The sequence below is a fragment of the Ameyamaea chiangmaiensis genome (assembly GCF_013376175.1).
Lineage (GTDB): Bacteria > Pseudomonadota > Alphaproteobacteria > Acetobacterales > Acetobacteraceae > Ameyamaea > Ameyamaea chiangmaiensis.
In genome coordinates, this window is the sequence record NZ_JABXXR010000007.1 from 1 (window position 1) to 52927 (window position 52927).

At 61.5% G+C, this 52927-nt stretch carries 69 protein-coding genes and 1 tRNA gene (1 of these 70 cut by a window edge); 24 read left to right on the plus strand and 46 right to left on the minus strand.

Translation table 11 applies throughout. From position 1 onward, the window contains the following. The 4 genes from HUK82_RS01930 to HUK82_RS17645 all read left to right on the plus strand — a co-directional run. Positions 1-724 (plus strand): mitochondrial fission ELM1 family protein (locus HUK82_RS01930; protein WP_176612346.1); only part of this gene is annotated, 724 nt, incomplete at its 5' end. 3 nt (positions 725-727) lie between these two features. After that, positions 728-2617 (plus strand): hypothetical protein, encoded by a 1890-nt coding sequence (locus HUK82_RS01935; protein ID WP_176612347.1) that lies wholly within the window; start codon positions 728-730, stop codon positions 2615-2617. 80 nt (positions 2618-2697) lie between these two features. Continuing rightward, positions 2698-2772, plus strand: a tRNA-Val gene (locus HUK82_RS01940). A 743-nt stretch (positions 2773-3515) separates the two neighbouring features. Further along, positions 3516-3725 carry a KTSC domain-containing protein gene (locus tag HUK82_RS17645; RefSeq protein WP_176612348.1) on the plus strand — a complete coding sequence of 70 codons (210 nt, stop codon included), beginning with the start codon at positions 3516-3518 and terminating at the stop codon, positions 3723-3725. On the opposite strand, the gene HUK82_RS01950 is transcribed toward HUK82_RS17645, so the two are convergent. From HUK82_RS01950 to HUK82_RS01990, 9 genes are read right to left on the minus strand one after another with little or no spacing between them, the layout of a single operon-like run. Then, entirely contained in the window at positions 3712-4002 is a 291-nt protein-coding gene (locus HUK82_RS01950) for a hypothetical protein (RefSeq protein ID WP_176612349.1), read from the minus strand. The two genes, HUK82_RS17645 and HUK82_RS01950, sit on opposite strands and share 14 nt — an antisense overlap. Next, positions 3999-4763, minus strand: a complete 765-nt coding sequence (locus HUK82_RS01955) for a hypothetical protein (RefSeq protein WP_176612350.1) — start codon at positions 4761-4763, stop codon at positions 3999-4001. Before HUK82_RS01955 ends, HUK82_RS01950 begins: the two co-directional genes overlap by 4 nt. Beyond that, a complete protein-coding gene (locus tag HUK82_RS01960) occupies positions 4760-5287 on the minus strand; it encodes a hypothetical protein (RefSeq protein ID WP_176612351.1) in 528 nt (175 codons plus the stop codon). Before HUK82_RS01960 ends, HUK82_RS01955 begins: the two co-directional genes overlap by 4 nt. Then, positions 5284-5850, minus strand: coding sequence for a hypothetical protein (locus tag HUK82_RS01965; protein ID WP_246495159.1), 567 nt, complete (start codon positions 5848-5850; stop codon positions 5284-5286). The genes HUK82_RS01960 and HUK82_RS01965 overlap by 4 nt, the downstream gene beginning before the upstream one ends. Further along, on the minus strand, positions 5843-6043 hold the full coding sequence (locus HUK82_RS01970) for a hypothetical protein (protein ID WP_176612352.1): 201 nt from the start codon (positions 6041-6043) through the stop codon (positions 5843-5845). The genes HUK82_RS01965 and HUK82_RS01970 overlap by 8 nt, the downstream gene beginning before the upstream one ends. Next, positions 6040-6456 carry a cell wall hydrolase gene (locus HUK82_RS01975; protein ID WP_176612353.1) on the minus strand — a complete coding sequence of 139 codons (417 nt, stop codon included), beginning with the start codon at positions 6454-6456 and terminating at the stop codon, positions 6040-6042. Before HUK82_RS01975 ends, HUK82_RS01970 begins: the two co-directional genes overlap by 4 nt. After that, positions 6453-6749 (minus strand): PIN domain-containing protein, encoded by a 297-nt coding sequence (locus HUK82_RS01980; protein WP_176612354.1) that lies wholly within the window; start codon positions 6747-6749, stop codon positions 6453-6455. Before HUK82_RS01980 ends, HUK82_RS01975 begins: the two co-directional genes overlap by 4 nt. Before the next feature lie 5 nt (positions 6750-6754). Beyond that, positions 6755-8278: a hypothetical protein gene (locus HUK82_RS01985; protein ID WP_176612355.1), complete on the minus strand. Its 1524-nt coding sequence runs from the start codon at positions 8276-8278 to the stop codon at positions 6755-6757. Continuing rightward, positions 8278-8592 carry a hypothetical protein gene (locus HUK82_RS01990; RefSeq protein ID WP_176612356.1) on the minus strand — a complete coding sequence of 105 codons (315 nt, stop codon included), beginning with the start codon at positions 8590-8592 and terminating at the stop codon, positions 8278-8280. The genes HUK82_RS01985 and HUK82_RS01990 overlap by 1 nt, the downstream gene beginning before the upstream one ends. A 146-nt stretch (positions 8593-8738) precedes the next feature. On the opposite strand from HUK82_RS01990, the gene HUK82_RS01995 reads away from it, so the two are divergent. Then, the gene (locus tag HUK82_RS01995) at positions 8739-9029 is read left to right on the plus strand and encodes a hypothetical protein (protein WP_176612357.1); all 291 of its coding nucleotides are present in this window, start codon (positions 8739-8741) and stop codon (positions 9027-9029) included. Here the strand turns inward: HUK82_RS01995 and HUK82_RS02000 are convergent. The 24 genes from HUK82_RS02000 to HUK82_RS02115 form a co-directional block, all read right to left on the minus strand. Beyond that, positions 9026-11446, minus strand: coding sequence for a lytic transglycosylase domain-containing protein (locus HUK82_RS02000; protein ID WP_176612358.1), 2421 nt, complete (start codon positions 11444-11446; stop codon positions 9026-9028). The genes HUK82_RS01995 and HUK82_RS02000 overlap by 4 nt on opposite strands. Then, the gene (locus tag HUK82_RS02005) at positions 11424-12950 is read right to left on the minus strand and encodes a hypothetical protein (RefSeq protein ID WP_176612359.1); all 1527 of its coding nucleotides are present in this window, start codon (positions 12948-12950) and stop codon (positions 11424-11426) included. The genes HUK82_RS02000 and HUK82_RS02005 overlap by 23 nt, the downstream gene beginning before the upstream one ends. Then, positions 12950-13687 (minus strand): hypothetical protein, encoded by a 738-nt coding sequence (locus HUK82_RS02010; RefSeq protein ID WP_176612360.1) that lies wholly within the window; start codon positions 13685-13687, stop codon positions 12950-12952. Before HUK82_RS02010 ends, HUK82_RS02005 begins: the two co-directional genes overlap by 1 nt. A gap of 415 nt (positions 13688-14102) precedes the next feature. After that, positions 14103-14417 carry a hypothetical protein gene (locus HUK82_RS02015; RefSeq protein WP_176612361.1) on the minus strand — a complete coding sequence of 105 codons (315 nt, stop codon included), beginning with the start codon at positions 14415-14417 and terminating at the stop codon, positions 14103-14105. Further along, positions 14405-14878 (minus strand): hypothetical protein, encoded by a 474-nt coding sequence (locus tag HUK82_RS02020; RefSeq protein WP_176612362.1) that lies wholly within the window; start codon positions 14876-14878, stop codon positions 14405-14407. Before HUK82_RS02020 ends, HUK82_RS02015 begins: the two co-directional genes overlap by 13 nt. After that, positions 14875-15963 carry a hypothetical protein gene (locus HUK82_RS02025; protein WP_176612363.1) on the minus strand — a complete coding sequence of 363 codons (1089 nt, stop codon included), beginning with the start codon at positions 15961-15963 and terminating at the stop codon, positions 14875-14877. Before HUK82_RS02025 ends, HUK82_RS02020 begins: the two co-directional genes overlap by 4 nt. A gap of 368 nt (positions 15964-16331) precedes the next feature. After that, complete coding sequence (locus HUK82_RS02030; RefSeq protein WP_176612364.1) at positions 16332-17975, minus strand: hypothetical protein; 1644 nt, start codon at positions 17973-17975, stop codon at positions 16332-16334. Beyond that, entirely contained in the window at positions 17972-18820 is an 849-nt protein-coding gene (locus HUK82_RS02035; RefSeq protein WP_176612365.1) for a hypothetical protein, read from the minus strand. The genes HUK82_RS02030 and HUK82_RS02035 overlap by 4 nt, the downstream gene beginning before the upstream one ends. A 168-nt stretch (positions 18821-18988) precedes the next feature. Further along, positions 18989-20281: a P22 phage major capsid protein family protein gene (locus HUK82_RS02040; protein WP_176612366.1), complete on the minus strand. Its 1293-nt coding sequence runs from the start codon at positions 20279-20281 to the stop codon at positions 18989-18991. A 141-nt stretch (positions 20282-20422) separates the two neighbouring features. Next, on the minus strand, positions 20423-21265 hold the full coding sequence (locus tag HUK82_RS02045) for a hypothetical protein (protein ID WP_176612367.1): 843 nt from the start codon (positions 21263-21265) through the stop codon (positions 20423-20425). Beyond that, a complete protein-coding gene (locus tag HUK82_RS02050; protein ID WP_176612368.1) occupies positions 21262-21420 on the minus strand; it encodes a hypothetical protein in 159 nt (52 codons plus the stop codon). The genes HUK82_RS02045 and HUK82_RS02050 overlap by 4 nt, the downstream gene beginning before the upstream one ends. Then, positions 21417-23600, minus strand: coding sequence for a portal protein (locus HUK82_RS02055; RefSeq protein ID WP_176612369.1), 2184 nt, complete (start codon positions 23598-23600; stop codon positions 21417-21419). The genes HUK82_RS02050 and HUK82_RS02055 overlap by 4 nt, the downstream gene beginning before the upstream one ends. A 68-nt stretch (positions 23601-23668) precedes the next feature. Further along, on the minus strand, positions 23669-24946 hold the full coding sequence (locus HUK82_RS02060) for a PBSX family phage terminase large subunit (RefSeq protein WP_176612370.1): 1278 nt from the start codon (positions 24944-24946) through the stop codon (positions 23669-23671). Beyond that, positions 24939-25262 (minus strand): DUF5681 domain-containing protein, encoded by a 324-nt coding sequence (locus HUK82_RS02065; protein WP_176612371.1) that lies wholly within the window; start codon positions 25260-25262, stop codon positions 24939-24941. Before HUK82_RS02065 ends, HUK82_RS02060 begins: the two co-directional genes overlap by 8 nt. Before the next feature lie 600 nt (positions 25263-25862). Then, the gene (locus HUK82_RS02070) at positions 25863-26102 is read right to left on the minus strand and encodes a hypothetical protein (RefSeq protein ID WP_176612372.1); all 240 of its coding nucleotides are present in this window, start codon (positions 26100-26102) and stop codon (positions 25863-25865) included. Next, the gene (locus tag HUK82_RS02075) at positions 26099-26365 is read right to left on the minus strand and encodes a hypothetical protein (RefSeq protein ID WP_212647878.1); all 267 of its coding nucleotides are present in this window, start codon (positions 26363-26365) and stop codon (positions 26099-26101) included. Before HUK82_RS02075 ends, HUK82_RS02070 begins: the two co-directional genes overlap by 4 nt. Beyond that, positions 26365-26628 carry a hypothetical protein gene (locus HUK82_RS02080; RefSeq protein WP_176612374.1) on the minus strand — a complete coding sequence of 88 codons (264 nt, stop codon included), beginning with the start codon at positions 26626-26628 and terminating at the stop codon, positions 26365-26367. The genes HUK82_RS02075 and HUK82_RS02080 overlap by 1 nt, the downstream gene beginning before the upstream one ends. 19 nt (positions 26629-26647) lie before the next feature. Further along, positions 26648-27454, minus strand: coding sequence for a hypothetical protein (locus HUK82_RS02085; protein WP_176612375.1), 807 nt, complete (start codon positions 27452-27454; stop codon positions 26648-26650). Positions 27455-27456: 2 nt separating this feature from the next. Continuing rightward, a complete protein-coding gene (locus HUK82_RS02090) occupies positions 27457-28407 on the minus strand; it encodes a hypothetical protein (protein WP_176612376.1) in 951 nt (316 codons plus the stop codon). Next, on the minus strand, positions 28404-28823 hold the full coding sequence (locus HUK82_RS02095) for a hypothetical protein (protein ID WP_176612377.1): 420 nt from the start codon (positions 28821-28823) through the stop codon (positions 28404-28406). Before HUK82_RS02095 ends, HUK82_RS02090 begins: the two co-directional genes overlap by 4 nt. Beyond that, the gene (locus HUK82_RS02100) at positions 28811-28996 is read right to left on the minus strand and encodes a hypothetical protein (protein WP_176612378.1); all 186 of its coding nucleotides are present in this window, start codon (positions 28994-28996) and stop codon (positions 28811-28813) included. Before HUK82_RS02100 ends, HUK82_RS02095 begins: the two co-directional genes overlap by 13 nt. Then, positions 28996-29268 (minus strand): DUF2312 domain-containing protein, encoded by a 273-nt coding sequence (locus tag HUK82_RS02105; protein WP_176612379.1) that lies wholly within the window; start codon positions 29266-29268, stop codon positions 28996-28998. Before HUK82_RS02105 ends, HUK82_RS02100 begins: the two co-directional genes overlap by 1 nt. Further along, on the minus strand, positions 29261-29491 hold the full coding sequence (locus tag HUK82_RS02110; protein ID WP_176612380.1) for a hypothetical protein: 231 nt from the start codon (positions 29489-29491) through the stop codon (positions 29261-29263). Before HUK82_RS02110 ends, HUK82_RS02105 begins: the two co-directional genes overlap by 8 nt. 82 nt (positions 29492-29573) lie before the next feature. Then, positions 29574-29894, minus strand: a complete 321-nt coding sequence (locus HUK82_RS02115; protein WP_176612381.1) for a helix-turn-helix domain-containing protein — start codon at positions 29892-29894, stop codon at positions 29574-29576. Between the two features lie 105 nt (positions 29895-29999). Here HUK82_RS02115 and HUK82_RS02120 point away from each other — a divergent pair, with 105 nt between their 5' ends. Next, positions 30000-30191, plus strand: coding sequence for a hypothetical protein (locus tag HUK82_RS02120; protein WP_176612382.1), 192 nt, complete (start codon positions 30000-30002; stop codon positions 30189-30191). Positions 30192-30205: 14 nt separating this feature from the next. Here the strand turns inward: HUK82_RS02120 and ssb are convergent, their stop codons facing one another. The 4 genes from ssb to HUK82_RS17650 all read right to left on the minus strand — a co-directional run bounded on the left by ssb (position 30206) and on the right by HUK82_RS17650 (position 31825). Next, a complete protein-coding gene (gene ssb, locus HUK82_RS02125; protein ID WP_176612383.1) occupies positions 30206-30685 on the minus strand; it encodes a single-stranded DNA-binding protein in 480 nt (159 codons plus the stop codon). Between the two features lie 7 nt (positions 30686-30692). Beyond that, entirely contained in the window at positions 30693-31022 is a 330-nt protein-coding gene (locus tag HUK82_RS02130; RefSeq protein ID WP_176612384.1) for a hypothetical protein, read from the minus strand. Then, positions 31019-31414, minus strand: coding sequence for a hypothetical protein (locus HUK82_RS02135; RefSeq protein ID WP_176612385.1), 396 nt, complete (start codon positions 31412-31414; stop codon positions 31019-31021). The genes HUK82_RS02130 and HUK82_RS02135 overlap by 4 nt, the downstream gene beginning before the upstream one ends. A 177-nt stretch (positions 31415-31591) precedes the next feature. Beyond that, positions 31592-31825 carry a YdaS family helix-turn-helix protein gene (locus HUK82_RS17650; RefSeq protein ID WP_373318294.1) on the minus strand — a complete coding sequence of 78 codons (234 nt, stop codon included), beginning with the start codon at positions 31823-31825 and terminating at the stop codon, positions 31592-31594. A 66-nt stretch (positions 31826-31891) separates the two neighbouring features. On the opposite strand from HUK82_RS17650, the gene HUK82_RS02145 reads away from it, so the two are divergent. The 3 genes from HUK82_RS02145 (at position 31892) to HUK82_RS17155 (ending at position 32956) form a co-directional block, all read left to right on the plus strand. Next, positions 31892-32254 (plus strand): helix-turn-helix domain-containing protein, encoded by a 363-nt coding sequence (locus HUK82_RS02145; protein WP_218061496.1) that lies wholly within the window; start codon positions 31892-31894, stop codon positions 32252-32254. 119 nt (positions 32255-32373) lie between these two features. After that, positions 32374-32646, plus strand: coding sequence for a hypothetical protein (locus tag HUK82_RS02150; protein ID WP_176612388.1), 273 nt, complete (start codon positions 32374-32376; stop codon positions 32644-32646). After that, complete coding sequence (locus HUK82_RS17155) at positions 32624-32956, plus strand: hypothetical protein (RefSeq protein ID WP_212647879.1); 333 nt, start codon at positions 32624-32626, stop codon at positions 32954-32956. Before HUK82_RS02150 ends, HUK82_RS17155 begins: the two co-directional genes overlap by 23 nt. Positions 32957-33007: 51 nt before the next feature. Here the strand turns inward: HUK82_RS17155 and HUK82_RS02160 are convergent, their stop codons facing one another. Then, positions 33008-33361 carry a hypothetical protein gene (locus HUK82_RS02160; protein WP_176612389.1) on the minus strand — a complete coding sequence of 118 codons (354 nt, stop codon included), beginning with the start codon at positions 33359-33361 and terminating at the stop codon, positions 33008-33010. A gap of 167 nt (positions 33362-33528) precedes the next feature. Between HUK82_RS02160 and HUK82_RS02165 the strand changes: the two genes are divergently transcribed. The 14 genes from HUK82_RS02165 to HUK82_RS02225 all read left to right on the plus strand — a co-directional run bounded on the left by HUK82_RS02165 (position 33529) and on the right by HUK82_RS02225 (position 41380). After that, complete coding sequence (locus HUK82_RS02165; RefSeq protein WP_176612390.1) at positions 33529-34035, plus strand: hypothetical protein; 507 nt, start codon at positions 33529-33531, stop codon at positions 34033-34035. A gap of 81 nt (positions 34036-34116) precedes the next feature. Then, entirely contained in the window at positions 34117-34389 is a 273-nt protein-coding gene (locus HUK82_RS02170; RefSeq protein ID WP_176612391.1) for a hypothetical protein, read from the plus strand. Further along, entirely contained in the window at positions 34386-34580 is a 195-nt protein-coding gene (locus HUK82_RS02175) for a hypothetical protein (RefSeq protein ID WP_176612392.1), read from the plus strand. Before HUK82_RS02170 ends, HUK82_RS02175 begins: the two co-directional genes overlap by 4 nt. Beyond that, positions 34577-35014: a hypothetical protein gene (locus HUK82_RS02180; protein WP_176612393.1), complete on the plus strand. Its 438-nt coding sequence runs from the start codon at positions 34577-34579 to the stop codon at positions 35012-35014. The genes HUK82_RS02175 and HUK82_RS02180 overlap by 4 nt, the downstream gene beginning before the upstream one ends. Next, positions 35011-35232, plus strand: a complete 222-nt coding sequence (locus HUK82_RS02185; RefSeq protein ID WP_176612394.1) for a hypothetical protein — start codon at positions 35011-35013, stop codon at positions 35230-35232. Before HUK82_RS02180 ends, HUK82_RS02185 begins: the two co-directional genes overlap by 4 nt. After that, entirely contained in the window at positions 35229-35909 is a 681-nt protein-coding gene (locus HUK82_RS02190; RefSeq protein ID WP_176612395.1) for a lambda exonuclease family protein, read from the plus strand. The genes HUK82_RS02185 and HUK82_RS02190 overlap by 4 nt, the downstream gene beginning before the upstream one ends. Beyond that, a complete protein-coding gene (locus tag HUK82_RS02195; protein WP_176612396.1) occupies positions 35909-36583 on the plus strand; it encodes a hypothetical protein in 675 nt (224 codons plus the stop codon). Before HUK82_RS02190 ends, HUK82_RS02195 begins: the two co-directional genes overlap by 1 nt. Positions 36584-36891: 308 nt before the next feature. Continuing rightward, the gene (locus HUK82_RS17160) at positions 36892-37056 is read left to right on the plus strand and encodes a hypothetical protein (RefSeq protein ID WP_212647880.1); all 165 of its coding nucleotides are present in this window, start codon (positions 36892-36894) and stop codon (positions 37054-37056) included. Beyond that, on the plus strand, positions 37053-37298 hold the full coding sequence (locus HUK82_RS02200) for a hypothetical protein (RefSeq protein WP_176612397.1): 246 nt from the start codon (positions 37053-37055) through the stop codon (positions 37296-37298). Before HUK82_RS17160 ends, HUK82_RS02200 begins: the two co-directional genes overlap by 4 nt. Before the next feature lie 640 nt (positions 37299-37938). After that, the gene (locus HUK82_RS02205; RefSeq protein ID WP_176612398.1) at positions 37939-38181 is read left to right on the plus strand and encodes a hypothetical protein; all 243 of its coding nucleotides are present in this window, start codon (positions 37939-37941) and stop codon (positions 38179-38181) included. Continuing rightward, positions 38178-38663 carry a hypothetical protein gene (locus tag HUK82_RS02210; RefSeq protein WP_176612399.1) on the plus strand — a complete coding sequence of 162 codons (486 nt, stop codon included), beginning with the start codon at positions 38178-38180 and terminating at the stop codon, positions 38661-38663. Before HUK82_RS02205 ends, HUK82_RS02210 begins: the two co-directional genes overlap by 4 nt. Next, positions 38660-39199, plus strand: coding sequence for a DUF551 domain-containing protein (locus HUK82_RS02215; RefSeq protein WP_176612400.1), 540 nt, complete (start codon positions 38660-38662; stop codon positions 39197-39199). The genes HUK82_RS02210 and HUK82_RS02215 overlap by 4 nt, the downstream gene beginning before the upstream one ends. A gap of 258 nt (positions 39200-39457) precedes the next feature. Next, positions 39458-39832, plus strand: a complete 375-nt coding sequence (locus HUK82_RS02220) for a hypothetical protein (RefSeq protein WP_176612401.1) — start codon at positions 39458-39460, stop codon at positions 39830-39832. A gap of 384 nt (positions 39833-40216) precedes the next feature. Continuing rightward, the gene (locus HUK82_RS02225; protein ID WP_176612402.1) at positions 40217-41380 is read left to right on the plus strand and encodes a tyrosine-type recombinase/integrase; all 1164 of its coding nucleotides are present in this window, start codon (positions 40217-40219) and stop codon (positions 41378-41380) included. Between the two features lie 353 nt (positions 41381-41733). On the opposite strand, the gene HUK82_RS02230 is transcribed toward HUK82_RS02225, so the two are convergent. The 3 genes from HUK82_RS02230 to HUK82_RS02240 all read right to left on the minus strand — a co-directional run bounded on the left by HUK82_RS02230 (position 41734) and on the right by HUK82_RS02240 (position 46533). Further along, positions 41734-42447 carry a hypothetical protein gene (locus tag HUK82_RS02230; RefSeq protein ID WP_176612403.1) on the minus strand — a complete coding sequence of 238 codons (714 nt, stop codon included), beginning with the start codon at positions 42445-42447 and terminating at the stop codon, positions 41734-41736. A gap of 415 nt (positions 42448-42862) precedes the next feature. Continuing rightward, positions 42863-45325 (minus strand): TonB-dependent receptor plug domain-containing protein, encoded by a 2463-nt coding sequence (locus tag HUK82_RS02235; protein ID WP_176612404.1) that lies wholly within the window; start codon positions 45323-45325, stop codon positions 42863-42865. A 512-nt stretch (positions 45326-45837) separates the two neighbouring features. Beyond that, positions 45838-46533 (minus strand): prohibitin family protein, encoded by a 696-nt coding sequence (locus HUK82_RS02240; RefSeq protein WP_176612405.1) that lies wholly within the window; start codon positions 46531-46533, stop codon positions 45838-45840. 89 nt (positions 46534-46622) lie between these two features. Between HUK82_RS02240 and HUK82_RS02245 the strand changes: the two genes are divergently transcribed. Continuing rightward, on the plus strand, positions 46623-46967 hold the full coding sequence (locus HUK82_RS02245) for a hypothetical protein (protein ID WP_176612406.1): 345 nt from the start codon (positions 46623-46625) through the stop codon (positions 46965-46967). A gap of 30 nt (positions 46968-46997) precedes the next feature. Here the strand turns inward: HUK82_RS02245 and rsmA are convergent, their stop codons facing one another. The 5 genes from rsmA to lptF all read right to left on the minus strand — a co-directional run. Further along, positions 46998-47849 carry a 16S rRNA (adenine(1518)-N(6)/adenine(1519)-N(6))-dimethyltransferase RsmA gene (gene rsmA, locus HUK82_RS02250; protein ID WP_176612407.1) on the minus strand — a complete coding sequence of 284 codons (852 nt, stop codon included), beginning with the start codon at positions 47847-47849 and terminating at the stop codon, positions 46998-47000. Next, complete coding sequence (locus HUK82_RS02255) at positions 47849-49192, minus strand: peptidylprolyl isomerase (protein WP_176612408.1); 1344 nt, start codon at positions 49190-49192, stop codon at positions 47849-47851. The genes rsmA and HUK82_RS02255 overlap by 1 nt, the downstream gene beginning before the upstream one ends. 135 nt (positions 49193-49327) lie before the next feature. Next, positions 49328-51670, minus strand: a complete 2343-nt coding sequence (locus HUK82_RS02260) for an LPS-assembly protein LptD (RefSeq protein WP_176612409.1) — start codon at positions 51668-51670, stop codon at positions 49328-49330. Continuing rightward, positions 51670-52785: an LPS export ABC transporter permease LptG gene (gene lptG / locus HUK82_RS02265; RefSeq protein ID WP_176612410.1), complete on the minus strand. Its 1116-nt coding sequence runs from the start codon at positions 52783-52785 to the stop codon at positions 51670-51672. Before lptG ends, HUK82_RS02260 begins: the two co-directional genes overlap by 1 nt. After that, on the minus strand, positions 52782-52927 hold the 3' portion of the coding sequence (gene lptF, locus HUK82_RS02270) for an LPS export ABC transporter permease LptF (RefSeq protein ID WP_176612411.1). It continues 1063 nt past the right edge of the window; 146 of the gene's 1209 nt are visible here — the last part of the coding sequence; its start codon lies beyond the right edge, outside the window — the gene reads right to left on this strand; its stop codon occupies positions 52782-52784. The genes lptG and lptF overlap by 4 nt, the downstream gene beginning before the upstream one ends.

Genomic DNA, 52927 nt, shown 5'->3' on the forward strand with positions numbered 1-52927 from the left:
GGTGGGCGGCAAGAGCGCGGCGGTGGCCGCCGCCCTGCGTGCGCCGGACCGGCCCGTGATCCAGGTGCAGAACCCGCGCATGGCGCTGTCGAAATTCGATCTGGTGATCGCCAACCGCCATGACGAGATTTCCGGCCCGAACGTCGTCCTGACCCGGACGGCGCTGCATCAGGTGACGCCGGACGTCCTGGCCGAGGCCCGCGCGGTCTGGGCGCCGCGTCTGGCGCATCTTCCGCGCCCGCTGGTCGCCTGTCTGGTGGGCGGGACGAATGGCCGTTACACGCTCGACCCCACGGCGGCCGAGGTTCTGGCCCAGGGACTGCGCGAGGTGATGGAGTTTGATCGCGCCGGTCTGGTGGTCACGCCCTCTCGCCGTACTGATCCCGTGGTCCGGCAGCTTCTGGAAGAAAGGCTGTCACCGCGCGGGGCGTGGGTCTGGGATATGACCGGCGAGAACCCGTATCTGGGGCTGTTGGCCTGCGCGGATCGGATTCTGGTGACGATCGACTCGGTCTCGATGATATCGGAAGCGGTGGCGACGTGTGCGCCGGTTCATGTCATCCGTTTGCCGGGCACGTCACGCCGGATCGAGTTGTTCGTCCGCGAACTGACTCTCGCCGGGCGTGTCCGTCTCTTTGACGGTCGTGCGGAGGACTGGCCGGTCGAGCCGCTGGACGATACGCCACTGGCCGCGGCCGCGATGCGCCGCCTTCTGGGGGAGTGAGGAATGCTCGATATTCGCACCTATGATGCCGCGCATGGCGGCAATGCCCTCTACAAGGCGCTGGCGCATCCGCTGGCGGCCGAGGGTCTTGCGGCCCTGGCCGGGCGTCTGTCGGCCAGCGGCCCGTTCGCGGTCTACGATCCCGAGGGTTTCGCCCGGATGCTGTTCGCCCTGCACCCCGAACTGGTGCCCGACGCGGGCGTCTTCGTGCATGACATCGATCGCGTGGGTGAGGTCATTGCCGGAGCCGCGCCCGCCCGTGCGCTGACGGAACTGCCGCAGGCCGATGCGGCCACCGTCCTGATCGCGTCCTTCGACGACGGGCGGATGCTGCCGCGGGTGCGACCGCTGCTGCCGAACGGCGCGGCGCTGGAGACGCTGACGGCGGCGCGCATTCCCGATGCGATGCTCAGCGTGCCGCGCGCCTATCTCGATCGGCTGAATTTCGCCACGAATTACGCCTTTTTCCGCGATGCGGACGGGCTCTCCACACGTCTGGTCACCGCCAATTACTGGGCGAACTACGACGCTCCGGCGGTGCAGCTGTGGCTTCGGCTGTTCGATGAGGCAGGGGCCGTGCTGTGCACGTGGGAGCAGTCCGTGCCGACGGGACCAGCCGGAATCGTGATCGACAGCGCGCAGGTCAGGGCCCGCTTCGGGTTGGGCGCGTTCACCGGGCAGTTGTTCGTCCATGCCATCGGCGTACGTGGCCATGATGTCGTGAAATACGCGCTCGAAACCTATGGGAATGACGGCAATCCCAGCCTGTCGGTGACGCACGATGCCAATGCGTGGCCGTCCGACCGCTATGCCAACCTGCCAGCGCCCGCGCCGGGCGAGCATGTGGTGCTGTGGCTGCAGAACAGCCACGCGCGGCCGATCGTGCCCGGTGACCTCGCGCTCAATCGCATGGGAACGGATGAACAGGTGCCTGTGCCGGTCGGGATCGGGCCCTATGCCACGCTTGCGCTCGATGTCGGCGCGCTGGTTCCCGACCTTGCGTGGCCCGCGCAGATCGAGGTGCGCACCGGGCGCCATGTCGTGCGTCCCCGTTATGAGATCACGGCCGACCGCCGCACGCGCATCGCCCACCTGAACGTCGAACGGAACGACCTGCGGCCGGAACCCGCGATCCGCGCGTTGCCGGAGGCGGCGTTCGGGCGGGGCTTTCTGCTGCCCTTTCCCATCCTCGATCCGAAGCGTTATCGCTCGATCGTGCTGCCCGCCCCGATGTCTGAGGCACTCGAGACCCTGCCAGTGCGGATCGACTGTTTCGATGCGGACGGCCGCCCGACCGCAAGCCGCTTTCTCGGCTGCCTGCCGCGCAATCACGCCGAGGCGCCGGACATGGCCGACTGGGTGGACGAGGCTGGACATGGCGAACTGGTCTACGATTTTCGCGATGGCGGTGACGCCGACGGCTGGCTGCACACGCTGGTGCGTTACCACGACCGGCACTCCGGTCATGCCGCCGAAAGCAGCTTTGGCGCACATATCTTCAACACGCTGATGACCTGGCGGTCCGAGCCGCAGTCCTACAGCGGGCCCGCGCCCGGGTTGACCACGCGTCTGTTTCTCAAGCTCGGCCGGCCCGACGCGGACAGTTTTGCGTGGCTGATCTATCCGGTGTCGCGCAACTGGCACGCGTTTTCGGACACGGGCCTGACGCTGCATGATGGATCGGGCGCCGAAATCGCGCAGGCGACCCTGAAGATTCCCGCATCGGGATCGCGCATGGTGCGCCCGGGCACCCTGTTCGGACACGCGGCGCTCGCACGCGCGGGCGAGGATGGTTATGTGCTGATCCGCGATCTGACCTGCCGCCTGTTCGGCTATCACGGCGTGATGGACGATGGCGGCCGCTTTTCGCTCGATCACATGTTCGGGTTCTGAAAAAGCGACAGAAACGACGAAGCGGGGGGTGAAGGTGCTTGTCAGCCCCGTCCACCCTTGCTAGAAGGCGCGCATCGGATGGGTGCGTAGCTCAGCGGTAGAGCATCGCCTTCACACGGCGGGGGTCACAGGTTCAATCCCTGTCGCACCCACCATCCGACTCCCGGTTTTCTGCGATATTTTGGTTCCGTAGGCGCAGCCGTTGCGTTCTTTTCGGGCCATTCCGGTACGCTGAGGGCCGCCCCGAATCACCAAAATCCGTGCCAAATCCGTGCCACTAAATGGGCGCGACTCGCGACGACATTCCCCTTGTACTCCACCCCCGACCCATGCGATTCTGCGCGGGTTGCGGCAGCCCGGATGGACGGGCGGTGTTCAGTAGCGTTGGGCGGCTGTGACCCCATGGCCGAGTAGGATGTCGATATCGGGCCCGGACGACGCACATACCCAACAGCCGGTATCAAGCCCGGCCCGCAGCACCCCTCCCTCGCGCGCTGCTATATTAGGGTGTGGCGCGTGAGGGAGGGATTCCCGTTGTGTATCAACGGTGAGCATCAACAGCGCTTGTGTATCGCGAAGCAGCGTTTTGTGAGAGACAAACGCCAACTTGTAAGGATTGCTTACAGGTTCAACTGTCCGGAAATTCCGGATGGTTGAACCGACTACGAATCAAAACAAAATGTGAACGGAAAGAGTGCGACTCGGGGCTAACCCCTTGTTTATGAGTCACAAAACATTTATTCGGAGATTTGATACGCGAAGAGGCCGGATTGCAGTCCGACCCCTTCAGCCACCACGCGCTCGAACCGCCCGGTGGGATACCGCTGCGTAACACGCCGTGTTTAGCGGAGTGAAGCGGAATTGGTCAAGGGCGGCTCTTTTTCCTTGAAAGACCTCTATGCCGACCTTCCCCGCTTCAACATCTGTTGCCAGCGCAGACTACAACCCGGCCACACGTGTTCTTACGATCCAATTCAGGGGAAGTGGCAAGCATTACAGCTATCACGGCGTTCCTCAGCCCGTTTACGATGGACTGCTGAACGCCTCGTCGAAAGGACGATATTACGATGCCTTCATCAAGGGCCGCTATACCTTCAGTCGATATTGACTGTCACGGTGGCGGGCCCTGACCGATCGCAAGCAACAGCGCCGTTGATCGTTACGACGATACGATCTTCGGGGCTAACGGAGCGAAGCGTGGATACGCCTTCCCGGCTGGAAAGTTCGCCTTGGATAGCGTGCGTGTAAAAGCCTTCAAGACCGATGCCGGATGACCCTTGCTTCTTGTCGATGGCCGCCTCATAGCCCCCACAATCGCAAGGCCCCGGTTCCATTGCCGGACCATTGTGAACGGCACAATCGGACCAGTGCTTCATCGTGCTCACCCCGCCAGATACTCCCTATTCGCCTCGACCAGCGCACCCCAGTCCCCGCCCATAAGCGTCATCCCCGACGCCGGGACCAACTGCCGCCATGCAACGCCGTGGCACTCCATGATCCGCGACCGGACCCAGCGCCACGTCGCCTGACGGATCGTCCCCCACGTCAGCAGTGAGACCAGATCGGTATCCGCCGTCCCGGTGTAACCCCACGCGAGAAGACAGTGGCCGCCCCATGACCCCGGCGTCTGATCGCCCGGCGTCGTGGTGTCGAGCACGCCGTCGCCCTGATCCGCGATGGCCAGTTGCACGCCCAGATACGCAGCCCCCATCGACGCCATGATGTTGCGCATGCCGTTGAAGTCGTCGGGCTCGGCCGTCCCCCAGATCGGGAACAGGGTCTCGTTCTCCAGCGCGTAGCCATTGCGGCTGGCGTAGGTCAGCACGTCGGACTCGATGCCGCCCTGGTCGGTGCTCGGATCGGCGGGGGTGTAGCCGGTCGACCGCTCGTAGAACTGGATCGCGTCCGCAGTACGGACACCCACCTGAAAGCCGCCCAGCGCAGCCGTCGCGCGGATATGGTTGCCGAGCCCGGCCGACGTGCAGTCGCCGAGCGTGTCGTTCCCCAGCATCAGCGGGGCCGGGTCGATGTGGTCGCGCAGCAGCCGGGGCGGGGCCTGCCGGGCCATCATGCGCAGGGATGGCGCAAGGCGCGGCTGTCCTGGGCGGACCTGCGCGGGCAGGGCGCCGAGTTGGGGAAGTGTCATGGGTTCACCTTGGGTGCGCGGACAGTCACGGCTGGACGCTGTGCGCGGGCGAGACGCGCTGTTCCCGCCGGCGGCTCGGCAATGCGGCCTGCGCGGTAGAGATCATTGAGAAGCTGCTCGCCAGTGATGAGGCGTTTGCTCTGCTGAAAAACGCCAGCAGCCGCCAGAGCGTCCGCGACGTATTCGAAGCAGTAGACGTGCCCAGGCCGCTGCATGCGCTCGATGCGGAAGGCCCAGCCGAGCATGGCGAGTACGTCGTAATCGCTCCCGACCATGGACCGGCAGTAGGCGAGGGCGCGCGCGGCTTCGTCATCGGACAGGCGAACCTCCAGCGCGAGCCCCTGGCGCGGCGGCATGCCGAACGCCGGGTCGTTCTCGGCCACGGCCACGATGTGCGGGAACGTCGCGCTGTAGATCAGGCCGCCCAGTTCAATCGTGGCGTGGCTGTAGTCGGACTCCAGCCGCCAGCAGATCAGGCGGCCGAAGGTGTCGCTCGGGTGATAGAGCCGAACGACCGCTGTCATACGGCCACGTGCAGGATGGCCAGCGCCTGCGCCTCGGTCATGGTCGCGCCGACGCGCCGGGCCGTCACGACGCCGAGCAGGCCTTCGAACACCGACACGACCGTCTGGAGCGCGTCGAGCGCCGTCGTGGCGGTCGACAGGGCCGACGATCCCACTTTCGTGTTCGCGCCGCTGACGGCGGCCGCCAGGTCAGACGCCACCGCCTTCAGGTCGGCGAGAACGCTGTCGATCGCCGTCTTGAACGACGTGCTGTCATACGTGACGGTGACGCTCGATCCGGCAGCCGTCGAGAACGCCGCCAGCGACGCCGACAGGGCAACGGCCGCTGCCTCGATCCCCGCGACGGCCGGCGCACCGATGGCGCTGGCAATCGCCGCCACTGACAGGATGGTCGATACCGCGTTGAGGCCGGCGGCCCCGTACGCCTTCACCTTGGCGACGTTGACGGTGATGGTCGTCACGTTGCCGTCCCGGGTGATGGTGCAGGCCGCAAGAGCCGTAGCACCCGCCAGAGCAGCGAGACCACGAAACGCGGTGCGGCGGGAAAGCATGAGTTCAGACATGGCCGATATCCTTCTTGCTGGCATCATCTGCATTCGCGGCATGTCCGCCGTTCTGCGCGATCTGATTGACGAGGTTGTAAATGGGCAGCCACTTGCTGCCGTCTGCCGGGCGCGGCCAGAACCGCGCGACTACGGCACAGACGGACACGCAGGCCGTGCCGATCAGGGCAACGTCGGAAGCATTGAGGCTCACAGTCCATTTCCAATCAGGCCGACGCGGTAAAACGCGTGGTGGCCAATGATGATTTGAGGGGTGCGACCGGACGCCCAGCGCGGGCGCGCGCTTGTAGTCGCGTAGTAACTGTCCGATCCTCGCGTCACATCCGGAAGCTGATGGGCCTGCGCCTTGTTCGCCATCGACAGCGCATAACGGAACAGCGGGTCTTCGTCGGTGACGGCGCGCGCTTTCGGGCCGTTCGGATCTTCGGCATCCCAGCACGAGAACTGATTCTCGCACTGGCACACACTCGCCATATCGTGCCCCCACCAACCCGGATGGTCGGCACGGTTGCGGATGACGTTCAGCACGGCCTGCATCCCGGTCGTGCCCTCGCCGCGCGCTTCGCCCCAGGCCGTACGGGCCGCGATATCGATCGGGTCGGTCATGGCGCGGCTCCCGACAGATGGTTGATCAGGGACGCGAAGCCGGAACAGGACGTGATCACCAGAACCCACTTCACCCAGCCACGAAGGTTTCCGATGCCGTCCACCTTCGCTTCCAGGGTCGAGAAGCCCGCGGCGATCTTCTTTTCGTTCGCATCAGCGCGTGCGCGATTCTCGCCGTGCATGATCATCATCTTGTCTGAGAGATCGCGTTGGCCCGCTCGTATCTCGGACGTTGCTGTCTCGAGATTCGAAATACGGCGCTCGTGCTCTTCGATACGGGGATCAGGTGCCATGGCCGTCACCACGTCGCCAGCGCCACACGCTTCCACGTATCCGTGGCCGTGCAGACGTAGTGATAATTGGCGTCGTCACCGAACTGGCCCTGCGTGCAGGCTGCGGTCGAGGAGGCTGGGGTGATGAACGTCTCGTAGTAGGTGGGCGCCCTGACGCCGGCGTCGATCCCAACGGGCGACGAACCATCCATAGGCCACGTCATGAACGTTCGGTTCGCGTTCATGTCCCGCAAGGCCAGGAGGGACGGGTTCGTCCACCACTCGATGTGGAAACGGTTCAGGCCGTGGCCGTAAATGTTGAGTGCCGTTTGATCCGTGTCACCGGAGCCGGGAGACGCGATGATGTTCCATACGCCGTCGGTGGCATACTTTGCCCGATCAACGTAGCCGTCGCTGTCCTTGCCCACGATCCCGTGGCCGTTGATGTCCAGATCGGCCTGCGGCTGTCCGTAGGGACCGCCGATGTTGATGCCGACTCTGCTGAACAGGCGATCGACCGCCAGCACGGGCGCATTGTAGTAGTTGCCGTTCGCAAAGCCGCCGTGGGGATAGATTTCGACATTGCCCAGGCGGTTGAAGATCATCTCTTCTTCCTGGTCCCACACCGGTGTCCCGAACGCGACGATGGTGCCGTTGGTCGTATCCTGAGACGTCCCAGTCACTGCCGAAGCGGACGAATACCCGTCCGGCGGCGTCAGCGTCAGCGTGTTGGTCCCGGCACCGCTCGCGATAACGGTTCCGGGCATGATCAGGCCGAAGCTGTAGGGCGCGTAGATGCTCTGCCCGTTGATCCCCGCGGGGAACGTGCAGCCACTCGGGTCCGCGCCGGCTGTCAGCTTCTGGCAGGTGATCTTGTTGCTGCCGGATGTGAGGACGGCGTAGGCGTATTGAAACACACCGCTCTGAAAGTGCATCCCGGACTGCTGGATCGTATAGGCGGGTGCGGCAAAGAGCGTGCTATTGCCATGCTTCCAGAAGTTCGACGACTCAAAGAAATTGTAGCCGTAGTCGTTCCCCATTCGCAGGGAGGCGCCATACCCGGTCGCCCCATGCTCGGCCATCTCCGCAAGGGGGCTGTAGTAATCGTGCTGCCGGAAGGTCATCGCGGGAAAGCCGGTGATGTCCTCGTTCTGGAGCGAGAACCCATTCGTGCCGGGCATCCGCTGATCCAGCGTCAGTTCGTTCGGGTAGTCGACATTATACGTGAACATCGGGCCGACGCCGGTGTAGGGGTTCATATCCGGATCGGAAATCATGAGGCCCGCGACATTGGTGGGCGGAGACGTCAGAGATGTCACCACGTCATGGCCGCCTTTGACGCGCACCATGCTCGAGACGACCGGCGCGGTGAGGTTGCCGCTGCTGTCGAGGGAGGGGATGCCGCCGGGCGCTCCGATGGCTGCCTTGAACTCCTGCTTCGACAGCGGCGCGCCACCACTGAAGAAAGTCGGGTCGTTCCAGGTGGCACGCGACTGTGCGTTGGCAATGGCGGGGATCAGAACCATGGCCGCAAGAAGAAAGCCGCGCATCAGTTCTGCACCTGCGCGCTGGACGCGACCGAAAGCCATTTGTTCGTCAGGCAACGCGCGACAACGCCCGTGCCCGCGCCAGCCGCCTGCATCGGCGTTCGGCCATCTGTCACCAGCGCAAGCGCGCCGTCCGAGCAGGTCGCCGGCAGCGACGCGAGAGGAAGCGCCTGGCTGACCGTCAGGACCACGAACGGCTGCGACGTGACACCCGATCGCTTGCCATTGGCGAAAACCTCAACCGGGTTCGCGGCCTGCGTCTGGGCGAATGCGGGGACGGCAATAAGAAAGGGGACGGCGAACAGTAGTCGGCGCATGAGCGGGAATCTTGTGCAGATTGTGACCCGTCACACGCAGAGCGTGCCGTGCAGGGAGTCTAGTACGGCTGGGGGTGTCGCAGCAAGGAGAAAAGGCGAGCAGATTCCTCTTCCGTTGGGCGACCGTGCCAAGCTAACATGGCTCCATGATCCTCCTTTACGTCGTCGCTACGTTCCTGTTCTTTCTTTGGTGGGTCAGAGGCGATTTTCTACCTGCAGCATTTTTGGCATTCGTCACTGGCGCGCTTCTTCTAGTGCTCCTTTATGTCGACCACGCAATGGGAAGCAAGGATCCGCTCTCTATGCTCGAAGATGGGAATACGCCGTTCTTGGTGGCGGCATTTCTTCTGTCGTTCGCGCCTCGATACATTCGCGCCCAGATCGAGCGCCGCCGGGAAGAGCGATTGCACGGACTGCGGATCACCCCGCGCCTCTAACGCCCGAGCAGGTGATTGATCACCTCTTGGTCGGTGCGTTCCATATTCGTCAGTCTCCGCGCTGCCAGTGCATGCCCCAAAAGCGCGTTTCCAGTGTGCAATGCCGTCCCGACAGCGCCCCCGGTCAGGAGGCCCCCCTCATGCCCGGCCAGCACGCCTCCGATCGGGCCAAGAAGGCCGCCGACATGGCCGCCGCGCGCCTCTTTTGTCCGCTGCGTCATCCCGGCCTTGAATGTCTTTGACGCGCTGCTCGATCGTCCGGCTGCCTGAATTTCGCGCTCGGCGAGCATGTCACGATAAAGCGCGCGCAACCGACCTTCCTGCTGGGGAGTGACTGCATCCGTTCCTTTGCTCGCAACGGACACCTCGTTCTTGTCGATCTGGCCGATCAAACGCTTGAGAGCCGTATAGTTTACGACCTCGCCATTGGCGGCGTCGTTCGAGGCTTGTGTCAGCCCACGCGACTGGAGAAAGCGCATGCTGTCGATATCGCTGGAGCGTTTCGAGTATCCTTCCAGATAGTCCCGGAATCCCGGCGCACCCTGGTCTATATGCTCAGCCAGATCGTCCATGAATGGCGACAGTCGAGAGGCCGCGGCGCGCATATGCGAGGACTCGGATGCGGCGGCCTGCTGGAGGCCGTATCCGATCGCCTTGCGAACGTTCCAGAGATTGGACGGCAGCGCTGTCCCGCCTTCGTCAGATGCGTCCGCCAGGGCCGCTTTGGCGCGTGTAAGCGCCGTCTTGACGGCATCGTTGCCTCGGCTGTCCCCAATATGCCGGTCGAGGATTGCGTGAAGCTCGCCGGTCGGCACAGCCTGTTCATCGGCGAAAGCGGCTTCCCGGCTCTCGCGTTCAAACGCGGTGCGCTCCCGTTCAAGGTTCTGGATCTGCTCGGGAGTGCCGATGGTGCCCCGAAGGTGCGCGGCGTAGGCGTCGCTGTTCGCAAGGTCGAGCGTGCGGAACGCATCCGGATAGAGATCGCGCAGGTTGTCTTCCAATGCCGCGAGCTTCACATCGCGCGTCTTCGTAGCCTGGGTATGGAGGACGCCAGGAATCTGCGCCTCGTAAAGTCGGGTTCCCTTCGTCCCGCTGAATGCGCTGACAATCGCCTGCGCGGCAGCCTTCGGGTCTGTGAACGCGCCGATCTTGGAAACGGCCTTGGTCTGTGCGCGCTCTTCAGCTTTCTGCTCAGCCGCCGTTTGGGGCTGCACGCCCGGGGTGCCCGGTGCCGCTTTGGGTGCGTCTGAGCTATCCCCCATTGGACCTGAAGCGCTTTCAGGTGCGCTGCGAGGCGCGGTCTCGGTTTTCACACCTTCCGGGTCCAGGTAATTCAGCGCACGAGCAAACGAGTTTTTGACGCGGCCGCCGACGGGCACGAGGGATTTCCCGACAAGGTGCCCAGCCGCGCCGAGACCGAGCGAAACAGCCGCTGCATGGAAAGGGTCATCGCCGCCATCCAAGGCCGCCTGCGTCCCGCCCGCAAGGGCATTGTTCGCCCATCGCGTGGCAGAATTGCCTTCCCCCTTCAGGACATTGGCCGCGATCCGACCCGCTCGACTGCCCTCCAGAAGGGTTGCCGCAGGGCGGATGACGCGCCCCCCCAGACCGGCAGCCAAGAGGCCGCCACCGATTGTGCCGACCGTATCAGACAGGCCGCCGCCGTAATCATCGGCTCGGGAAGCCTCATCGGCGTTCTCTGCGGCCTCGATCTTATCCGCGACACGAGACGCGGTCCGTGACAATGGATTATCGATCCGGTGCCCAGCCGAGGAGAGATAATCAAGAAGGCGAGCGACACCGGCGCCTGTGCGGTCGATTTCACGCCCGGCCGCATTGACGGTATCGTTCGCAATCGTCGCCGCCTTCTCAAGTCTGGACTGTTCCGGCACTTTCGTTTCAAGCCGCCCCTCAGGGGCCCAGCCATAAATGTCGTCACCCAACGTCGTCGTCTTGCGCCCGTCGCCCTCGTCCCAACCATAAACGCTATCGTCCAGCGTGGCGGCCTTCTTGTGCGCATCCTGCTTTGCGGAGATAGCGGCCATATTGCTCATTACCTTGCCGCCATAGGCGCGCGTTTCGGGGTTACTCCATCGCCGCTCGTCGGTCCCGGCATTATAGGCCGCCATCGCGCGATGTGGGTCGCCATAGCGGCGAAGATTTTCGTCCAGCAACCGGGCCGCGCCATAGATCGATTCAATCGGGTCTCTAGGGTTAACCGCCAGGCGCCGCGCCGTGTCCGGCATCAATTGCATGAGCCCGATAGCGCCGGCCGGGCTCTTTGCCCCCGTGTCGCCGCCACTCTCTGTCTGCGCAATGGCCCGGAGCCATCGCTCGTCTATATCGTATCGGCGCGACGCGGACGCGAACGCTTCATCGACCTTGGGTTGCAGTTCATCGGCCACTCTGCGCCTCATACGCCGCAATGATCCGATCGCGCTGCTGCGGCGTCAGGCCATAATCGTATCCCTTGTCTCGGGCCGCGCGCGCCATACGGTAGACGGAAGACGCATACTGCGCCGGGTCTTCGATATGGCTCTTGGCATATTCACGACCTTCCTCTGGACCCAACCGCTGGATCGTGGCGAACCGCGGGTCGAAATTCTGGTCATAGTCAGCGAGGGCCGACAGAACCTTGGTCGCATCCTTCTGGCCGGCAGCCACCTTCTGCCGTCCCTGCTGATACAGGGCGGCCGTCAGCATCTCATTGGTCAGGGCGCGCGCGGCTGTGGGCGTCATTTCCATGCCTGGTGTGATATGCTCCAGATCAGCAAGGCCAGCGTTGGTATGTGGACCACCGCCCCCGTCCATCATCTGCTTGCGCAAGGTCGTGCCGGCCTTGTCGATTTCCTGCGCCAGTGTCGCATAGCCCGCCGCGTCTTTGCCGCCGATCCCGAATTTGCTCACGTTGTTCGTGATCTCTTTGAGAGTGCGCGAGCGCGCGTCTTTCGGTACTGCAGCCAGCAGCGCGTCCAGATTCCGCAGCGTCGCGATATTCTGCGTCACGTCGGACTGCTGCGCCGCCAATGTGTTCTGGACTGCCTGCCCCGTTTTGTACTGCTCGTCATAGCCACTCGGGGAGCCGGCCATAGGCTCCGCTCCACCTCCCGCGGTGTCGATGCGTCGTCCGGTAAATGTGCCGTCACCGGCGGCCTGTCGCAGTTCGGATGCTGGGCGATAAACGGTGATCATCTGCCCCGTTGTGGGGTCGCGCATCGTGACGGGAACCAGCGACGCGTTACTCTCGGGCCCGACCTGCTTCTGGACCACTCCAGCGGGCGTAAATGCACCGCCATCCATTTCAGATGCCTGCGTTCCGGTTTGGATATTCTGTCCATCGTCAACGCTTGTTGGCGTTCCGAAGACGCGGCTAGCAGCCTCTTGCCCCATATGAGCGGTGAATGCGCCCTTAAGCGCTTCGACACGCTGCGCCTTTGTCGGAAGTGCCACAACCTGTGCTGCGATGGCATTGATCTGAGGAGTTGCAGCGGGCGTAAGCCGCGACATAAACGTCGCATAGCCTTTGACGTTGGCGTCGGTGGGGTCAGCGATAACACGCCCCATTCCGTCAGTAGCCGCAGTGCTGGCATGTCGTTGGAACGAAAGCTGCGCGTCCTGGTTATCGATCGCCTGCTTTTGCTGGCTCCGCAGGGTTGTTACGGCTTCCGGCAACCCGAACTGCCCGGCGCTTGTCGATCCCAATTCGCTTTGAACGGCCGGGATGTCATATTCGCCCGTCAGCGCGTTGTAATGATGCGCGTAGGCAGCACCCCGCGCCATCTGCGCATCATATTCGCTCTGCCGGATCTTGTTATCCAGCAAGGCATTCTTGACGCCGAGCGCTTGTGCCGCGATCTCAAACGGGTTGGCTGGCTGCGGCGTATAAGGGTGGGACAGGGCGTTGGTGTCGAAGCTGGCCATCAGCTGTATCCTGCGTTGAGGTAGTTGTCCCAGTTGCTGGCCCCGGATGAGCTGGAGGCACTTGGCGAAGTGGACGCGCCCGAATTCCCGAGAAGTCGATTGTAGGCTGCGTAGGTAGTCGCCGTGTTCCCTAAAGCGCTCGCGCCTCCTGACAATGCGTTCCCGATCCCTGATGTGGCCGCCACCGAACCTGTCGCGCCCTCCATGAGGGCTTGGTTGCTTGCTGTGGCTGTGTTCAGTGCATTCGCGGCGCTCGCGCCAGCCGCCTGAGACCCATATCCAAGAAGTGCATTTTGGCGGTTGAACTCGTTCGTCAGGTTTCCCTGCGCCGAACTGTTCGCCGAAAGCTGGTCATTGAACTGGTTCTGATACGTGCTGTCTGCCAGGCCGCTGGCGTATGTCGACGCGCCCTTGAGGGCGGCCCCACTGTTCGCCAGCCCGCGCGCCGCCGCACTGTTCGTGGCCGCCTGCTCGCCCTGCGACAGATTCCACTGATACCCGGGCGTCTGTTCAAGCGTCGTCTGATTGAGGGCGTTTTCCGCCTTATCGATGTAGGACGTGTCGTTTGAATTATACGCCTGATTGTTCGACATCGAACCGAGGTAGTTCGTGCCTACCGCGACGTACGGGTTGTAGTAGTCCTGCGCTGCCGAGCCGCCAGCGCTGATGTTCTTCGCCGCTGTCTGCCCGGCTTGAGACGCCGCTTGCCGCGCTTTCTCAAGCTCGTTCACCTGCATGGCGGTCGACGCGGTTGTAGCCGCCGCTTGGGCCGCCCCCCCGATAGCGCTTCCGATTCCCATTACGATCTCTCCAATCGGTAGCAGGCAGTCAGACGGCTGGTTCCGTCAGGCCATGGCAGAACGGCGGTCATGAAATGAACAAATCCCAGCCTGACAGCATTGATGCGCGCAGCCCTGTGCGCCGCTTCCATGACGCCCACGAGAACAAAAACCGAAGGGTGCTCGTCCCAGAAGCGCTGTATCAAACGCGAAAATGCAGCAAGCGCAGGCCGACCACGTTGGGATTGGGATGCGCCACAATGCACCTCCCATGCGGTTTCGCTTATGGGAATTGCGGCCGCCATTACGTCGCCCTCACGATAAATCTGTGCGTGGCATGGCGGCTCATGGCCAAGAAGTTCGGCAGCACTCATCACGACAGCAGATACCCATCGATGATGATGTTCAGTCCGTTCCCTGATGCCTGAATGGCATCACCACTGGTCAGCACCCGGGCCAGTTCAGGCGCAAGATCGGTTCCGTCTGATGCGATGGCCCGTGCAGGAACGATAGCGAGAGTCGTGCCGCCGCTCCGCTGGATACTGATCGTCAGGCTGACAGCCGCGCTTGTCGGATTGGCCACCACGACACTGGTGATGACGGTTGTCCCGGCGCCGGCGGTGTAGATGGTGGCGATATCCCCCGTGAGGGTTGAGCCTTTGACGAGGTTCTGGGCTACGACGGCCATTTGCGGGTCATGACCGCGAAGGCCATGCTTTCATCTGAGGATGTCCCGTCTCGGGCGTTACCGCTCGTCGTAGCGTGGATCGTACTCAATTCCTCGGCAATTTCCAAGGCTTTTAACGCTCTCGCCTCGATCTGCTGTGCGCGGCCAAGTGCCATCACCGCAGCATCGAGGGCGCGCTGCGCGAGTTCGATTGCAACTGATGATCCGTTGAAGACCGAGAGCTTCGCGGCATCATCAGCCGAGCGGGATGCCTGGTCCGCCGAGACGATTGCGTGTTGTGTCCCGAGGGCAGCAATGTCTGCCTCCTGCGACAGGAACGCGCTGTCCACGCCAGGGGCATAACCGGTGCGGGCCCAGAGGCGCTGAAGGAACGATTGTCCCTGCAGCGTAAGCGAGCCGTCAGGATTGCACAGCTTGTTGCCAATGAACGGCGCGTTGAGGTCTTTGGCCGCGGCGCTCATGTGCGCACCGGGTCGATATCGATGAAGGCACCCATGAGTGCCGTCTGCGCCTGTCCAGTCCAGGTAATCCGGTAGACGCGATCACGCGCCATGCCGAGGCGCCAGAGCGTCGGCCATACATTGCCGGACGTGCCGAGCGTGAGTTCCCGCGGCGCTCCGAATGTTTCCCCTCGATCGTCGGACCAGTCGACTGCGATCGAGACGCCGCTCCCGTTCTGCATGTCGAGGCCGAATTGCCGATGGATGCCGCGCCGACCGTTGGTCAGCAGGTGAGGGAAGGAGCGCTGGCGTTTGATCGGGGTTCCCGCATCGTCAAGCGCATCAACGCTCACCTGATAGATGGCACCATTCTCGCGATCACCCGCCCAGACCTTGCCGTATGCCGCACACCAGAAAAGCGGGCGGACTTGGGTCTCGTTGCCGTCGCTATCGAGCGCACAGCGCTCATGCCACAGACCGGTCGACACGTCGTAAACCCATGTCGACGGCTGGCCGGGCACCGTCAGAACGTAGAAGACGTGCCCGTCCTGCTGATACACGGACGCCACAGCGCCCGACAGATCACCCATGTCCTGAAGCGCGCCATCTACCGGGAAGGTCGAGACCGGCGCTGCAATCGTCTGCTGACCTAGATAGACGCGTGCATAGCCGTCTCGGTCCTGGCCCAGCCACATGATGCCGCCATTCATGGTGTTCGGCGTCGTGGGAATGGTGCAGATCGAGTATGGCGCGACGCAGCCGGCCTCGACAGTGACGCCCTGCACGCGCTGGAACGGGAAATCAGCGGCTCCGCTGTCGTACCAGAACTCGGTCTGCCAGCGGCCGAACAGCCAGATATATTGCCCGAGAACGGCAACGCCGATGATCGTGGACAGGCTCGTGCTGTCGCTGGCCACGTAGAGGCTATCGAACGGCGTTGTGCTCTCGTCGGCGAATTGCGCCGGGCTGGTGTACCAGTTCGTCGTATCGGGGTTCACGAACAGGAAAAACGTGTCCACGATCGCAATCGTGGCCGACCCGTAGAAAGCGCCGTCACTGATCTGGACAAGGGATCCGTATGTTCCCGAGCCGGGCTTCGAGGGCATATCGCAATACCACCCGCCGGTCGCTGTTCCATCCACTATGAACAGCGTAGTTCCGTTATCTGACATTCGTACTGGGGTGGCATAGTCGCTGATCGTGCCGATGACCGTGGTCGTGCCATTCCTGTTCAGAAGAAGAACGCTTTGCCCCAAGACAAATATCGCGTCGCCCTGCGTCGTCTGGTAGGCGCACCGGCATATGCCGCCTGGCTGCGTTACTGTCGTGAGGCCGGGCGTCGGGTAATATGCAAACCGGACAGGCTCACCATCGTCTGCCGGAACTGGCTCTCCATACAGGTTCAGGACACGTTGGGCCGCCACAGAGACGGCGCGTGCGTCATACGACCCACCGGAGAGGTTGATGCGGGCCATCAGTGCGGCACCACGTTTCCGCCGGTCAGATTGTAGGTCGTCTGGTCAGTGTTGGCGGTATCGATCGCATACAGGCCGCTACATCCACGCGCCGTGCTCGTGCCAAGCGTCACATACCGCACACCCACGCCGATATAGAGGCCGGACATCGTATTTGCGTCTCCGTCCGTATTGCCTGCGCCGACTGAGCAGAATGCCATGTTGCTGATGTTTGCGCCGCTGCCATCCATGTTGGTTGCGGCGAAAAGCTGGATCGCATATGCGCTCGTCGCATCGGTATTGCCGCAATTGGCGATCGTCGAGCCGGACCAAACCAGGTCTGAGACGCGCGAGACGACGCATGCCTGATTAGCTTTCTCGATTTTCCCTCCGAAGACCTTGAACATAGCACTCTGGAAGCGCGACGAGTTGAACACGATCAAATTGTTGGAAGGGGTCGATCCATAGCACTGCGGAGAATAGAACTCGACCTCAGACGCATTATCGACGCTGATGCATCCCACCGCATTTGCCACGCCGTTCGTGTTGTTGCTCTCAACTTCGACCCGGCTACCATAAATGAATCCTGGGCATGTGCCGATCTGGCTCGAATTGTAGCAATCGACCTGAACGCCGGTTGAGACCTGATTGAAAACGAGACGGTCCATCCATACGGTCTGCACGAAATCTCCAATATGGAGCGCCACGGCCGGCGGCGTGTTGATAGTGGAGTTCAGGGCCGCAGACACATTGAGGTCGGAAAGCTTGATCACGTCCGCGCGCGTCGCACATCCTCCCACGTTAGCCGAGCACCCACTGTCCGACCCGGTGATATTAATCGCGACACCACCCAAAAGAGTCTCGTTGAACTGGCTGTGGTAGATGCCGATATCTGCCCCCGCATACACGTTGACCGAATGCAACATGAAATTGGTTTCGATGTTGTGGACCTGGCAGCCGTAGCATTGCGTCACGCTGACAGCGTAGCCGGTCTGGCTCGACGTGTTTGCGCCCCAGATCGAAAGATGATCCAACTCGCCCTGATAGAAATAGCGATCGCCCGTTTCAACCGGAGCATTGAAATTGAAGATTGGCGCGCTACCAGATCCGGTCACGTGCAGGATGGTCGCGCGTACGCCAGCGCCCCCGACATGCACACCTTCACACGGCACAGTTTCACCCGATGAGGCGGCTATGTAGTAGTGGCCAGCAGGAATGAAAACGTATCCACCGTGACCGCTGATTTTGCAAACCAGCGTTAGGGCGGCCTGAAGGTACGGGGTGTCGTCCTCTGTGGTGCTCTCGGCTCCCGTTGCGCCGAAGTCTTTGAGCGACACGGTATCAGTGAGACGCGCCTCCAGCGAGCGGGCGACATTCCCTATCCACCCCGGTGAATATTTGATGATGGGCGACAGAATGCACATCGCCGTCGTAATGCAATTTGCATTGGTCGCGATAGTTGATGCCGCCGTCCCCCCGATCGTGCTGGCCGCATCGATAGTGGCATTCGTCAGCTTTCCGTTGTTTGCGTCGGCCTTCGTCGACAGCGCCCAGTTCAGACCAGTGGGGCCATCCAAAGTGACACGGCGATCCATCTGGGGAATGGATTGCGCCCACGACATGACCGGGAACAGGAGCGCGATGAGGAAGAATATGCGCTTCATAGCTTCTGGATCTCCAGACCCGGCCAGTAGAACGGGTTGCTGATGGGGGTTAGGATCGACGGCATCCCAAGCGTGGGGATCTGTGTGTTCGAAGCCCTGATGGTGCCGAGTGACGATTTCGCGAGTGCCGTTACCGTTGGTGATGCCTCCTGACCGTATGACGGCGCAAGGCGCGCGGCCAGACACCACATGATGGCATCCCAATATTCGGGAGGCAGGTTGATGGGGCTTGTCAGGCTGAGGTCTGTCTGAAGCGGCTGCTTAAACAGAACATGGAATTCCCAGATTGCGCCCGTCGGTATCGGCCACGGGTAGAATTCTCCCATGGGGAACACAGGATTGTAGAACGCGTAATTGGGCCATGACCGAAGCGCCTTGAGGCCAAGGCCAGCATAGTCCTCGTATGACTGGATGATTTCCAGTGCGTAATCGATTGGCTGCACACCAGCATCGAGGCCATTGACGGGGGTTGCGAAGTCCGCCGCGGCGAAATCGGTAGGTGCGAACTCGCCCTGCTCAGAAAGGGGAGCGCCATTGAGAAGGCGAGCATACGCGCCCTCGATCTTGTCGGGCCGAACCGGCGTGTCGAGATCGCCGCCCGGCCCGATATAGTAAACGCTCGTGCCTGTGGACGGAAACGCCATGTCGACCAGATTTGGCACAAGCCAGCGCCGGCGCTGCCACTGTGCTAGCATCATGTTCAGATGCATGACGCCGGACGCGAGCCCTTGCGGGTCCATGTTCATCCCACCAACGCCGACGCCCAACTGCTCGAGCGCCAGGCCGACAAGATCAGAGACGAGATAACCGCTCGTGCCGGGTGTTCCGTTACTGCTGCCTGACATTGGGCGGTCGTCCCTTGCGCCGTGTGACGGGCTTGGGCGAGAGGTCAGAGCGTGATGGCTCCGGTTCTCCCGCAAAGCGAGCGCGCACCCGCGATTCCTCGTCAGCGCTCCTGACGGTCACGGTCGTGAAACCGTCAGGGGCAAAGATCGAGCGCGGGTAGCGGCTCATCAGCCGACCAGTTCCGGCACGATGACGCACCAGTCAGGGCGCAGCATGCCGATGCCGTAAAGCACGTCGAGACGGGTTGCCCGCGTATCATCCGACCCGTTGTAGTAGGTCAGGGTGCGCAGGCTGACCCCGTCGAGCGACGCGCGGCCGCAATCGACGACACCCCGGTCCACCATTTCCAGATCGACCGTCGCCAGCGTCATGGCGCGCTTGCTGTAGAGCATGTTCCGGCGGATAATCGAGCCGGCGGGTGCCACCAGGGTGATCGCCGCATCGGCCGCCGGCGCAGCATCGACGGTCTGATACGGGACAGGCCCATTCGCGCCCGGCGGTATGATCGCCGGAGAGAGCGGGATCGACGTTGCGCCGGATGCGCAGTTCGCGAGAACCACGAACTGCTGCGGGATGTGCAGGCTGTTCTTGTTGACGCGGTTGATGCGGTTGACGCCCGCGATGGTGATGATGTCGCCAGCGTTCAGCGTGCCGTTGATGGCTGAGGTCGTGAGCACGGAGGAATGCGGACTTGCGCTGGAAGAGATCGTCGTGACCGGCGCGCCATTGGGCGTGTAGTTCCCATACGCGCCCGTTGCCGTCGCCTTGCTGTCGTACGAGCCCGTCTCGCTGATCGGGACGGTCTGGTCCTGCATCCACTCGCGGACGCCAAGGATCTTGCTGCCCATCTGGCCGTCGCGGGTCTGCGTCGACACGGTATTGCCGGGGTTGAAGAGCCCCATCATACCAGCGACCGTGTTGGCATCGGTCATCGGGTCCAGCACCGCATAGCGATCATCGATCGGCGCGTTGCAGGTCGTCAGAAGCGCTTTGGCCCGCAACCACGTCTGGGACGAGGGCGAGATCAGGTTGCCGTCGCTGTCGAGGTTCACGACCATGTTCGACGCCTGAAGGGCGAGCGTCATGGCGTCGGACGCCACCTGGCCGACCAGCGCATTGACTGCCGGGGCGATGTAACGACCGGAGAAGTCGTCCATGTTCAACGTCCGCTCCTGCGTGGAGAAGGACATCGGGACGTTCTTGCGGTAGTTGATCACCAGTGGGATCGACCGTTCGGCGGTCGCTTCCGGATTGACGGTCGGGCCGTTCTGCACGACGTAATCGTTCGGCAGGCGCACGTTGATCGTGTCGCCGATCTTCGCTCCGCTCCGAGCGAACTGGTCCTGATATTCGCGCGAAACGTTCTGCACGAAATCGTTGGTGTTGCGACGGATCATCAGCGCTTCGCGCGTGATCATCGAGTTGTTAATGAGACTGTTGGCCACGGGTTCGGCTCGCATTGCATGGCGCTCTTGCGCCTATGACCCGCTCTCGGCTGTGCCAGAACGTGCGCCGGTTACGACCGGAAACCACCCGTGGCTATCGTGCCAGTCAACGGGCGGGATGTGCTCCTGCCAGGCATCCGCTTAGAGGCCGTCGCCTTACTTCTTTGATCTGAGCTTGATGTATTCCTCAGGGCTCAGATCGCTGTCGTAGATCGACCGGCTTGATACCGCCCGACCGGACCCAGATGCCGCCGCCACAGGGGCCGGGGCTCGCGAAATCTGCTGAGTCTTCGGCGCAGGGTCAGCCACAACGGGCGCCGGCGCCTTTTCCTCAATCGAGGCCGCGAACTTGTGCAACATGGCGAACTGCTTCCGCTCTGGAGCTTCAAACAGTTCTGACGCCGCATCAGGGTCGTTCGCAAGAGCATAGTACACGGCCCCAGCGTTCTGCAACTCTGAAATGTCCTCGATCACCTGCCGATGAGTCGGGTTTGCGAAGTCCATCCCAGCACGGGACACAAGGGACTGCGTCGCCGCCGTCACGGCTGCTGAACCATGGGCGGCCGCAAGGGAGTCGGCCACGCGTTTGGTCGTCTCCCCGAACGCCTGCGCCCGCTGCCTCTCCGCGCTTTCGGCTGCAAGTTTGTCGCGTTCCTGCTGCCTGATCTGGTCAGGCGTCAGTTCCGGTTCGGGCTGCGTCTCTCCACGCTGTGTCGCGAGCGTGCGGCGGTATTGCTCAAGCTCCTGCTCAAGGGCGGCGCGCTGTTCTGCTTCAGCCTTGTATTTCGCCGTGATGCTGCCGATGCGCTTCACATACCACTTCGGCTCGTCCGGCTCTTTCGGCGCTTCGGCCTGAGGCTCGGGCTTCGTCTCATCAGCGGGGGCAGGGGGCGTTTCCCCCGCCGTTTCAGGCGTGGTGCTTCCGAACTCGACGCCGGCATAACGATCGGCAGGGGCGTCCGTCGCGACGACGGCAGGGGTTTCGAGGGTCTCGCTCACTTGCTGACTTCCTTTGACCATTCACGTACAATCTTCAGCATTCGCGCTTCAGTCTCGGCCACCATGATGTCTCTGCTGTCGTATGCTGGATTGTAAGCCGAAACGGTGTAGCCATTTTTTGTTCGCGTAATGGAAATCGAGATGGGGGCGCTCATACGTCAACGGCTCCTGTCACAGGGTTGGGAGCGTGAATGTCGCCCCCAGGTGGGTTGGTTGAAGGAAGGCGCTCGAGAGGTTGCGGGTTCACCTCTGGCACCGGCGCGTGCGGCGTTCCCTGCTCGGCAAGGATCGTGCGGATGAGATTCTCCAGCACCGGCTTGAGGCTTTCAGGCGAGATCGACCCGATCGCCGCCATTTCATCCGTCTGCTGTTCCCGCTTTTTGGTGTCAGCATCCATCAGGTCGATAACAGCCTCATGGCGCTGCTTGTCTGCGCGCAGGGCCAAGTCCTGCTGCTTGTCCTTAACCTGCTGGTTAAGTTGGCCGACCTGCGCCTGAAGCTGCTGTATCATCTGCTGCGCCTGGCCAAGGCGCGGATCCTCCTGCGCGGGCTTGAGGCGGTCTGCGATCTCGTCAGCCAATGGGAAGTCGGCGGCCTTGAAGAACAGATCGCCGATCTGAGCCATGATCGCCGGGTTCGCCTGAAGAACCTGCATCAGTGCGTTGAAGGTGTCCTGACGCCGGGTTGCGAACGCAGGCCCCACGTCCGCCTCGACGTCATAGCGCCCGATCGTGGGGTTAATGGCAAGGATTGCCCCCTGCATCGCCATTTGCTGCTCGATGGTCGACCCCTGCGGCGCTTGCTGCCCGGGCGGCTGCACTACCTGCGCGGCCTGCGGTGCGCCCGGATCGACAATGGCGCTGGTCTGCTCGCCATCTTCGCCCAGCACCTGAACCGCGCGGGCTGTGTCATACACGAGAGGAATGGCGTCGATCAGGATGCGCCCGAGCAGGCGCAGCGCCATGCCCTGATTGTCCGTGTAATGGTAATTCGCCGTGTCGCTCTGGCGCTGGCGCTCATTGATGGCTTTACCGGAGCGCTCGTTGCCCGGCGCGCCCATCTCGGCCTGATACTGGCCGGTGACCATCTGCATTTGCAGGTCAGCATTCTGCATCGCCTGCATATGACCGCTACTGCCGGTGGGCGGATCCAGGCGCTGCGGCGCCTGGAGCGGCGTGGAGTCGTCAGGATCGATAGAGCGGTAGGGCAAGTAGGCCTGATTGCTGACGTTGGCGCTCGCCCACTGGTTCTCATAGCCTTCAATTGAACGCTCATCGACAAGCCATGGCGATTTCGTCTGGATGGCAATGCTCTCCACGAACGCCGATGCGCTGTAGTTGAACATGCGTTGGGGGTCGATGAGCGCGCGAACAAGCCCGCATCGGTCAAGCCGACCGTCTATCACGCTTTCGATGCCGACGAATGGCACCAGCGGGATGTGACGGAAAACGGTCGGGCCCGACGAGATGACCTCATCGCCCGCAATCAGGAAGAATTCGACATGTGGCCGCGTGATCGGACGGGATTGAGCCTTAAGCGCACGGCACACCTCGACCATCTCTTCCGGCATTTCGCTCTGGCGCATCGGCTGGATCGCGCCTGTCTGCGGGTTCGGGACTGCCCACAGCGTGTCCTTTTCCTCGTTGCGCCGGTAGTACCGAAACACGCGGACGATATCGCGTTCGACGGCGTCAGTTCGGTCGTCATTCTCGGTCACGAGCGAGAGGGGGGCACCCCTGATGTCCTGATGACCCGGATAAAGCCGATCGAACTCGGCGCGCGGCATTTCTTCGACGATCATAGCCCACTGCATGTCGCTGTGATCGGGCTCTTGGGTGTTGGGATCGGAATAGACCGAGCGCGGGTCAGGCACGGACTTGATGAAGAAGTCCTGATCGAAACTGTCCTGTCCGCGCACGTAGTCCGTGACGACATGGACCCAGCCCATGCCCTGCCGAACTTGCCCCTGGATTGCGCAGTTGTAGGCGTTCTGCTGGGCGTTCGACTGATACTCGATGTGACGGACAATGCCCTCGAGCACATCAGCCGCTTTCTCTGTCGCGCCAAATCCCGTGGCGTTGATCTTCATGCCCATCTGCGACTGCCGGGCGTCGTTCTCGATGTGAAAGACGTGCTGCTGGGTCTTGTTGATCGTCAGGCAAGGTCGTGGCGATCCGCCGAACGTGCCGTTGCGGACCTGATAGACCGCATCATCCCACTGCGCATGATTGTAGGCGTCAGCGTGAAAGAACCTCAGATCCTCCAGCGCACGCTTACGCCATTGCGCCTCGAAGTCGCGGCACGCCTCGAAGCGCTCCTGCACCTCGCGGATCACGTCATCGGTTTCTTGTATCGCCATCGGGATACCTTATAGCATGATGAATAATTGAGCGTACAGAGAAATCAGGCACCCATCCAGCCAGACGACGCGCCGGCCATTTGCAGGCGTGGGGCAGCGGGTTTGCGCGCCTCTTTCGGCTTGGGGTCGTTGATGGCAACAGCCATCTGCCGGAACGCATCTGCACCGTGCGACGCGTCATCGTGCAGAGGTTTGGACGAGTATTGCCCGGTCTGCTGGTCGACGTCGTATCGATACCGGCGCAGGCAATCGACACCATCCGCGCATCGATCAGCGTCGATCCACAAGCGAGGAAACAGGGTTCGAGCCGCGCTGATACCGGCCTTGATCGGCAATTGAGGCAGGACCGATATCGGCATGCCGCGCGTGCGAAGCTGGGTGGCGATCGTCTTGCCGGCCGCTGACAACTGGCCCTGGTTCGCGTCGTGCGGCAGGAAATGGCGTTCGTAGCGATAGCCGCGACGCTCCAGCCAGCCGATGTAATGGTCCAGGCCTTCCATGCGATTCTGGTAGAAGTCGATCACGCGAATGTCGAAGCCGATCTTCTGCCAGCACCATATGCTGGTCATGTCGCTCCATCCCAAATCCCAGGCCGTGAACACGGGCGCTGACGGATCGTACGCCACGTCGCAGATGCGCATCTCTTCTGTCGCCTGCCTCATCTCATTGGCGTAGATCGCCCCCTCAAGAGACTGGCGCGGGTGTCCTTCCCACACGTGCAGCCACTCATCCTCGTTCTTGGCCTTCAGATCCTCCATCTCCTCGCGCAGCACGTCCGGGAAGAACGGATTATGCGACCAGTTGATCTTGCGTACGAGCGCGTTCCGCGGCGGCGATGCGATGAAGCGCTGGTAGGTCTCGTCAGTCTGCAAATCCGGGTTCATGCTGATCCAGATCTCAGACCCGGGCGCACGAATGGTCGGGATCAGGATGTCCCACGATCCCTTCGAGATCGATTGGGCCTCCTCAACCCACGCGATATCCGCTCCTTCGAACGACTTGATGCCGCTGATGTTGTGACGCAGGCCGGCGAAGTAGAACTGCGTGCCGTTCCTGCCGATGATCGTGGTCTTCTGCACCTCGTAGAACGCATGAAGGTCGTACAGGTCGATCAGCTCGCTCAGCAGCTTGTGCACGCTCTCGCTGATCTTGTTCTGGAACTCACGGCAGCACAGGACCGTCAATCGCCGCTGCATCCCCTTCACCAGCAGCGCGCGCCCGATCGAGTGCGACTTCGCGGACCCGCGGCCGCCATACAGAACCTTGTATCGGCTCTCGTCGAACAGGAACTCGAATGCCTCGGGAATGGAAATCTCAGCCATTCTTGCGCACGAAGTTGACGGTAACACTCATGTCCGCTGCCTCGCCGTCCTTGTCGACCGCCTGGAACTGGGTCGGCACCAACGCCGCGATTGCCTTTACGTAATCACCCGGCTTCTCAATGCGCATCATCTCGATGGCCCTGACGCCGTGCGTCTCGAAGTCATCGTAAAGGGCCGCGATGAAGGACTCCGATAGCTTGTTGCGCGTGCCCTTGGGCCGGCCGGATGGATTGGCCACCTGACCTTTTACGAACGGGCGTCCAGGTCCGCGCTTTCGCTTTTCAGGCGCTTTATCATCTGCCAGCTTGCCCGGCATTTCACTCCAACCCTCCCGCTGCAATCTGCGTCGTCCTCGGCTGCGGCCGCCCGGGCATCCTGATCCACTTCGTGCCGCCGATATGCCATCCGTCGCATTCTCCGCAGAGGTAAACACCAACAGCTCGGTCATTCGATCGCATACGGTCGGCGGCTTTCTCGGCCTGGCACATGAGCGCAAACCGGATCTTCCCGTGGCATTTCGTGGGGCGCTTCACTTCACATCACCCCTAGTTCTGAAAAGGCCCGGCGCAAGAGAGCGGACCCAACAACCCCGAAGGCGCATACCCAGGAACTAACGACGAGAGACACCATCCACAGCGGCGTCGCGACGCTCGAACGGTCGACGAGATATCCACCAAGCGTAAACCAACCGACGATCCACACGATCGGAGCGGCCAGAATCACTATTCTCTTCACTTCACGAACCTCCCCCGCTCGTCGCGCTTTGGTTTGGCATTGACACGATCAGCCACGATGCCGCGTCTAATGGCTCGGACTTCTTTCAACCACCATCTTGTCATCTCTTGAGAATCTCGGAGCCTCCGCTTTAGATCGTCGATCTCCGACCACGGCCACACGCGACGGCGGATGAAGGCGATCATGCCGCACCCCCATGCTTCCGCGCCCAGTCCTGCACGCCGTGAAGGAAGGCAGCAGTGAGGCGTGGGAATTTCCGGGATTGGTCAATGTTCATCCAGGAAATGAACAACAAGACAAGATCCGCCCGGATGCCGCTGTCACGGATGTCGCCCGCGTAGCTGTACCCCTGCCGCCGCGCTTTCCTCTGCGCTGCGCCCCGCTTGCCGGCGTGCAGCCGGGATTGCGAGGTGCGGGTCATGCCTGCACCTGCAGCCACTCGTTCGGAATGGTCGCGACCCGGCGCCATACCTTCGAAGATCGCGCGCAGGAAATGAAGCCGTTCCGCTTCATGCGTTGCAGCATCCGGTCCGCGAACCGATGCGCAGCCTCATGTGGGACACCCGCGCTCAGGGCAAGCCGCACGACTTCCGGATACGTGAATGTGTTAGGTGGGTAAGCCCTCATCAACTCGGCAAAACGCGCTACCGTCTCGCTATCAATCGTATGCCCCTCGACCACCATCACCCACACCCCACCAGATCGCCGCACAGCGGCTTTTCGTTCCCAGACGCGCAATGTGACCCGCCACACTCCGCACCGCCCTCAGCGACCAACGTCGAGGCTCTCGCGGCCACATACGACCCGAGCGGCGCTCCGAATTGCTGCTGCGTGCGAGCCGCGCACTTCGACCAGTCGATCGCCGGCGCGAGGTTCGCCCGGTATTCGTCCGTCATCGCGCCGGGCCAGATGTCGTTGTGCATGGTGGTGATTGAATCACGGAACATGGGGGAAAGTACAGGGAAATCAGCCATTTTCTGCGCTTTTCTCGATGTTTGAGGATTCGAGTTCCGCGACCAGCGTCTGATTGCGTTCCAGCATCACGATCCTGGCTTCCGTCACCTCGCGCATCCCGGGGCTCATCTTCGGCAGGGCGTGCTTCAGGGCATCGATCAGCGCTTGTCCGCGCAGCGTCACGTCGCTGCCGGGCATGATCGTCCCGAACTTGCGGATCTGATCCTCGCGCTTTTTCGCGGCTGCGGCTTCGGCACGCAGTTCGTCCATCTGCCGTGCGACGGCGCGCTTTTCCTCGTCCGTCGCCGGGCGCCGCGGTTCTTCCTGCGGCTGTGACGCGATGGCGAGGATGTGGTTGCAGCCGTCAAGCTCGACCTTGATCGCGTCGGCGTAGGGGCGAAGATGCGCGTAGAGTTCGGCCGGACGGGGCCAGAACGTGCCAGGGAGTCGACCGCCGACCGCTGGCTGCTGCGCCCATGCCCTCCGCGTCTCCGGCGTCCAGCATCCGCGAGGGAGCGCGCCGCACACGTCGACGATCGCCTCGCAGGCCGCAACGAGCGCGGGTTCGTCGTACGGCGCATTGGCGACCATCGGCACCAGTTTCTTCAGCCACGCCATGACAACGCCGGGCGTCGTCGCCTCCATCCCGGACGCGGCGATACGCGCTTGCTCGCGGGCCACAGCGACGTCATCGGGCGTGATGTCGCGGCGAAGAAGCGGCGTCCCACTCCGCTTGGCGGATATCAGCGCACGGACATTCCCGCCGCATGGACGGTAGGCGGCAATCGCGCACGGCAGAATTTCGGAAATCTGGTTCATCGTCACACCCCTTCCACGTCGGGCACATTGGCCCAGACGGCTAGTCGTTTTTCCTGCGGCGTCATGCGGTCGAGGGGCTGCTCGCCTCGGTTCTGCGCGGGTCGGACAGTCGGACCAGGCGGGAACCGGTCGAACTCGTTGTTCACCCAGACCCTGAAGGCCGCATCCCAGTCGATCTTCGTCGCATTGGAGCCGGAACTGGCCTGCCAGTGGTTTTTGAATTTCTCGGCGATGTGCTCGACCCGCACAAAATCGAAGCCTTTCCCCAGCGCAAATGCCCTGAGGTCGCCGGAAAGCGCCCAGTCGTCGGGGATGCGAGACCCGCGCTTCGTCGGCTTGCGCGGCGGAGCAGGCGCGGTTTGCGCGCCCCTCTCTACGACCGAAGGGAGTAGAGTCTCTTTCTCTCTTTCTCTCTTACCCTGCGACGAAACGCCGGTTTTTTCGTTTTCGTCCGTTGTGAAACGCGTTTCATCGTGCGTTTCATCGCTTGTTTCAGCATGACCTGAAGCGCGTTTCGTCGCCCCATTGCCATGCTGACGGTCGCGCCACTGTGCAAGTCTCTCACGATCTTTGCCGCGTTTCGCTTCGTGTTTCTCTCGAAATCTGAACTTCTCGATCGCCTCTGCGCAGAGGACTGGGTGATACCAGCGGCCATCGGAGCATTTGACGAACCCGCGCATTGAAAGGTCAGAGCATTTACGCCACCCCTTCACGTCAGCGCCGAAGTCAGCCATGACAGACAGTTCGATCTCGTTATCCGGCAGGCTACCGCACGGCACTTGGTTCCAGGCCTCCCACCAGAGCTTAATGGCAGCCAGCCCCGCGCGAGGATTGGTGACGACTGCGATGCGATAAAGCGACGACTGGAACAGACGATGCCCGAGGATAGGCATGAAGTCATACCCCCGCAGGTCGCAGTCTGGCGGCGTCAGGGGGGCGGGAAGATCCGTCATGCCATCACCTCCGCGCCCACCATCTCCGTCACAGTCACAACCGTCCTGGCCTCTGCGCGCTTGCACACCCTCGGCTCGACAGTCAGCGTGATGTGCTTCGGGCTGTCGTCCACGATCAGGCCGATCCCGAACTTGTTCCGGATCTTCCCGTTGGCCTGCAACTCGGGTGTCGTCAGGCAGTCGAGCAGATCCTTCGCGCCGCCGTACAGGCCATCAAGGTCCGGCGTGCCAGTAGAGTAGCGAATGATCAGGACATGCGCGCGCGTGAACGGCTCCGCGGGGATCTCACCAGACAGTTCCGCCGCGATGCGGCGCGCGGTCGCGATCTTCTCGCGCTGACGCGTGCGATAGTGCTTGCGTTGCTGGACGTTCAGCAGGGGGAACGGATCCGGGAGGGTGAACGTCAGCGTGCGCATGCAAACCTCCCCGACGCATCCCGGCGCTTCGCGTTTTCACGCAGTATCCGGTCCATGGCCTCGATCTTGCGTTTCTGACCGGCGACGATATCCAGAAACCGGGCGTTCTCGGCGCGGAGGCGAGCGTTCTCTGCCTCCAGCGCCGAGGGTGCTTTGCGGAAGGGGTTCAGCATCAGACCGACATCCCCAGCGCGCGGCGGTAAATGTCGAGCAGCGTTTCCGCTTCTTCCACGTCCGCCGGCTCCATCTTCCGGATGCGGATGATCTGCTTGATCGTCTTGACGTCGAAGCCCGCGCTCTTGGCTTCCACGAAGATGTCGCGGATGTCGGATGAAAGCGCCTTGCGCTCCTCCTCCAATCTTTCCACACGTTCCACCAGGGACCGCAGGCGATCCGCCGCAATCCCGCCAACGCTGCTGTTGTGGCCGGTCATTTCGTCAGACATGCGATTGCTCCACGAATTCATAATGGACGGTGACGACGCGGCGGAGGCCGGCAGCGGCTAGGACACGGTCGGAAAATGGCTTGAGGCCGTTGCGCTGCGCATTGAGCGCCTGGCGGGATATTCCGGCGACGCTGGCGGCGTGCTGCTCGTTGCGGTGATTAGCAACCCATCGGTTGACAATCCTGCATACATCCACGTCGTCTATGCTGTTGGAGCGCGTCATTTCGACACGCCCGCGCGCTTGACCTTGAGAGCCACGACATAGCTCGCGAACGCGGCCTCGATCCCGTTCGGGAACACGGCGATCAGAATGAAGCCGAGGCAGAAGATGCGGGGAGGGCCTTCATGCTGCCCGAATCCGCACCATCCGAGTTCAACTCCAAAGCCTTTTGGCATTGGCCTTCTCCGACAATTCGGAAGATCTCGTCACGGAGATCGTCACATTGTTGCATGAGCCGGATCAGTTCGGCGCCGCGTGGCGCGTTGATCCCGGCAAACCAGTTCTCGACTGTGCGCGGTGTCGTGCCGACAGCACGCGCGAGCAGCTTTGAAGCGTGACGCACCTGGCCGTAATTCCGGCGCAGGATGCCTGTCACTGTCTCGGAGTAGGTGGCGGCATCGATCATGCAATGCCTCCCACACCGAAAATCTCGGTGGTTCTGTCCCCTACTTTTACGCATCGCGTTCCTCCATCATCCGAACTGCGATGAACGGATGAGAGGACAACTGCGATGGAGGACGAAGAGCACGAAATGATGAAACGCTGGGACGCTTTCGACAGGAAGCGCCTCTCGGCAGAAGAGCCGTTCCTTGAGAACTGGCTCGCGAACACGGCCCAGCTATGGCGCACCCTGCACCCGACAGCCGACATCGCGACGAGGAACGAACTCGTCACGGCGTTGGCTGTCATATTGTTGGTGTGAGGGTGCATGGACGGTCAGAACGGAATTTCGTCGGCGTCGTCCGGAGCCGACCAGCCGTCCGACATGGAGCCACGCCCAGCGTTATAGCCGCCGGTCTGCGCCGGGCGCTCGGACTGGCGCGGGGCCGCGTCAGCATCCGCCGGCTTGCTGTCGATCAGCACCATATCGCCGCGAAAACGATCAATAACGACCTCGGTCGTGAAGCGTTCCTGCCCCGACTGGTCGGTCCACTTGCGAGTTTGTAACGACCCTTCGATATAGACCTTGCGGCCTTTGCGCAGGAAGCGTTCGGCAACATCGGCCACGCGTTCGTTGAAGATCACGACGCGGTGCCACTCGGTGCGCTCCTTGCGCTCGCCCGACGCCTTGTCGTTCCACGTCTCGGACGTGGCGACGGTCAGAGAAATGACCTTGCCCGCAGCCTGCGTGTTCCGAACCTCGGGATCTTTCCCAAGATTCCCTACGAGAATTACTTTATTGACTGAACCGGCCATGCGTTCCTCAAGCTACAAACTGTGCATCGTTACGGTATTGCCGCGCACTGGACCGGCATCCGTCGCAACGAAAAATGAACTGCGTCGCGGGCCTGAACTTCTCCCGGCAGCACGCACAAGTGCGCGTCGGCGGCGCATCACTGACTGCCTTCGTCTGCTGGAACCGCAGAGCGCCGTAAGTGTTGAGCGTCTCCACCCGGATGTGGAGATCAGCGCTGATCCGCAGCATGCTCTGGCCGGCTGCCGCCCGCGCCTCGACCTCGGGCCATACCAGCGCCCAGTCGATCGCGCGGCCGCCGATCTTGCGCGTCCATTCGAGGTGCGCGGGGATGGTCATCGATCAGAGACCCTCCACCCATCGATCAGGGAATCGCCAAGATGCGTCCGTGCCAAGGCCCACTCTGCCCGCTTGCCAGATCGCGAAATGCTAACTGCGCCGAATGATTCAGCGCGCATCGCGAATGAGATGACCCGTCCGAGGGAATACCCAATCTTCATGGCTGTATCATGCGCAGAGAGACCAGAGACGGAGTGGAGGGCGACAACGTCTTCGCGACGCCAGGCACGGGTGTTGTCCCAATATTTGAGCGCGATGCCGTTCTTGACGCCGAAGCTCTCAGCTTCATCGAACGTGAGGAAATTCTCAATGCTTGTCTGGATGCCGGCAGTCAGTTTATGGCCGAGTTGCAGGTATCCTGAAGAGGTCGGAAGAATAATAGCTTGCGCCATGTCATTTCGCCTTGATCTGAAGGATGGACCGGCCTCTGTCTTTCGCCGTCCGGCAAACGACGTCCCCGCGCGCATAGGCATCCGCCTCTGTCATCGGCGCACCCGGCAACGGTATGAATTTGCGGTCAGACGCCGAATAGACTGCGATGGCGGTCCACGCAGTGGGGAGACGGATGCTCATCGCGCCACCTCGGTGGCCGGGGTGCGGGCGAACAGGTCCGGGCGCAGTTCTTCGCGCGGGATGTCGAATACTGCCTCAATAGTGGGGCAGTGGTGGGGAGGAATGGTTTTCCACCCAAGCACTGTCGAGTGCGATTTCAACCCAACAGCTTCAGCTACCCGCTTACAGCCGCCAGCCAACTTAATGAGTTCCGAAGGTTCCATGGAGAGAAATGTCGCACATACCGACATTTAACGTCAACACGAAATGTCGCTCCGTGCGACCCATGCTATTTTTGCGCCTGCCATCATATTCCGATGAGTGACTTACGCACTATGGGTGACCGGTTGCGCAGCCTCCGCAAGAGCCGGGGGCTCGTCCAGGCTGTTGCCGCGGAGGCGGTCGGGATCAGCCGGAATCACCTAACTGAGATTGAGAACGGGAAAGATCCAGGGTTCCAGACCTTTTGCGCGCTAGCCGATTTCTACGGTGTCTCCATGGATTATCTTTATCGAGGCACGACGCTTGTCGCGATCGAGAATCCTGAGGATGTGGCCCATGGTCCGGAGGAGAGCCGTCTCCTCAGGATCTGGAGAGGTGTGGATGATTGCCACAGGCAACGGATGATGGACGGCCTTTTGGCTGAGCTTCTTGCTAAGTCCAAATCCAGTGCTGCCTGACCCATCACCCCACTCGACCCGTTCCCTGTTCCGCATGCTGCATCATGTCGAGAACAGAAACAGAACGCAATATGTTTTCTATGGTGTGGGGGCGGGGCTAAATCACAGGGAGTGCGAATATGAGCGAACATCAGGTATATAAATTACCGGAAGCGCTTGAAAAAAAGGGCATAACGTTAAAATGCCCGGTTTGTGGAAGTGAAAACTTTATGGTCAGCGACAGTCTTCGCGATTATTTGGTCCCTGCCATAGACAAAGACTCTGGTTTCAAGGTAAATTTTGATAAAGGTTTGCCAGTTTATTCATTGATATGTGAAAATTGTTCATACGTTCTCAATTTCTCGATCCAAATAGCTGAGACGATTATCGATGGCATCCCCTCTAAAGAATAATCCGCATTTGATATTGGTGCAGGGCGGGGGTGCCTCCGCTGGCGAGTCGCCGCCTAAACCGACCATTGACGGCGGCGATGAACCTCCCCATGATTCGATTATGCAAGCGCGTGTAGCCGTTCTGGAACAGATCGCCAAGGATACGAAGGCGCCTCTCGATAGGATCGAGAAGCGCATGGATCGTATCGACACGCGCTTTGACAAGTTCGATGAGCGGCATGACCGCGATTTCCGGCTCACGTTTGGTGCGCTGATTACGACCGCGCTCGGACTCGCCGCCCTGATGGCAAAAGGGTTTCACTGGTTCTGATCGCAGGCGTCACACCCCGAGGCCAACCCCCTCCCGCTCCGGCGGGATTTTTTATGACTTGGGAGCGGGCGCTCCAGGGCATGACTTCTCAGCTTCCACGCGATGGATAGCGTCCATTTTGCCCTTTTCGAGCGCCAGAGTGCGAGACACGTCAGACCCACTCAGTTCTGAAAGTGGGACGCCAAGCGCAATGACGCCCCAGGTATCAGTCTTGTGTGCCCGGTGCTGCTTATCGGAAAGCGCCGTTAGCATGTCCGTCTCGCGCACTTCCGATTGCCCAAGCTCACTGCATGACTGGCTGGCATATGCAGTATCAGCCACATAGGTCGGCTGTATATGCTCCGGGCTGCTGGCGCATGCCGTTAAAGTGGCGACAAATCCAAGTGTAGTCAGTTGCTTGCGCATTGCGTCCTCCGATCACGGCAGAGTGTCACAAAATCTATCGAAGCGCGACACGAACCTCCGAGAGAAATGTCGGTGTAGACGACATTTACGGTTGACCATGAGTGTCGGTATATGCGACATAATACCCATCAACACCGCCCGCGCCGCCGGGCCTGGAGGATGGGAAGATGCAGACCAGCGCCGAGAACAAGAAATACGAGTTCGTCGATGGCGACACGAAGAAGGTGTCTGGGCGCACGCTCCATCGCATCCGCGCTCTCGCTGCGATTGCCGCCGTCGGCGTTCAGGCCGGTGATCTGGGTGGTTACGTCGAGACTGAGGCGAACTTAGCGGTCTCCGGCAACGCGTGGGTCTCCGGCGACGCGTGGGTCTCCGGCAACGCGCGGGTCTACGGCAACGCGTGGGTCTCCGGCGACGCGCGGGTTGAGCCGCGCATTCATATTGGCTGGTGCAGCATCGTTGGGTCTGAAGCCGGAACACTGACATGGTTCCGCACGAAAGAGGGAGTGAGCGTCAATCGTGGATGCTTTAACGGCACGCTTGATGAGTTCGAGGCGCGTGTTGCAAGCCATCATGGTGACAGCCAAGCAGGGCGAGAATATCAGGCGCTCATTGCATTCGTGAAATTGCGCACGGCGGTCTGGCACAAATTCAAAGAACAGGCGGCCGCCTAAGCACCCGCTTCACGCTGGGCCGCTGCGCGCGACCCAGACGAAGCCGGTGTCCGGCAAGCATTCAACGGAATAGGTGATGTGATGATCGCAATACCTAAAGACCTGCGCGATAAGCATTATGACCGCGCGCAGATGGTTCTCTTTCTGACGGCCCTCAAGGAAAGCTTTGAGCGCCAGTCTGACCCCGACGCGGTGCTGGAGGATATGGGCATCGCGCTGAACGACGCGCTGTCCAATGCCGAAAAGCTGGCGTCTGAAGAGGTCGAGCGGCAGGGCATGCGCGACTGGCTCGACGCCGAGCCGTACACCCGCGCCGACCACGCGCGCTCACTCCGGATGGAGGGCGTGCTGTGAAGATCGAGGAAGCCAACGAAGTGGGCGCGACCCTGCAAGAGGCCCGTCGCGTCCTTAAGGAGATTCACATCTCCAACGAGATCAAGAATCGAGAATTGGCTGCAAGCGTCGACGATCTGATCGGCCGATGCGAGGGGGCTCTCTGGACGATGATGCAGGAGACGCGCGAATTGGTGGGAGAGCCCGCATGACCGGGAAATGGACGCCGGGTCCATGGGGATGGTTTGGTTATGCCGGAGGGATCCCCGAAGTCTATCTAGCAACGACGCACTCAGGACGCAGGTACGTCATGGGGTTCAAGCGTTGGGGCATGAAAGGCGCTCAGCCGCAGTTCCAGCCAGAAGGACGCGGTCTAGTCGATGCAAGCAAGCTGCTTCAATTTGAGGTTGGCGACCGATCTGTCCGTGGGGTTGAAGAAGCCCGCAAGAACGGCAGTGTCTACCGACTGGATATTCGCGGGATCGATTGTCCCGATGCTCGCCTGATCTCCGCCTCCCCTGATTTGGCCGAGGCGCTTGACGAAATCATGAACTATCAAGGCGGTGCCGACAGCGCTTTGGATGACCCTTATATTGTGGAGCGCGCCCGCGCTGCTCTCGCAAAAGCGAAGGGAGAGCCCGCATGAGCGGCGATAAAACCCTGTCACAGCGCTACGCGGATGCACGGCGCACGGCTGAGGCGAACCGCAAGATGGCAGCGATGATGCGTGCGTTCGGGCCGATCCCGAACAACGTCGACTTCGCGGCTCAGGCAGAGGAAGCGGACCGCAACGCCCGGTACTATGGCGAGCGTGTGCGCGGGCTGCGGATACCGCTGCGGGTTGTGCAGGGAGGGGTGGCGTGAAGATTTATCACGATCTCCAGCAGGGAACAGAGGAATGGTTGCAGGCACGTTGCGGCGTGCTGACAGCCAGCACGATTGGACAGCTTCTGACTACGACCGGCAAATCAGCCAAGAACGATAAGTCGCGACGTCTGGTGATGGATCTTCTCTCGCAGCGGATTACCGGGATTGCCGAGCCTGTGCATCAGAACGCCGCAATGCTGCGCGGGCATGATGATGAGAGCGAGGCCAAGCTGCTTTACTCGCGTGAAGTGGCGATTGTGGATGAAGTGGGGTTTGTCACTGAGGATAAATGGGGATTCACCCTTGGCTATTCACCGGATGGCCTCGTTGGCGACGACGGCCTGATCGAGGTCAAGTCGCGTGCGCACGCGCTTCAAGCGCAGACGATCATCGATCAGGTCGTGCCTGCTGAATACATGGCGCAGATACAGACGGGATTGCTCGTGACGCAGCGCAAATGGTGCGATTTCATCAGCTACCCAGCTATGGGCGGCGGGAAAATGATGGTTCTGCGCGTCCTTCCTGATCCTGCCATGCATGCCAGGCTTCTGGATGCAGCGCGGTCATTCGAGAGCGAAGTGAGCCAACGGCAAGCGGAATATGACGCGGCCCTGAACAATGCAGGCATCCGGTTTTTTGACACCGTGCGCCGCGAAGAACTGGAGATTGTGTGATGTCGGATATTGCTGAAACGGTTGCGCCGAACAGCGACCAGATCACCGCTGATGATCTGCGTGCCGGGCCGTGGACGATTACCGTGACATCGGTGCGGGTGAATAAGGCGGAAGATCAGCCGGTCTCGATCTTCTATGAAAATTGCGGAAAGAAGCCGTTCAAGCCCTGCAAGACAATGCGCCGCGTTCTTCTCGAACTGTGGGGACCGAACTCGATTGAGTACGTCGGCAAGACGTTGACGGTCTATCGGGACGCAAACGTGTCGTTCGGCAAGGATAAGACCGGCGGCGTTCGCATAAGTCACCTGTCGCACATCCCTGAGCAGCGGCAGGTTTCAGTGATTACCACGAAGGGAAGGCGCGGCCTGTATCTGGTCAAGCCTCTCCGCGTCGACATCCAGACGCTTCAGGAGCGGCGAGAGTATGAGGCAAAGCCAAGCAATGACGCGGTGCCGGATGTGGCTGCACGCGCCAACGCATGGGTGGACAAGACGCTAGCCGAGATCGGCCAGATTGCCAGCATGGGCGACCTGGAGGCGTTCACCGGGTCGTCTGCATACATGAATGGCATGAAGGCGATCCGCCCAATGTTGCCGGATCGGGCCGCAGAGATCGACGCTGCGGTTCAACGCTCCTTGGGGGTATTGGGCGATCCGTTCGCAGCCACCGCATGAACGCCATCCCCCTACACATCCCGCGCAAACAGTCGCGGGAGCACGAGAGAAAATCGAAATGAACAGAGAAACAATCACCATAGCCGTCGAAGAGGCTTTGCGGTTTGTAGAGCGCGCAAATGCTCTTCTCGACACTCCTAAAGATAACATTTGGCCGACCCCCAAGGAGAGTGGGGCTTGTCGGCGGTCCTCAATGGACCTGACGCGCGCCCTTGCAGAGATGCGTAAACCTGGATGACCCGTTTCCTGCGATGCCTCGCCACGTGGTGGCGGGATGGGCGTACGGGACGCGGGTGGAGAGTGAGACGATGACTAAGAAACAAGCGGCACTTTGCCTATCACCATCTGCTGCGATCTATGCTGCACTTTGGTTCATCAACTGGAAGGCTGTGGCGATCGTATCGTTCTTCTGTGCAGCGGTAATCGGAATAGTTGCGGTTTGGGCAGCGTGGGTTATGGGAGACTTCGAATGACCAAACTGAACGAACAGACCCCGCCCACGATCCCGCCGGTCAGCACGGCGCACCTGGGCATGCAGCTTTTCACGCGGGAGCAGGTGGCCGAACGGGAGGCGCAAGTGCGCGCGGAGACGATCGAGATGTGCGCTCAGGTTGTAGAAGATGTGGGGAATGAATGGAGGGGAACTGAATTATCCCCGCCTAACGTGGGCCTCCAATGTGCGGGACGCATCCGCGCCATGGGAGAAAAGCCATGACCACACCACGAACTGACACGGAGCGGCTGGATTGGTGGGAGCGACAGATGTCCCTTGCGGCCTTAGCCCGGGGATTACCTCAGACTACGTTCAAAAGGCCGATTGATGCAGTGATGACATCGTCGGGGAGTCTCAACTACCGCGCCGCAATCGACGCCGCCATGTGTGAGGAGCTTTAGTCCATGATCATCGCTACGCGCGCTACACGACAGTGCTACTCCGATATGAAGCAAAGGTGCTTAAATCAGAAGCATGCTCAGTTTAACAACTATGGAGGCAGAGGGATTAATATTTGCGACCGTTGGTTGATCTCGTTCGACAATTTCTTTTCCGATATGGGAAACAAGCCCAACCTCTGCACATTAGACAGGATTGATAATAATTCTGGATATGACCCGAATAATTGTCGGTGGGCCACAGCCATGCAGCAGCGCAAGAATCAGAGGACATGTAATCGAATTTCCTTCAATGGAAGGACTATGGTGTTAACTGATTGGGCCAGGTTTTTGGGTATAAATGAGCTGACCCTTTCTTATAGGATTGCGGTGGCAAAGTGGGATGTTGAAAGAGCATTTACCACGCCCGTGAGGCGCAAGACGCCCGCACCTTGTCGGTCCGCCATGGATCAGGAGGGTGGGCGATGAGCGAGCGTAAAAGCCTCCTTCGAGAAGCCTACGCTGCATGTTCGCGCCATGCTGATGCGAAACATAAGGCCGAGGGAGTGGTGCTGGGTATGCAGGTCGAAAGAGCCGGGCTTCAGTATGATCTTGCCGATGCTCTAGGGATGATAACAAAACATGATGATGTTCCTTCGTTTGAGTCCATGCTTACGCGTATTCGAGAACTCCGGCTGACATTAAAGCGCAGAGAGGTCGCACCATGACCGACGCTATGCGGAGCCGTGAGGATCAGGTCAAGTCCCTTACTGCCACGCTAAATATTGACACGCGCTTAGCAGAAGGTGTGGCCAAGATGCACATCGCCGAAGCCGAACGCAGAGGCTTCCGCGAAGGCTCGATCGCGGCGAACGAGACGAACGCGAAAGACCTGTCGAACGCGCTGGATACGGTGGAGCGTCTGGCGGCGCAGATCGCGGAGTTGCGCAAGTATAAGGCTTCTATGGACGCACGCTTGAAAGAAACGTGGGTTTATATGAAGGACGACGGGGAGAACGTCGCCGGATCGGTTGCAGACCTCATCGAATACAATGACGCGTATCAAATCTCTGAAATTGGTGAGGCGGCAGAGGTGGCAAGTTTCTTCGCTTTTATGGATGAGAACGGAGATGTTCATCGGTTTGGGACGGAAGAGGAAGCAGAGGCCGCAGCCCTCGCCGCGCAGACGAAGGGAGATGGCGCGCCATGACTGACCCGAGGATCGAGGCGGCGATCGACGCCGTTCTGCAAGCGCGTCGGTGGAGAGATCGCACATGGGGGGATGGGGCAATCGGCGGCTTTAACTACAGCACGGACGAAAAGAAGCGATACGTCATCCGCGATCATGAAGCGGAAGAACGCGAAGGCAAAACCGTCGTTCTGCATGAAACGGATGATCGCAAGGTCCATGAACGCGAGTTTGAACGCGCATGCCTTCGAAGGGAAATCGTCGCGGTGCTCCAAGCCGCCGACGTCGCTGCATGGCGTCCGATCGAGAGTGCGCCGAGGGATGGGACGAATATTCTGGCCTCATGGCAGAGAAACGACGGCAAGACATTCGTTGTGCGCGTTTATTGGGATGCGGAGTTCAGTGGCGAAACCAACGAAGAAACTGGGCTGTATGAATGGAAGGGGGCTTGGACAGACGACAGTGTTGCGAGTTGGGGAATGGAGGAAAGGCATTCCTATGAATGCACCCACTGGATGCCGCTCCCCGCACCACCAGCGGAGACAAGCTATGACTGACCGCGCATTACCGTCGAGAGAGCCGGACGGCGAGTTCGGGTGCTTCCAGACGTGGGTGTGCAAAGCCACGTCATGGATCGGCGGTACAAACCCACTCTGTGCCGACGCGAAAGGGCGCATCTGCCGAAATGGGGGCGATTTCATGATCGCGCGTGATGAGGACGCCTTTCCGGTTCGCTATTGGTTTGGGGAAGGCGGTCAGACAGCCAAGGAACAGAGGCGCAGCCAGGTCGCGGCGCGTCGGAGGAGGTTTGCGTCATGACTGACCGCGAGTGCAGGCCGCCGGAAGGGACGGAGGACCGGACCTACCACTGGTTGCGATCAACATGCGGCAGTCACCCGTTTGAGTGGCTCGATCAGGAGTGGCGCATATGGGGATACTGTTACGGCCCATGCAGTGCATTCGGTAGCGGATGGCGCTACGTCGGTCCGTGCGTGCCGCCGCAGGCCGGGGAGGCGTTCGGCAAGATCGAGGTAGGCCTGTCAGAAGCGCGCGAGGTCGCCGCTCTTCACTCTGCAATGAGCGGCAGTAGCGACTACGAAACAGAGACGCATGCACTGCGCCATGCGCAGGACGTTCTGGGCGATCTGCATAAGCGTGGTTGGTATCTCGTGCGTAGGGAGGGGGAGTGATGGTTATCCGCAAAGCCCGCTTCCTAGTTTGGTGGTTGATCATCCTGCTGATCGCCGGGGCCATCGCCGCGTTCTTTATGGCAGGTAGCGTTGGTCTCCAAATCTACGGAATAGGCATCTTTCTGACTGGAACATGCAGAGATGCCTTCGACGCATTGGAGAACTCATGCCGACAGGAGGGGGGGTGATGGGGGACTTGATTGCTGATGGCTATATTACGTTCGAACAGGCGCTGTCTGATCTGCGCGGGATTGTTGGGCGAACGAAGCTGCTCAATCACCTGAAAGGGGTGCCGGAATTCAACGGCGCACCAACCCATAGGCGTATCGGGAGGAAGATATTTTTCCGTCGAGACGACTTAAACAGACTGCTTGAAAGCCTTGAATGCCCCTTACCATCGTCAAGCGGAAAGGCCGCGAAACGCTCTATGTCCGTGGAACCGTCCGTGGACAGGGCATATTTGAAAGCACAGGAACTTCTGACCAAAAACAGGCAGAGGCTTACCGCGCAAAACGCGAAGCGGAATTATGGGAAGAATCGGTCTACGGCAAGCGGGCCGTCGTTACGTTCGCCAGCGCCGTAACCGCCTACCTCGAAGCTGAGCAGCGCAGCGCCACAACGCTTACCCACACAGAGCGTCTGCTCAACCACTTTGGAAGGCGCAAGGTCGACTCAATAGGTCAAAGCGACCTCGATCATGCTTACAAAGCAATTCTAACCAAGGGTGCTGAAGCTTCTGGCGCAACAAAGATTCGCGCCGTTCTTACCCCGTTGCGGGCGATCCTTGAGTTCTCGGCGGTTCGTGGATGGTGCGCGAAACCTGCGTTCGAGCGTCCCAGGGTAGCCCAGACCAAGATGCGCTTTCTGCGTCCTGATGAGGCTACGGACCTCGTGAACTCTGCCGCCAAGCATGTCCGGCCGCTCTTGGTATTCCTGATCGCGACAGGCGCCCGCATGTCTGAGGCGCTGGAACTGGAGTGGGCGGATGTCGACCTGCAAGGGCGCCGCGCTGTCGTCTGGCAGAAGCAGGGAGACGAACGCCATATCGACCTACCCCCTGTCGTAATCTTGGCGCTGACAGGCATCGGGCACAGGACGGGGCGCGTGTTCCGACCCGTTCGGAGTCGCCGGCCGGCAGGCGCCGAATCGGGGAAGGAGGTGGGTGAGGGGTATTACGACACCGGGCGCACGGGGGGCGGCCAGATCAAGAGTGCGTGGGCATACGCCTGCAAGCGGGCCGGTCTACCGGGCCATGATCGGGTGTGGACACCCAATGGCGAGCGGCGGCCAAAGCGCCAGTTTGTGCCGGACCTTACTCCGCACGCGATGCGTCACACATTCGCGACATGGCATTACTGCGTTCACAAAGATTTGCTCAAATTGAAGGAGGATGGCGGCTGGCAGACCATCACCATGGTGACGCGGTACGCGAAAAAAATGCCCGACCACTATCGGACTGCGATTATGGCATGGCTGGCTTATACCGACTGGCCGGATATCGCCGGCGACGTGCCAAATCCGTGCCATAATGACGTGCCAAATAAATAGATGTGTATAATCAGATAGATAGATGCAATCTGCATCGCCTTCACACGGCGGGGGTCACAGGTTCAATCCCTGTCGCACCCACCATCCGATTTCATTGAAATTGCTATGTACATCCCGGTGCCGCACATGTTGGCGCGGGGATTTTCCGCATTGGTAGCCCGTGAAATCCTGGAAAATGCCGGTGTTCGCTACGTAAAGCCGTGCAAAATCCGTGCAGCTTGTTCTTGTAATGGGGCCAGGTCGTTTTCGTTTCTACCGTGCCCCGACGCGCCCGATTCTGCGTGGGCGTGGGCCATGCTTTACGTCATCGGAACTGGCCCATGCCATCAGCCACCACTATCGGCCACGGCTTGCTAATCTCTCGGGCAAAACTCCGTAGCCCAATCCAGGGCTTCGAGGCGCGCGTCGCTTGTGTCTGATATCTCATACCTCGACAGGTGAGGCACATTGCCGAATGGAATCTTGCGCCCCCCGATCGTGAAGAAGCCGCGATGCGCCATCCACTCGCCATGCCCTGAGTTTCTGCTGGGTTCGATTACGTGGCCGTTGAATGCGTCGAGAAAGACGTCAACGGTGCCATGCGTGAAGATGAAATCTGGCTGGACCGCATCGATGATCAACTCGTGCACGTGCTTGCAGATTTCCAGATCATGAGCGTAATCGGTGTGCCCAGGAACATCGCTGGACCGCGTGAACACTAGATTGCTCGCCGGGACGTCCTGAATGTTCAGGCCCAGTCGCTTGCATAGAAACTGAACTCGCTTCTGTATGGGGGCTTCGCCTTCGGAATACTCTCCACCTTGGTTATTGTCCCACCGCTCGCCAGTAAAAGCATTCCAGTGTCCGCGGGCATCCACGAGATTTTTGCCGATAGTGCCGTTATCGGGTTTGGTCGGATTCCCTCCCGGATTTTTCCCTAGGAAATACAGCCTCGAAGGCTTCAGTGAGTTTGCGTCGGAATACAGGGCGGCCCCAGAGGCATCCAAGAAAGGCGTGCCCGCCTTCGTCGCCTTCCCGCGAAGGTAAAGCTCAATTTCGTCCAGAAGATCTAAACCGTAGAAGGGCAACGCTCGTCTTCCCATGTTGATTGGTCATGCACACCTGCAGAGACTATGCCTGCTGTCAGTGCGGCCGGTAGTGGTCTGACAGGTATGACCCTCACCGTGTTTTGTTAGAAATTCGTGCTCCAGAGGCAGACGGTATAGCCCGCGAATGCCGATTGGCCCTCTGTGTGACGTAGGAGAGGACACCTACCCAACTCTTTTGAGTGTCGGTCGGTCCTGTTTGAGCGAGCGAATGGCACTACGTGATGAGGCCCGCTTTACGGCGAGCGCTCGCATAAATACATGGGTTGCCGGCACACGATTCCCTTTGCTGGGGCAGGTGAACCGGGTCGCCACGGGATGCGTCACGCAGGAGCATCGTATTCCCCCACGGGCTATGACGGCCGTTGTGGGGGTGACCTCTGAGCCGGAATCGGGTTCAGAGGCTCAGGTTGGCGCGCAGGTAGTAGAAGCCGCCGTTCATATCGAGCTGCGACGTGCTCATGTAGTATTGTGGCACGCCGAGATAACGGTTGCCGTCGGGCACCGCACTCGGCTTGGCATCGAACAGGTTGTTCGCGCCGAGTGTGACGGACCAGGCGTGACTGACGCGGTACGTAATATCCAGGTTGGTGACGAATTTGGGCACGTTGCGGTATTCACGAAAGACGGTGCTGGACAGGGAACTGGTGTTGCCCGCGCCGCCATAATAGGTCAGTTGGGACGTCGTCTGGCCGTAGCGGATTTCATGCACGCCGACCGTCCAGCGGCCGCTGCTGAAACGTCCGCCCCAGATCATCTTGCTGCGCGGATAGGCCGTGGTGATGTAGGCCACGCTCTGCGCGTTCAGCAGGGGCGTCCCGGTCACGGTGTTCATCGTCTGGTGCGACAGGCGGGTGCGGTTGAGGTTGATCGCGACGTCCCAGTTGATGACGCCGATATCGCCGAGCTGCGTCGGGTAGGTCGCGGTGATGTCCAGCCCCTGCGTGCGGGTGCTGGCAACATTGGCGAACCAGTTGGCGGACAGCGAAGACGCCGACCAGCTTGCCGATCCGGCCGGCAGGGTGAAGCCGTTCAGCCCGAGGGCGGAGCGCGCCTGGTCGCCGGTGATGTTGCCTCCGGGCAGGATCTGGTCGCGCAGATTGATCTGGTAGACATCGGCGGTGATGTGCAGCTTTCGCACCGGCTCGAGGATGATACCGGCGGTAGCGTTGGTCGAGCGTTCCGGCTTGAGTTGCGATGCGCCGTTGGCGAGGGCGCCGGGTGAGTTGGCGGCGATCAACCCGCGCGCGGCGGTCGGGGACAGCGTCAGGGAACTGTAATGTTCCTGCGCCAGTGTCGGCGCGTGGAAGCCGTTCGAGATGGTGCCGCGAAAGGCGAGCCATTTGAAAGCGTCGTAACGGGTCGAGACCTTTCCCGTCTCGGTATTGCCGACATCGGTGTAGTGCTCGAACCGTCCGGCCAGGTCGAGCTGCCAGTTTTTCGTCAGGTGGGTGGCGACGTCGATGTAGCCGCCGACCACGTCGCGGCTGGAATTGCTGGCGTTGCCGGCATTGATTCCGGCCAGGGCATCCGATCCGCCGTAAATCGTCGTATCAGGCGCGCCTGTGCCGAGGGAATAGCTCTCGTAGCGGTAGGTCGCGCCACCGGCGACGTTGATGCTGTGTGGCCAGCCGGAGACGTGAAACGCGCGGCTGAGGTCGAAGCTGTTGCTCCATTGCGCGTTATTGAAGCCCTGCACGTCCGGGAAACGCGTGGGGGTCTGGCCGGTCGCGGTGGACAGGGGCAGGTTGGCGGACTGCTTCAGGCCGATCTGGTCGTAATCGCGGCCATAGACGGAGGAGAGATCCCAGTTCCACCCAAGGGCTACACCCCTCAGGCCGGCGGTGACTTCCCAGTCGTTCTCTTCGAGTGTTTCGAGCGGGGAATAGCCATTGGGATAAATCGCGGCATAGGCCGGATAATTCGCAAGCGACCTGGCCAGACGATAGTTCTGGAACGACTCCGCATGCCGGTGGGCGTAGGTCGCGAGCGCATAGGCTTCGATAGCGTCGGTGATGTGATAACCGGCCTTGATCGCGACGCTTTCGCGGCTCTCTTCCGGCTGTCCGAGGACCTTGTTGACCGTGGTGCCGGTGCGCGCGTCCGGCGCACTGCGATAGGTGTGGTCCTGATGGAAGAACTCGCCGCTGACATGCACGTAGCCGCGATTGCCCAGGGTCGTGCCGCCGTCGAGATCGACGCCCTGCTGAAAACCGTCTTCATCGGCGTTGATGCCGGTGATCGATTGCGCGTTGAACCCGTGATTCTGCTTCTTGAGGATGATGTTGACCACGCCGGCCACGGCGTCCGAACCATACTGGGCGGACGCGCCGTCACGCAGGATTTCGACGTGGTCGATCGCCGACATCGGGATCATGCTGACATCGACCGGGGTCGAGCCCTGTTGCGGGCCGCCGTCGGCATAGAGATTGGCGGTCGTGTGACGGCGCTTGCCATCCACCAGCACCAGCGTTTCGTTCGGGCTGAGGCCGCGCAGGCTGAAGGAACGGGTCAACGCGCCCGTGTCGAAGCCGCCGGTGGGGATGGTCAGCGACGGCAGCACCTGCGCCAGGGCCTGCAGAAGATTCGGCTGCCCGGTCGAGGCGAGTTGCCTGGACGTGATGATGTCGAGGGGCGCGACGCTGTCGCGCGCTTTCTTGCCGGTCTCGCGGGTGCCGGTGACGATGACCGTCTCGCCGGAGTCGGTGGGTTGCGGCGAACGGGCCGGGTCGTTCACGCTGGTGTTGATTGTCCGTGCCTTCGGGTTCGCCGACAGGGACGGGTACGTGGTCTGCGCCGCCGCTGCGCCGTCCGCCGCGATGGCTAGCGTGACGGCGGAGAACGGAAGCAGTGAGGCCATCAGAAGCGTTCCGCGCAGGCCTGTGCGTCGCTCAGGCTTCTGCCGAGTTGTCAGCGGTGACCCTGTCAAGGACACAAGGACTGGGGGCAAGGCGGCGTCTCCACAATCAACGGTTTCGATCGGTTGAAGTTTAAATTCAACGCGTTGTCTGTGGTGTCATTACCAGTCGTATATTGCGCCGTGTATTTCTTGAATCCGTGTTTTGACGCTATTTGGGCAAAGTGTGTCTTTATGGGCACATTTTGTTGCACGTTCAAACCATACGGATGGCGAAGCCTATGTGGTTATCGGTGTCACGTTCAATACATTGAAAAAAAACATAAATATATCAGATCCACGACGGACGTCACGGTCCGTGAAGGGCGTGTGTGCGGCTGTAATTGTGACGTTTTAACAACGGTCGTGTGCCGGAGGTGTGTCTTCGACTGGCGCCAGATGTTCAGCGAAGGCGACACGCCCCCGGCGATGACACGCCTCCGTCCGGGCCTACCGGAGGTCCTTCGCCGCCGCTGTCATCTGGCCGGTAGGTGCGTTGCCGGTGAAGGGCGGGGCGGCCCAGCGCTGAGATAGACCGGCAGCGTGCCGCTCCACCGGTCGAGTGCCTTTTGCTGCAACAGAACCGGCGTCAGCGACTGCGATACCAGCGTGTTGGCCTGCGCTGTGGCCTGCACCGCCTGCGGCTGCGCGACCTGCCTGGCTTCGAATGCCGGTTCGTATGCCGGTGAGAACGTGAGGTTGGAAATGTTCACCGCCTCGATACTCAGAGGGTAAGGCAGAAGGGACGTGACCACGAGGTCCTTGATCTGACTGTCCACGGCATCGTGGCGGGTGATCTGGTCCTCGGCGTTATAACTCGCGGTCACCGCCTTGACGTCGTTGGAGGCCGTAAGGCCGATGATTCGTGATCCCGGACTGTCGAACGGTCGAAAATCACGGTAGACATCCGGTGCGTCGGCCGCGTTGATGGGGAAGGTGACGGACACTGCCGTGTGGACGTTCTGCAGGTCGTGCGTGGCCGCCCGTTCCTCCGACGTCACGGTTTGCGGCTGTGTCGAGACCACGACGATCGTCTGATACACCGGGACGGCGCCATGAAGTCCCGGAGTGAGCGGCGTCGGCTGCACGGACCCGAAGTTCAGCAGCACGCCGCAGAAGCCGGACACCACCTGATAGAATGGATTGACGATGGCCAGCGCGCGGAGCGCCACCAGCGCCGTCTTGTGCCAGACGCGGCGTCACCATGTTCCATCTATTGTCGATGCTCACGCCAATCCCCGGTCTATGCTCCGTCGGGACTATGCTGCGACCCGATGGGATGGGGACGCACGTTCCGGGACGCTTCATCGGGGGAACCGGCAACCCGGATGGGCCGGGCGACGGCCGGTCGGTGGCGTACCTACTTGCCGAAATAGAGGAAACCGAACGCTGCGATGAACAGGAAGCCGACGACGGCGCAGTCTTCAATGGTGGTCATGCGTCACTATCGCAGCTTATGGGGCAAGGTTGCCACACTGTAATGCATCAGCCGTCCGTGCCGATCCGCCACTGCGTGCGATCATGGTGGCGGTCGGGTGGTGATGGCGTGTGGTCGCGGGCGATGCGAACGGCGACGCAGGCCGGCATGGGCCTTCCGCACCACTGACGCACGATCGCGGTCGTGGTCGGAGGCCGATCAGCCCCCTGCGCCGAGATGCGCCTTGGCCAGACGCTCGAACTCGCTGACCTCGAGTGTTTCCGCGCGCCGGCTGCCATCGATCCCGGCCTCGGATAGCAGGCGTTCACCGCCGATCGCCTTGAGGGCACCGCGCAGCATCTTGCGTCGCTGGCCGAATGCGGCGGCTGTGACCCGCTCCATGGCCCGGAAAAGATCGGGTACGGGCTGGGTGGCATGGGGCGTCAGTTGCGCGACCGCCGACCAGACCTTCGGCGGGGGCGAGAACGCACCGGGCGGTACCCGCATCACGATGGCGCAGCGCGCGCACCACTGTGCCAGAACCGCAAGACGACCGTAATGCGCGCTGTCGGGGGCGGCGCAGATGCGCTCGGCGACTTCGAGCTGGAACATCAACGTCAGTTTTTCCCACGCGGCCGCCTGTCGCAGCCAGCCGACCAGAAGCGGCGTGCCGACATTATACGGCAGGTTGGCAATGACCTGACGTGGCGCCGGCCCGAGCGCGGCGAGATCAAGACGTGTGGCATCGCCCTGCACCAGCGACAGCCGATCGGGCGAACCGGCGGCAAGTTCGGCGATGATGGCGCAGGCGCGCGGGTCGATCTCCACCGCATGGATATGCGCCGTGGGGCTCGCCAGCAGGGCGCGTGTCAGGCCACCCGGGCCAGGGCCGACCTCGACTACCGTGCGTCCCGCCAGGTCTCCCGCCAGGGCGGCAATGCGGGTGGTGACGTTCAGGTCGAGCAGAAAATGTTGGCCGAGCGCCTTGCGCGGATCCAGCCCGTGGCGGGCGACGGTCTCGCGCAGGCTCTCCTGCGGTCCTGGGACGGGAGCCGCGTTGAGCTCCGCCATCAGACGCGGTTGGGCACGGTCTTGTCGCGCACATCGATGACCGACCGGCGGTGCAGATCGCGGTCAAGCTGGCGCGAGGCCTGTTCGACACGCTCGTTCATCAGCTGGTCCGCGATATCGGCGGGCGACTGCTGGGCGAAGTTCTTCTGCTGACGCGAACATACCATCAGGATGTCGATCCCGTCCGTCGACACCAGAGGATGGCTGGGTGTGCCCGGCGTCAGGCCTTCCAGCACGCCGCGCATCTGCGGATTGATCCGTTCGAGTTGCAGTTGGCCGGGGTCGGACGGCCGCTTCTCGCCAAGCTGGTGGTTAAACTCCGCCAGCTGCTCGCACGAATGGGCGGACTGGGCGATCTGGCCGGCTTTCTGCAGCGCTTCGCGTTGCTGCGGCGTCGGTGCCTGCGGGTTGAGGGGGGTGTCGAAGGGCACGAAGGCCTGACGCAGGGTGACGAGGGTGCCCATCTGGTGGCCGATCGTGCGCTTGCCTTCCAGCGTTGCGATGACGTAGCCGCCGGCGACGCGGATCGGGTTGGAAATCGCACCGATCGGCATCTGGCGTGCCACCGCGACGACCTCCGGATCGAGGTTGTCTTCCTGCACCCAGCCCAGTGATCCACCCTCCAGCGCTGTCTGGCTCTGGGAGAACTGGGCGGCGACGATGGCAAAGGGTGCCCCGTTGCGCAGTTCCTGGATGATCGTCTGCGTGAAGGCCAGCTCGCTTTCGGAGTGGCGGGGATCTTCGACCGGGATGAAGATTTCACTGATCATGTATTGCGGCTTGCCGTCCTCGCGCTGGAGGGCGGCCTCGCGCTGGGCGATTTCCTGTGCCGTGACGCGGCCGCGATCGCCGACTTCCTGCCGCAGAACCTGCGTCCAGCCGATCTGGACGCGGATCTGGTCGATCAGCGTCGTCAGGGACACGCCGTCCTGCGACAGCTTATCGCGCAGCGCGTTTTCCGGCATGCCGTTCCGGCGCTCGATGTCCGAAATGGCGGCGGCGATCTGCTCGGGCGCGATGTTGATGTGGCGCGACAGCATCTCCTGCTGGCGCAGACGCTCGTCGATCAGCTGCCGCACGATCTGCGGGCGCAGGCGCGCCACCAGTTCGGGGGTCATCTGCAGGCCGGTCGACAGCGCGAAGAGGCGACCGCGGCTGTCGACGTCACGCTGGGTAAGCAGCGTGTTATTGATCACGGCAATAATCTGCTCTTCGGGTGCCCCCTCGGCCTGCGCGCCCGGCGCAGTCGTCCTGGCCGCATGGGTGTGGCCTGGTGCCGCCAGCGCCGGAGTGCCGGCAAGGGCTGTCAGCGTCAGAAGCAGGCCAGGCATCGAAAGGCGCATGAAAAGGTGTCTTTCTTGGTCGGTGCGGACGATCTCGACAGGGATCATACCAGAGCCTGGGTCAGCATTGAAACAGGGGCAACCATCGGCGGGTGCGCGTGTCGTAAAACAGGCACGCGCCTTGTGGGAACGGCATTACTTCACGCCGAACGAGCCGATGGTCTTGAAGGTCAGATTGAACAGAATGGTGGAATTCCGCTGCTGGCCGCCGATCGAGGTGTATTGTTTGAGATACAGCAGGTCGATGCCAAAGCAATCGTTGCTGTACCCGATGTCGCCGCCAAGAGCTACGAACTCGTGGCGTGACAGAGACCTCCGGGCGTAGGCCGACAGGTGATACTCGCGCCAGTTTGTGGAAAAGCCCGCCGTGACCTCGTTCGTGCGCTGGAAATAGACCGAGGGCGGCGTGCCCGTCCGCAGGTCGTTGACGTAGTAGTAATAGGGCGTCACGGGTTCGTAGACATAACCGCCGAACACGTGGAAGTGGTTGACCCCGGCGCTGAGCAGGCCGTCACCGAAATCGATCCGGCCGGTATAGGGGTCGATCCGCCCGCGCACGGTCATGTTCAAAAACGGATTGGGCGCCAGCCGCAGTCGACCGACGATATCGGACAGATGGTGGTTCAGGCCCGAATAGGGCAGGCGGTTCTGCTGGATATGTTCCTGAACGCTTTCGCCGACCAGCATGTCGACCTCATGCCCATTCCAGTTCCAGCTACTGTGGACACCGAAGTTGGCGCGAATGCCGCCATCGAGACGATCAGTGCCGTTGTAGCGGTTGAGAGAGAACAGCGTGCTGTCGGTGAATTCGTAGGACAGCGAGTCTTCGTTGGGCAGATAGCGCGTATTGCTGTTGCCCGTGTTGGGCGCTGCGATGACCTGCGCGATGGGTTCGAGGATCTGTGCGCCATGGCCCCGGGCAAAGGTGCGCAGGAACGGCCAGTTCATTTTCAGCGCGACAGTCGGAAGCACCTGTCCGGAGACATGGGAACGTCCCTCGGGCACGTAGATCGGCGACTCGTCGAGGTTCGTGCCGCGATAGACCATCGAGTCCAAGCGCAGGGTCAGCAGCCACTGCTGGCCGAGCTTGTTGTGAAACGGCCGGTCCCAGTTCATCTGGAGCTGGCCGCGCTGGTCGGAGGCACCGGTCGACCGGTAGACGTCAAAATCCTGCGTCTGGAACGAGAAGCGGCCGCCCCACGCATCGGGCTGCCCGTTGAAGCGGTACAGGAAGCGCGGCAGCACCCACGGCAGCTCGCTGTCGTTGATGACGCCCTGGTTCAGGCCCTGATAGAACTGGCCGTCCAGTCGGGCGTAGCCTCCGGTGCCCAGACCCTCGAGATAGACGTTCGAGTTCAGCGTTTCCTGACCGTACCCCTGCACGCGGTAGTCGCGCATGTAGTTCGCCGAGGTGGCCAGATTGATATTGGCGCCGGCCGACCAATAGCGTGACACGGCGAAATCGCCCTTGGCGAAAACGTATCCCTGCAACCCGTGCTCGTCGGCCGTGCCGGTCGTCGTTCCGAACAGGTTGGTATAGGAGCTTTGGTTGTGGGTGTCGTACGCGGCCCCGGCCATGATCGAAATCTTGCCGAAATTCAGCAGATTTCGATACTGCGCGCTGAGCTGCGGGGCTGTGCGGGTGGAGAACAGCCCCTGGAACGTCACGTCGGACTGGTCATTGATCACCCAGTAATAAGGCAGGGTGAAATAGGTGCCCAGATAACGGTCATGAGGCGAAATGCCGGGGGTCAGAAAGCCGCTGCGCCGCTTGACCGACGGATCGGTCATGGAGAACCACGGCAGATAGACCAGCGGGACACCGAGGAAATCGATCCAGGCGTGCCGGAACTCGATTGTCTGATGCTCCACGTCCTGCGTCGCGCCATAGGCCCGTAGTTGCCAGAACGGCGGCCGTTCGGGGTGCTGCGCGCAGATGTTGCAGGCGGTATAGACCGCGTGGCTCATGTCGTTGAGCTGGCCGTTGGTGCGGCGCGCGCCACTGGCCGCCAGTTTGGCGTTGTCGTTCATGGACGCGAAATACCGCGTCATGATCCCGTCCTTCATGCCGTTGCTCAATTCGGCGTAGTTCGAGAACAGCACGCTTCCGTCGGGCTCGACGATCGCGACGTGTCCGCGCGCGGCGGCGACACCGGTGTCGCGATTATAGGTCACGGTGTCGGCGCGCAGAACCTGATCGCCCTGCCAGATCTGGACGTTGCCGCTCCAGGTCACCAGACCGCGTTTGTCGTCATACTCCGTGCGATCGGCAAGGAACGTAACCGGGTCGGCGCCGGTGGTCTTGCGCCCGGTATCGACGTGCAGCGTCGGCCCGCTGCTGGGCCGTTGCTGGGCCAGCGCGTGTGGCGACAGGGCGACGGCTGCCAGCGTCGATGTGCCGAACAGGCCTGCGGCGAGAAGAAGATAGCGTCGGCCGGGCAGCGGAAGCGTGGCGCCGACCTCTGGGTGCGTCGTCATCAGCCGTCCTCGAGATGCAGCAGGAGAGAGACAGCCAGACACAGCCCCGCGCAGGTCGGTGCCCATGCGGCCATAACGGTCGGTAGTGCCCCGGACTCGCCGAACTGTTCGGCAATTTTAGAGATACTGAACAGTGCGAACCCCGCTGCGACACCCGAGCCTATCATGCGGGCGACTCCCCCGCGCCTAGTGGGTCGCATGGAAAACCCCGCCGAGACAAGCGCCATCGTACCGGCCAGGATCGGAAGGGCGAGCAGCGTCTGGAAATGCAGCCGATGCCGGAGGGACGAGAAGCCGGACCGATCGAGCAGCCGGATAAAGCCCGGCAGCGCCCAGACGGACAGGGTATCGGGCGACGCGAAGCTTTCCTCCACCCGTGAGAGTGTGAGGTCGGTGGGCAGCGAGATACGCCCGGCCGGTCGCGGCAGATGATCGGGCAGGATCGTGCTGGCATCGACCAGTATCCATGCGCCGTCGCCCAGCCAGCCCGACGGTGCCTCCACCCGCACCAGAAGCCGGTCGCGGTCGTCGAGACGAAAAATGCTGATGGCCTGAAGCTCGAGGCGCACGCGGCCCTGCATGTGAATGGCGCGTGCGTGGAGAATGGCGACACCGTGCGGCACCAGGCCGGTATCGATCTGGCGCAGCCACAGATCGCCACCGTTCAGCGTCAGCTTGCCCCCCCCTGTGCTGAGATAGGTCTGGTCGAGCACTTCCGCGCGCCGATACATCATTGAGGACAGGGGAGAGAGCGCGCCGGTGGCCAGCGTGCCGATCAGGATGGCGCAGGCCAGCGGGGCGGCCAGGAACTGCCACGCCGAGATCCCCGCCGCGCGGGCGACGATCAGTTCGGACGATCGGGTCAGGCGCCAGAAACAGACGATCCCACCCAGCAGGACGCCGAACGGCAGGATATCCATGACAAAGAACGGCACGTGCAGCCCGGCGATTTCAAGGACAACCGATGTGGGCACGTTGGGCTTGGTCGCCACGCGGCGCAGGAGGTCGATGAAGTCGAACAGCGACACGAGGCCGGTCAGCGCCGCGATCATGGACAAAACCATCGCGGTGAATTGTCGGGCCACATAGAACGACAGGGTGATCGAGACGCTCATGCCGCGTCTTCTTCAGCCGTCGGTCGCATGGCCGCGCCGAGCTTGCGGGCGGCGATGTGATCGCGCAGCTCGTCGGTGAACATGATGGCCGCGCACACCAGCCCCGGTGCGAGCGATACGAGCCAGATCAGCGGCACAAGTC

Excerpts from the sequence above, each read along its gene's own strand:
- HUK82_RS01935 (WP_176612347.1), top strand. The coding sequence starts at position 728 with ATGCTCGATATTCGCACCTATGATGCCGCGCATGGCGGCAATGCCCTC.
- HUK82_RS17645 (WP_176612348.1), top strand. The coding sequence starts at position 3,516 with ATGCCGACCTTCCCCGCTTCAACATCTGTTGCCAGCGCAGACTACAAC.
- HUK82_RS01955 (WP_176612350.1), bottom strand. The coding sequence starts at position 4,763 with ATGACACTTCCCCAACTCGGCGCCCTGCCCGCGCAGGTCCGCCCAGGA.
- HUK82_RS01960 (WP_176612351.1), bottom strand. The coding sequence starts at position 5,287 with ATGACAGCGGTCGTTCGGCTCTATCACCCGAGCGACACCTTCGGCCGC.
- HUK82_RS01965 (WP_246495159.1), bottom strand. The coding sequence starts at position 5,850 with ATGTCTGAACTCATGCTTTCCCGCCGCACCGCGTTTCGTGGTCTCGCT.
- HUK82_RS01975 (WP_176612353.1), bottom strand. The coding sequence starts at position 6,456 with ATGACCGACCCGATCGATATCGCGGCCCGTACGGCCTGGGGCGAAGCG.
- HUK82_RS01980 (WP_176612354.1), bottom strand. The coding sequence starts at position 6,749 with ATGGCACCTGATCCCCGTATCGAAGAGCACGAGCGCCGTATTTCGAAT.
- HUK82_RS01985 (WP_176612355.1), bottom strand. The coding sequence starts at position 8,278 with ATGCGCGGCTTTCTTCTTGCGGCCATGGTTCTGATCCCCGCCATTGCC.
- HUK82_RS01990 (WP_176612356.1), bottom strand. The coding sequence starts at position 8,592 with ATGCGCCGACTACTGTTCGCCGTCCCCTTTCTTATTGCCGTCCCCGCA.
- HUK82_RS01995 (WP_176612357.1), top strand. The coding sequence starts at position 8,739 with ATGATCCTCCTTTACGTCGTCGCTACGTTCCTGTTCTTTCTTTGGTGG.
- HUK82_RS02000 (WP_176612358.1), bottom strand. The coding sequence starts at position 11,446 with ATGAGGCGCAGAGTGGCCGATGAACTGCAACCCAAGGTCGATGAAGCG.
- HUK82_RS02005 (WP_176612359.1), bottom strand. The coding sequence starts at position 12,950 with ATGGCCAGCTTCGACACCAACGCCCTGTCCCACCCTTATACGCCGCAG.
- HUK82_RS02010 (WP_176612360.1), bottom strand. The coding sequence starts at position 13,687 with ATGCAGGTGAACGAGCTTGAGAAAGCGCGGCAAGCGGCGTCTCAAGCC.
- HUK82_RS02015 (WP_176612361.1), bottom strand. The coding sequence starts at position 14,417 with ATGGCCGTCGTAGCCCAGAACCTCGTCAAAGGCTCAACCCTCACGGGG.
- HUK82_RS02020 (WP_176612362.1), bottom strand. The coding sequence starts at position 14,878 with ATGAGCGCCGCGGCCAAAGACCTCAACGCGCCGTTCATTGGCAACAAG.
- HUK82_RS02025 (WP_176612363.1), bottom strand. The coding sequence starts at position 15,963 with ATGCCCTCGAAGCCCGGCTCGGGAACATACGGATCCCTTGTCCAGATC.
- HUK82_RS02030 (WP_176612364.1), bottom strand. The coding sequence starts at position 17,975 with ATGAAGCGCATATTCTTCCTCATCGCGCTCCTGTTCCCGGTCATGTCG.
- HUK82_RS02035 (WP_176612365.1), bottom strand. The coding sequence starts at position 18,820 with ATGTCAGGCAGCAGTAACGGAACACCCGGCACGAGCGGTTATCTCGTC.
- HUK82_RS02040 (WP_176612366.1), bottom strand. The coding sequence starts at position 20,281 with ATGCGAGCCGAACCCGTGGCCAACAGTCTCATTAACAACTCGATGATC.
- HUK82_RS02050 (WP_176612368.1), bottom strand. The coding sequence starts at position 21,420 with ATGAGCGCCCCCATCTCGATTTCCATTACGCGAACAAAAAATGGCTAC.
- HUK82_RS02060 (WP_176612370.1), bottom strand. The coding sequence starts at position 24,946 with ATGGCTGAGATTTCCATTCCCGAGGCATTCGAGTTCCTGTTCGACGAG.
- HUK82_RS02065 (WP_176612371.1), bottom strand. The coding sequence starts at position 25,262 with ATGCCGGGCAAGCTGGCAGATGATAAAGCGCCTGAAAAGCGAAAGCGC.
- HUK82_RS02070 (WP_176612372.1), bottom strand. The coding sequence starts at position 26,102 with ATGACCCGCACCTCGCAATCCCGGCTGCACGCCGGCAAGCGGGGCGCA.
- HUK82_RS02075 (WP_212647878.1), bottom strand. The coding sequence starts at position 26,365 with ATGGTGGTCGAGGGGCATACGATTGATAGCGAGACGGTAGCGCGTTTT.
- HUK82_RS02080 (WP_176612374.1), bottom strand. The coding sequence starts at position 26,628 with ATGTTCCGTGATTCAATCACCACCATGCACAACGACATCTGGCCCGGC.
- HUK82_RS02085 (WP_176612375.1), bottom strand. The coding sequence starts at position 27,454 with ATGAACCAGATTTCCGAAATTCTGCCGTGCGCGATTGCCGCCTACCGT.
- HUK82_RS02090 (WP_176612376.1), bottom strand. The coding sequence starts at position 28,407 with ATGACGGATCTTCCCGCCCCCCTGACGCCGCCAGACTGCGACCTGCGG.
- HUK82_RS02095 (WP_176612377.1), bottom strand. The coding sequence starts at position 28,823 with ATGCGCACGCTGACGTTCACCCTCCCGGATCCGTTCCCCCTGCTGAAC.
- HUK82_RS02100 (WP_176612378.1), bottom strand. The coding sequence starts at position 28,996 with ATGCTGAACCCCTTCCGCAAAGCACCCTCGGCGCTGGAGGCAGAGAAC.
- HUK82_RS02105 (WP_176612379.1), bottom strand. The coding sequence starts at position 29,268 with ATGTCTGACGAAATGACCGGCCACAACAGCAGCGTTGGCGGGATTGCG.
- HUK82_RS02110 (WP_176612380.1), bottom strand. The coding sequence starts at position 29,491 with ATGACGCGCTCCAACAGCATAGACGACGTGGATGTATGCAGGATTGTC.
- HUK82_RS02115 (WP_176612381.1), bottom strand. The coding sequence starts at position 29,894 with ATGATCGATGCCGCCACCTACTCCGAGACAGTGACAGGCATCCTGCGC.
- HUK82_RS02120 (WP_176612382.1), top strand. The coding sequence starts at position 30,000 with ATGGAGGACGAAGAGCACGAAATGATGAAACGCTGGGACGCTTTCGAC.
- ssb (WP_176612383.1), bottom strand. The coding sequence starts at position 30,685 with ATGGCCGGTTCAGTCAATAAAGTAATTCTCGTAGGGAATCTTGGGAAA.
- HUK82_RS02130 (WP_176612384.1), bottom strand. The coding sequence starts at position 31,022 with ATGACCATCCCCGCGCACCTCGAATGGACGCGCAAGATCGGCGGCCGC.
- HUK82_RS02135 (WP_176612385.1), bottom strand. The coding sequence starts at position 31,414 with ATGGCGCAAGCTATTATTCTTCCGACCTCTTCAGGATACCTGCAACTC.
- HUK82_RS17650 (WP_373318294.1), bottom strand. The coding sequence starts at position 31,825 with ATGTCGGTATGTGCGACATTTCTCTCCATGGAACCTTCGGAACTCATT.
- HUK82_RS02145 (WP_218061496.1), top strand. The coding sequence starts at position 31,892 with ATGAGTGACTTACGCACTATGGGTGACCGGTTGCGCAGCCTCCGCAAG.
- HUK82_RS02150 (WP_176612388.1), top strand. The coding sequence starts at position 32,374 with ATGAGCGAACATCAGGTATATAAATTACCGGAAGCGCTTGAAAAAAAG.
- HUK82_RS17155 (WP_212647879.1), top strand. The coding sequence starts at position 32,624 with ATGGCATCCCCTCTAAAGAATAATCCGCATTTGATATTGGTGCAGGGC.
- HUK82_RS02160 (WP_176612389.1), bottom strand. The coding sequence starts at position 33,361 with ATGCGCAAGCAACTGACTACACTTGGATTTGTCGCCACTTTAACGGCA.
- HUK82_RS02165 (WP_176612390.1), top strand. The coding sequence starts at position 33,529 with ATGCAGACCAGCGCCGAGAACAAGAAATACGAGTTCGTCGATGGCGAC.
- HUK82_RS02170 (WP_176612391.1), top strand. The coding sequence starts at position 34,117 with ATGATCGCAATACCTAAAGACCTGCGCGATAAGCATTATGACCGCGCG.
- HUK82_RS02180 (WP_176612393.1), top strand. The coding sequence starts at position 34,577 with ATGACCGGGAAATGGACGCCGGGTCCATGGGGATGGTTTGGTTATGCC.
- HUK82_RS02185 (WP_176612394.1), top strand. The coding sequence starts at position 35,011 with ATGAGCGGCGATAAAACCCTGTCACAGCGCTACGCGGATGCACGGCGC.
- HUK82_RS02195 (WP_176612396.1), top strand. The coding sequence starts at position 35,909 with ATGTCGGATATTGCTGAAACGGTTGCGCCGAACAGCGACCAGATCACC.
- HUK82_RS17160 (WP_212647880.1), top strand. The coding sequence starts at position 36,892 with ATGACTAAGAAACAAGCGGCACTTTGCCTATCACCATCTGCTGCGATC.
- HUK82_RS02200 (WP_176612397.1), top strand. The coding sequence starts at position 37,053 with ATGACCAAACTGAACGAACAGACCCCGCCCACGATCCCGCCGGTCAGC.
- HUK82_RS02205 (WP_176612398.1), top strand. The coding sequence starts at position 37,939 with ATGAGCGAGCGTAAAAGCCTCCTTCGAGAAGCCTACGCTGCATGTTCG.
- HUK82_RS02210 (WP_176612399.1), top strand. The coding sequence starts at position 38,178 with ATGACCGACGCTATGCGGAGCCGTGAGGATCAGGTCAAGTCCCTTACT.
- HUK82_RS02215 (WP_176612400.1), top strand. The coding sequence starts at position 38,660 with ATGACTGACCCGAGGATCGAGGCGGCGATCGACGCCGTTCTGCAAGCG.
- HUK82_RS02220 (WP_176612401.1), top strand. The coding sequence starts at position 39,458 with ATGACTGACCGCGAGTGCAGGCCGCCGGAAGGGACGGAGGACCGGACC.
- HUK82_RS02225 (WP_176612402.1), top strand. The coding sequence starts at position 40,217 with ATGCCCCTTACCATCGTCAAGCGGAAAGGCCGCGAAACGCTCTATGTC.
- HUK82_RS02235 (WP_176612404.1), bottom strand. The coding sequence starts at position 45,325 with ATGGCCTCACTGCTTCCGTTCTCCGCCGTCACGCTAGCCATCGCGGCG.
- HUK82_RS02245 (WP_176612406.1), top strand. The coding sequence starts at position 46,623 with ATGCTGCGACCCGATGGGATGGGGACGCACGTTCCGGGACGCTTCATC.
- rsmA (WP_176612407.1), bottom strand. The coding sequence starts at position 47,849 with ATGGCGGAGCTCAACGCGGCTCCCGTCCCAGGACCGCAGGAGAGCCTG.
- HUK82_RS02255 (WP_176612408.1), bottom strand. The coding sequence starts at position 49,192 with ATGCGCCTTTCGATGCCTGGCCTGCTTCTGACGCTGACAGCCCTTGCC.
- HUK82_RS02260 (WP_176612409.1), bottom strand. The coding sequence starts at position 51,670 with ATGACGACGCACCCAGAGGTCGGCGCCACGCTTCCGCTGCCCGGCCGA.
- lptG (WP_176612410.1), bottom strand. The coding sequence starts at position 52,785 with ATGAGCGTCTCGATCACCCTGTCGTTCTATGTGGCCCGACAATTCACC.